We start from the raw sequence: 57,671 nt of genomic DNA, 5'->3' as shown, positions 1-57,671 counted from the left end.
ATCTTCGGGAACTACCCAATCCAAAGTAATGTTGGTAAAAGGCGATTGTCCCCAACGCGCCGGAACATTCAGATTGTAAACAAAACTGCGAACCGCTTTCAGTACATCATCAAAAGAAAGATTGTCTTTGAAAACATAAGGCGCCAAATAAGTATCGAACGAACTGAAAGCCTGAGCACCTGCCCATTCGCTTTGCAAAATCCCAAGAAAATTAGCCATTTGTCCCAGCGCTTCCCTGAAATGCGAAGGAGCTTTACTTTCCACACGACCGCGAACTCCGTTAAAGCCTTCGTTTAATAATACCCGCAAACTCCAGCCGGCGCAATAGCCGGTCAGGCAATCCAAATCATGAATGTGAATAGCTCCGTTGCGGTGTGCATAACCTTCTTCTTTACTGTAAACTTTGTCCAGCCAATAATTAGCAATGATTTTTCCCGCCACATTATTGACCAAACCGGCATTAGAGTAGGAGGTATTGGCATTGGCATTAATGCGCCAATCGGTTTGTTCAATGTATTCTTCAATAGTTTGGGTGCTGTCCACATAAGTGGTGTCTTCATTTAAACCATCAATATGCTCGCGTTGCAGTTTTCGGGTATGGCGGAACAGCATAAACGAACGCATGACTTCAAAATACTTTTTTTCGAAAAGATTTTTCTCTATTAAATCCTGTATTTCTTCTACCGCCCAGGTTTCTTTAGACTCTAAGTCCCGAATAACATTTTCAAAAATGTTTTCATCAATTGCCATGGAAACACTCAGGAAGCTTTTTTCGATAGCATCTTTTATTTTAAAAGGTTCAAAAGGCTTGTATTGGCCGTTTCTTTTGATAACATATTTTTCCATAGCATTTGATGATTTTAGTTTACTCACTTGTGCATTCGCATTTAAAAAATTTCACCACAAATTGCACAAATAAACACCAATTAGACTCTTTTTAATTACACGAATCTGCCAACGGCGGATAGAAATTGGTGTTATTTGATTTTTTATTGATTAGAATTAGTGACCATTGGTGGAATTCGTGTCTAACTTTTCTTAAGCGAGCCCCTGTTTACTTATTTGTTTTTATTATTTTGCTGAAAATTTTTTCTCTAATTCTACTGCTTTTGGAAATAAGATGTTGTTTTCCAAATGGATGTGTTTGTGTAAATCCTGTTCAAATTCCTGAAGCATCGCAAAGGTTACTTTGTAAGTATTGCAGGCATCTGCCGGTGGGTTATAATCATTGGTTAATCCGGCTATTTTTCTAAAACGCTCTCCTTCGGCATCGTGTTCGTGCATCATCATAGCAATTGGATTTTCGACAGTGCCAAAATGTGGCTGCTCTACCAACTCATCCTGTAGTGTTGCTTTGACCATTTTTTTGATAAAAGGAAATAAAATCAGTTCTTCTTTTTTCATGTGTTGTGCCAATTCGCCTGCACAGCCAATGAACAATTCATTGATGGCAAATAATTCAGGATGAGATGTGCCGTGTACTCTGCACAATTTGTCTAAAAAAGGAAGTAAGATTTGTGTTTTTTCTTCTACATAACGGTGATGGGTTTTCTCGATATAGTCGGCTAATAAATCCAGAGGCCATGATTGAAAATCGATGTTGTTATCATTTTTAGTGTTTAAAACAGCATTGATTTCATTTAAAATAGTTTCTGAATCATGTCCTTTTTTGTCACAGGCTTCTTCAATTGTTCTGTTTCCTTTGCAGCAAAAATCGATGCCGTATTTTGAAAAAATGGCTGCTGTTCTGAAATCTTTTGCTACATATTCTCCGATGGTTGTTTTTTCTAATGTTTCCATAATTGTTGTTCTTTAAGTTTTAATTTTTTTGATATAAAATAATGTTTCGAATAAAAAGGATAAAATTGTCCTAAATTATGCTGTGTGAAATTTTGTTTTGTAATTCATTTTTAATTAGTTGTTTAGGATGGTATTGAATACTCTTATTTGAGAATGTAATTTTAAGAAGAATAAAAAAGACAGAATATGATTTAAATCATATTTTAAATTTCATATCAGTCTTTTCTTTGCAATATCAAATAAAAGACAAATTTATCCTTTATTTGAGTTCAAGTAATTTTATTAACAAACAAAAACAAGTAATTATGCTTTCAAAATCACAAGCAAGAGCATTTTTTTTGGGAGGAACTCTGGTCACCTTTTTAATTTTTATAGGATTGACCATTTATTCGTTCATGCCCCGAAATGACCAAACAAATTATACCAAAATTGATAAACAGGTAGTGCGGGGAAAGGAGCTTTGGGAAACCAATAATTGTATGGGATGCCATTCCATTATGGGAGAAGGAGGCTATTATGCTCCCGAATTGACAAAAGTAGTGGAGCGAAGAGGAGAAGGATATATCAAAGCTGCTTTGATGTCGCCGGTTCCCTGGGCACCCAACGGACGAAAAATGGTAGTTTATAAAATGAATGAAAAAGACGCCGATGCTGTTGTTGCCTATTTAAAATGGATTGGGAAAATTGATTTGAATGGTTTTGAACGAGTGGTTTCACCATTAGCAAAAGAAAATAATTAAATTTTACAAATATGAAATATAAATCACAAAAAGTCGCCTATTGGTTTTTTGCATTGTGCATGCTTTTGTTCTCATTGCAAATTGTTTATGGCTTTATCATGGGCTTTGACCGAATAGGAATTCAGGGATTACACGATATTATTCCGTTTAATACAGCGCGTGCAGTGCATACTAATTTGTTGGTGGTGTGGTTGCTAACGGGTTTTATGGGAGCAGCCTATTACATTATTCCCGAAGAAGCGCAACACGAACTCATAAGCGTAAAATGGGCTTATGTACAATTAATTTCTTTAGCAGTGGTGGGAGTTGTAGCCATTGTTGGTTTTCACTTAAACCATTGGGAAGGAAGAAAATTTCTGGAGATTCCAAGAGAGCTGGATTATTTAGTGGTAGTTAACGTTTTACTTTTCTTATTCTTAATTATAGGAACGCTGTATAAAGGAAAACAAAAAACGACTACGGCAATAGTACTGGTTATGGGCTTATTTTTTGCCGCTTTATTGTATATACCAGGAATGATTTGGTTTGACAGTCAGGTAACGGATTCTTTTTTCCGTTGGTGGGTAGTGCATTTATGGGTTGAAGGAGTTTGGGAGTTGATTATGGGAGGGATTCTTTCATTCCTGTTAATCAAATTGACCGGAGTTGACAGAGAGGTTATCGAAAAATGGCTGTACGTAATTGTGGGGCTTACTTTCCTTTCAGGAGTTTTGGGAACAGGACATCACTATTATTACATTGGAGTAAATAAAATCTGGTTGATTGTTGGTGGAATTTTCTCTGCCTTGGAACCTTTGGCTTTCCTGGCTATGGCATTATTTGCAGTGAATATGTATCGCAAAGGAGAAAAAAGTCATCCTAACAAAATAGCTTTATTCTGGACTATTGGCGCTTCTATAGTATCATTTATTGGAGCTGGTTTACTTGGTTTCGCGCATACTTTACCTCAAACCAATTTGTACACACACGGAACATTAGTAACGGCTATGCACGGACATTACGCCTTTTGGGGCGCTTATGCGATGATTGTTTTGGCAATTATCAGTTACGCACTTCCAAATTTAACCGGGCGCAAACGCTACAATAGTACACAGGGAAATGTAGCATTTTGGTTATCCAATGTAGGAATGTTAGGAATGACAACTGCTTTTGGAGTTGCCGGTGTGGTTCAGGTCTATTTGGAACGCAAAATGAAAATGGAATTTATGGTGGTTCAAAACGAAATTAGTATTCATTTTGTTGTGCTGCTCATTTGCGCTACTATGTTTACCATCGGAATAAGTCTGTTTATTTATGATTTCTTTAAATACGGACGTCCTTCGGATGAAGCTTTAGAAATAAAATAACTAACGAATCCCTTTTTTTTAACCGGAAGACTTTAACAACTGTTTCTTAGTTACTGCATTTCCATGAAAACCTTTGTTGGGAATTCCGGTTTTTTTCTAAAAATTTTAAAAATATGTTAGTAGATACTTTAATAAATATACCTTATTACCATGCTGTTGGCAAAGAGATGGATGTTTTTGAACAAGCTTATAAAAACAAAATCCCCATTTTATTGAAAGGACCAACAGGAACGGGAAAATCCCGTTTTATAGAATACATGGCGCATCAATTGGATAAAAAACTCATTACTATTAGTTGTCATGAAGAAACTTCTTCTACTGATTTAATTGGGCGATTTATCATCAAAGGAGCCGAAACGGTTTGGCTTGACGGACCTTTGACAACAGCCGTAAAAGAAGGTTTTATTCTTTATCTCGATGAGGTTGCCGAAGCCCGTCCCGATGTGATTGTGGCTATTCATTCCCTGACTGATCACCGACGCGAATTGTTTATCGATAAACTGGGTGTAACGGTGAAAGCACATGAGGATTTTATGTTGGTTGCTTCTTTTAACCCGGGTTATCAAAGAGGTTTTAAAGAGCTAAAACCATCTACACGCCAGCGATTTATTGCAGTTTCTTTTGATTATCCCGAACCAAAAATTGAAACAGAAATCCTGATTAATGAAACCGAAATTGATTCGGATACCGCTAAGAAATTAGTCGCCATTGGGAATAAAATTAGGAATCTGACTGAATTAGGATTGACCGAAACGGTTTCCACCCGATTGCTGGTTGATGCCGCTAAAATCATCCACAGCGGATTGCCTAAACGATTGTCTGTTCATGTGGCTATTGTAGAACCGTTGACAGATGATTTACAAACAATTCAAGCCCTGAAAGATTTGTGCGATTTGATGATATAGAAAAGAGTGGTCAGTGGTCAGATTTTTAGTGTTCAGTGAACTGGCGAAAATATTGACTATTCTAAATCACTGATTACTAATTAACCGAACACTGAATACTAAAAAAAATATGGGATTTGAATTAGACGAATATTTAGTTGGGAAGTTTTTCAAGCAATTGAAAAAAAGAAAAAAAACAGCTCCCGAAATTTTAGAAAAAACGGTTTTTCTAATTGACATCAAACCGCGATTGACCATTCTGGCTCGGGCATTAACCGGAAAGGCTATCGCTATTTATCCGGCTGAAAGGGAAGGCGGTTATAAAAACAATAATTTTTTCCTTCCAATTTCCTTTGCCGAATTAGCCACGAAAGAAGAAAATCTGACTTTTTATCTTTTTCGAACACTGTTTTTAAGTGTTCAACAACGATTAAATCTCAATTGGACTTCTGAAGAAAATGAACCGTCACTGGAACTTTCGCAGCAAAAAGCATTCGAAAGTGCTGATGCGATTTTGAAAATTATTTTCGAAGAATATGCTATCGACAGAAATTTTCATTCCCAGGCAAAGCAGCATTTTATCGAACAGGCAACTGAGAAAAAAGCTGCTGATTTTTCCTGGCTTTATGGCAAATGGATGAAAAACGAAGTGGAACAAAATTCTGAAACGTTACTCGAAAATTTCTCTGACATTACCAAAAAAGGGATTGAAAACCAGCCAACCACCACATTGAAAGCAACAGCAGTGGAAGAAGTGGTAACGGTGGAATTGGATAAAAAACAACAGGAAGATTATGTCATGCTGCATAATTTTGAAAAGGTAGAAACGGCTGAAGAATTCAATGGTGTTTGGCGTGATTTTGATGGTAGTGACGAACTTGAAGAGCATCAGGATGCGCTGGAAGAATTGAATATGAAATATACCGTTCGTGTTGATGATACTGCACATTCGGTTTATCAGGCTGACTTTATCGAAAATACTTCTGTTTCAGAAAGTGCCGAAGTGGATGCTAAAGGTTTTCATTTGCTGTATGACGAATGGGATTGTAGCAAAGCGGTTTACAAACAAAATTTTTGTAAAGTCTATCCCAAATTACAGCAAAAAACGGATGCTGATTATTACAAAAATACCATTACCAAAAACGCTTCAACTTTATTAGGCTTGCGCAAAATGTTGACGAATGTTAACAACAAAATGCAGCAGCAAAAGCGCCAGACACAAGGCGAGGAATTTGATATTGATGCCATTACCGATTTGTATGTTGATGTGCATTCGAAAAGAACACCTTCGGAGAAAGTTTATATTTCAAATCGTAAAAAAGAGAAAGATTTATCCATTCTGATTCTTTTGGATATCAGTCTGTCCAGTGACAGTTATGCTGCCGGAAACCGAGTGATTGATGTAGAAAAAGAGGTTTCAATTTTGTTTGGAGAAATCCTGAACGAATTCAATATCGATTTTTCGATAGACAGTTTTTATTCAAAAACCCGAAACTATTCGACCTATTTGACTGTCAAGGATTTTGACGAAAATTGGAACATTGGCAAACATAAAATTGGAGCCATAGAACCTAACGGTTATACCCGGATTGGAGCTGCGTTGCGTCATGCCGGTATCCGACTGGATCAAAGGAATACTAAAAATAAATGGGTTATCCTGATTTCTGACGGAAAGCCCAATGATTACGATAAATACGAAGGAAAATACGGCATCAACGATGTCAAACAGGCACTTCGGGAATTGAACAGTAAAAATATTAATTCTTATGCTTTGGCAATTGAAGCCGAAGCCAAGTACTATTTACCACAAATGTTCGGGCAAAATCATTATCAGATTTTAACAACAGCAGTCGAGCTGTTACAGTCGTTAGTCAAATTATACGAGAAGATAAAACACCAAAAATAATAAGATAAGATTAACTAACCATATAAGGCATATAAGTTCCATATAAGTAACGCTTAAATGCTCTTATGTGCCTTATATGGTTGGAAAAAATAAAAATGCTTCAAAATAAAACAACAATGACAGAAACAACACATACTACAAAGCTTCCTGAAGGACACCCCATTCGGGTGTATTTTCAGGAAAATGACCTGATTCATTCTCTTTTAGAAGAATTATCGAATACCATTCCAGAAGAGGATTTTCAAAAATATACCAATGTTTTTAATCAGTTATCCACGATTGAAAAACGATTTGCGCGAAAAGAAAACCAGCTTTTTCCCTTTTTAGAAAAGAAAAACTGGGTTGGTCCTTCACAGGGAATGTGGTCATTTCATGATAATTTGAGAGATCAATTTCGTTTGATTCGTTATTATCTTAGGAATCAAAATTTTGAGAAAGTAACTATCAATACTCCGTTTCTGGTGGATGGGATTTATCGGCTGATGCATGTGGAAGAAACGGTTTTGTTTCCCAATGCGTTGGACTTGCTTACTGAAGAAGACTGGATAAAAATGCGTGTTGGTGAAGAAGAAATAGGCTGGATGTTACCGCAAAATCCTGCGCCTTTTCCTCAAGAAGAATACATTCATCCAAGTGAGGATTTTACACAGCGGGAGTTGCCTTTTTCGCTTGAAAACACTTCGCATTATGATGAAGGTTATATGACTGTGGAGCAGGTGAATTTACTTTTCAGAACGATGCCTTTGGACTTGACTTATGTGGATGAAAATGACAGAGTGATTTTTTACAATCGTGGAGAAGAGCGCGTTTTTCCCAGAAGTGCCGGAATCATTGGCCGTGAGGTGAAATTTTGCCATCCGCCCAAAAGTGTGGGAACGGTTCTTAGAATCCTGGAAGAATTTCGAAAAGGAACAAAAAACGAATCTTCTTTTTGGATCAATTACAAAGAACGTCTGATTTACATTCGCTATTTCGCTGTTCGTGATGCTGATAAAAATTACAAAGGAGTCATCGAAATGTCTCAGGATATTTCCGATATCAGGAAAATTGAAGGCGAAAAACGATTGCTGGATTGGGAGTAGTTTATTTTAAGACAAACAAAAAATGGAAACACTAAAAATCAATTATAAAAATATTTATTATCCGCCGGGAGGTATTCTGATGTGGATTATTATTTTTCTGGAACTGATTACTTTCGGGATAGCAATGGTGGCATTGGTTTTTTACGGAAGTGAACAAACAGAATTATTCCATCAATCAAGATTACAACTCAATACTACTTTTGGGGCCATAAATACTGTTTTTCTGTTGTCAAGTGGTTTTTTTATGGCCAATGCGGTACAGCAATTCAAAGAGAAAAACATTCAAAAATCATCGTTTTATTTTAAACTGACCATGCTGGGAGGATTATTGTTTTTAATCCTGAAAAGCCTGGAATATTATCATAAAATCGAGTCCGGGATTACATTGGATACCAACATGTTTTTCACGTTTTATTGGTTGTTAACAGGATTCCATCTGATTCATGTCATTATCGGATTGGTCATTTTAATCTGGACGAATTACGGAATGACAAAGCAAAAATCGGATACTCAAATTGAAGATGTGGAAGCCTGTGCTGCTTTCTGGCACATGTGCGATTTGATCTGGTTGTTGTTATTTCCAATTCTCTATTTAATTTTTTAGCAAATGAAAAAATCACTGGTATTTACGTATGGATTATTGATTGTCTTGACTTTGGTTACTGCTTTAATTTCAAATGCTGACCTTTTTTCTGATGATATAATCCTTTTAATTCTGTTTTTTTCTTCTATAAAATTCCTGTTAGTTGCTTTCCAATTTATGGAACTGAAGAAGGCAAATTCGTTTTGGAAATATAGTTTAAGTCTGGTTTTAGGAGTCTTGGTTTTAGTTGTTTTTTTGATGAAATAAATGAGAATAAAAAGTGCAAACATGACAAATATCATAATAAAGGATGTTTTTGTCTTTTATATTTGTAATACAAATCAAGACAAATTTAACACCAAATAACTATGAAACCCAAACTAAATTTAAAGAAACAAAGCATCAGAATTGCTGTAGCAATTGCAATGGCTTTTGGTTTGTTTTCTTGTGCCAAAAAAGAAGACAAAGATGCTCAATATTATCAGAGCATTAAAACAGATGGTCAAAAAGAAGCCGAACTTACAGCACCGCCATTGGTTCCTAAACCGGTGGGAGACCGGGCGGCGATGAAACTGATAGTCAATATGGAAATTAAAGAACAGGAAGGTGAAATGGCCGATGGGGTAAAATATACCTATTGGACTTTTGGCGGTTCTGTTCCGGGAAGTTTTATCAGAACCAGAGTGGGTGACGAAGTCGAATTTCACTTAAAAAACCATCCTGATAACAAAATGCCGCACAACATCGATTTGCATGCCGTAACCGGACCGGGTGGAGGAGCAACTTCTTCTTTGGTAGCGCCGGGACACGAAAAAGTATTCAATTTTAAGACTATAAATCCCGGTTTGTATGTGTATCACTGTGCCACAGCGCCTGTTGGGATGCACATTGCTAACGGAATGTATGGTTTGATTTTGGTCGAACCCGAAGGAGGATTACCGCCGGTGGATAAAGAATACTATGTGATGCAAGGGGATTTTTATACCAAAGGAAGTTATGGCGAACAAGGAAAACAACCCTTTGATATGAATAAAGCCATCAAGGAACAAGCTGATTATGTAGTTTTTAATGGAAAAGTAGGAGCGGTAACAGGAGATAAAGCCATTACGGCCAAAGTAGGAGAGACGGTTCGTATTTATATGGGTAATGGTGGGCCAAATTTGGTTTCTTCATTCCATGTTATTGGGGAAATCTTTGACAAAGTACACATCGAAGGAGGAGATGTAATTAATAAAAATGTACAAACTACTTTAATTCCTGCGGGTGGTTCAGCCATAGTCGAGTTTAAAGTGGATGTTCCGGGAACTTTTATTCTGGTTGATCACTCTATTTTCAGAGCATTCAACAAAGGAGCTTTGGGAATGCTAAAAGTGGAAGGCGATGAGAATAAAAAAGTCTATTCAGGAACAACTCAGGAAGGAATTTATTTGCCTGAAGGCGGAACGATACAAAACATGCCAAAAGAGAATGGTACTGCGAAAAACGTTGTGGCTAAAACTGTTCCGGAGCAAATTAAATCAGGTAGAGAATTGTACGGAAGAACCTGTTTTGCCTGTCATCAATCAGAAGGACAAGGAGTTCCGAATGCTTTCCCTCCGTTAGCAAAATCGGATTTTCTGAATGCTAATCCTAATAGAGCCATTAGCGCTGTATTGCATGGATTGAGTGGAGAAATTACAGTAAATGGTAAAAAATTCAATAATGTCATGACCAGTCAGAATTTAACTGACGAAGAAGTCGCCGATGTGTTAACCTATGTGTACAACAGTTGGGGAAACAATAAAACAGTTGTAACTCCGGCCAAAGTAAAAGCAATCAGAGCAAAGCCGGCACCAAAAGTAACAGCCGAACATTAAAAATTCAAATAAATAATAAATAGGAAATACCAATGAAAAAGTATGTATTAAGTATCGTAATGATGGGAATAGGTTTGTATGGTTACAGTCAGAATGCAACCAAAGGAAAATCAATTTATATGCAAACCTGTGTTGCCTGTCATCAGGCAACAGGAGTAGGGGTGCCGGGTGCTTTTCCTCCTTTGGCTAAATCAGATTATCTGAACAAAGATGTTAACAGAGCTATCAAAGGAGTCGTAAAAGGATTGAACGGTCCTATAGTTGTAAATGGCAAGAAATTTAGTGGAGCCATGCCTCCTCAGGCATTAAGTGATCAACAAATTGCCGACGTACTCACGTATGTATATTCAAGCTGGGGAAATAGCAAAAAAGTTGTGACAGCAGTTATGGTAAAGGCGCAGCGAAAATAAAATAGTCATTTTAAAAGCAGTGAGTCATGATACAGGCAAGAATAGTTTTATTCTCATTTTTATTAGGAATTGGGACAACGCTTTGGGCTCAGAAAACACCAATGGTTTCAATAAAAGGAGGAACTTACGTTCCTCTTTATGGAACTGCCGATAAGAAGCCGGTTGCAATCACTGCTTTTGAAATGGATGCGTATCCGGTTACCAATGCGCAATATCTGGCTTTTGTAAAAAAATATCCAGCTTATAGTCGCTCTAAAATGAAAGGACTTTTTGCAGATAAAAGCTATTTAAGCCAATGGGAAAGTGATTTTGATTATGGTAAAAATAATTTGAGTAATGCTCCCGTAACTAATGTTTCCTGGTTTGCTGCTAAAAAATATTGTGAATGTCAGGGAAAACGTTTGCCAACCATGGACGAATGGGAATATGTGGCAATGGCAGACGAAAAACGAATCGATGCCAGAACCAAAGAAGCTTTCAACAAATACATCATGTCCTGGTATGAAAAACCAAAAACTTATGCTAATCCGATAGGGCAGACTTTTAAAAATTATTGGGGCGTTTACGATATGCACGGATTGGTTTGGGAATGGACGGCCGATTTCAACAGTATTTTTCTTTCCGGCGAATCCAGAAAAGATAAGGATACCGATAAGAATCTCTTTTGCGGAAGCGGTTCAGTAAATGCTACCGATTTAATGAATTATGCTGCCTTTATGCGCTATGCTTTCAGAGGCAGTTTAAAAGCGCGATACACTACAAGAAATCTTGGATTTCGTTGTGCTAAAGATAAAGTTGCTCTTGCAAAAACTATTCAAAATATAAGATGATGAAATCAAAAATAGAATGCCAGAAAATAAAAAAAGGAATCATAAGCTTGCTTTTTTTAGGAATATTTGCGTTGGCAGTAACATTACAATCCTGTAACCAAAAAGTAAAAGCTGCTGAAAAAGACAAAGCGATTTCTGATTTATCTATTTATAATCTTCCTTCAAAATGGACGAATCAAAACGGACAAAATATCGAAATGAAAGATATGAAAGGAAAAGTTTTGGTGATGGTGATGATTTACACTTCCTGTAAAGCAGCTTGTCCCCGTTTGGTTGCTGATATGCGTAATATCGAACAGCGTTTGCCGGAAAATATCAAAGACAAGGTGCAAATGGTTTTAGTGAGTATTGACCCGGAAACAGACACACCTAAACGTCTCAAAGCTTTTGCTATCGAAAATAAAATGAATAGTAATCAATGGGTTTTCCTGCGTTCTACCGAAGAAAATACACGAGAGTTTGCAGCGGTTTTGGCAGTAAATTATAAAAAAGTTTCACCAATGGATTTTTCTCATTCTAATATCATAAGCGTATTCAATGCCGACGGAGAACTGACATATCAGCAAGAAGGTTTGAGTGTTAACTCCGATCCAACAATTGCTAAAATCAAAGAAGAAGCTCAAAAAATAAATTAAATATGAAAGCACTAAAAATAATCGGTTTATCATTCATAGCAATGATAAGTCTGGGAACTTATGCACAGGAATTGGATGCCAATTTACAATTCAGACCTCGTTATGAATATCGAAACGGATTTAAAAGCCCGATGTCAAACGGAGAAGATGCAACTTCATTTGTTTCTCAGCGTTCCCGTTTGAATTTGAATTTCAAACAGGAAAAATTAAAAGCCAAACTGACTTTACAGAATATTCGAAGCTGGGGTGATGTTAGCACAACTGCTACCGCAGATAAAAATGGAGTGGCTGTTTTTGAAGCCTGGGCACAATATGATTTTAGTCCTAATTGGAGTGCCCGCTTTGGACGTCAGGTGATTTCGTATGACAATCAGCGTATTTTGGGTGAAATCGATTGGATACAACAAGGACAAAGCCATGATGCCGCTCTGTTTTCTTTTCATCCAAAAAATCATCAACTGGATTTAGGTTTTGCAATGAATGCCAATGCTGAAAATTTAGTCGCTCCCAAAACGCCTTATACCACTAACTATAAATCGATGCAATATGCCTGGTATCATACGCAATTTGGTAAAATAAATACAAGTCTTTTATTGCTGAATACGGGTTATGAATTTGAAAAATCGGTTGGAAATTTAGAAGTCGATTACAAACAAACTTTTGGAACCTATCTTGTTTTTAAAGATAAAAAATGGGATAGCAATTTAGGTTTGTACGGACAAACAGGAAAAAATTTTAATAATAATGTCAGTGCCTGGTATGCCGGAGCTAATTTAGGATATGCCTTAACTGATGCTTTTAAAGCTAGTTTAGGATATGAATTCCTCTCAGGGAAAGATCAGGACAATACGAGTTTGACTGTCAAATCATTCAGCCCAATTTTTGGGACCAATCACGCTTTTAATGGTTTTATGGATTATTTCTACGTAGGAAATCATCAAAATAGTGTGGGATTGCAGGATGCTTATTTGAAATTAAATTATTCTCTTAAAAAATGGCAGTTTACCTTAACTCCCCATGTATTTAATGCGCCCAATACAGTTTTAAATGCATCTAATGAAAAAATGGACAGTTATCTGGGAACAGAAATTGACTTTACTTTGGGATATGCTGTTCAAAAAGACATTATGGTTTCTGCCGGATATTCTCAAATGTTTGCTTCTGCAACTTTAGAAAGACTTAAAAATGTAACCGATGCTGGAAATACTAACAATTGGGCGTGGGTTATGATTTCATTTAATCCTAAACTATTTTCATTAAAATAAAGTCTATTAATTCGTTTTTTTTTAAGAACCTCTATAGGAAAGCTTTTGGCTTTTAATAGAGGTTTTTTGTGTTTAAAAATAAATTATATTTGAGTTAGTTGAATTTAGTAAGAATATAAAACTTGCTGATATTTATCATATTTATAGATAAAGGACTATTTTATCTTTACATCATAATTAAATCAGGGAATTTATGAGCAATTTATCACAGTCACATCGTATTTTATTTTTGAATACACTGGCATTCACAATCAGTTTTGCCTGTTGGACTTTAAATGGTGTTTTAGTTACTTTTTTAGTAGATAGAGGAATTTTCAATTGGTCGGTTGTTGAGGTAGGATGGTTGTTAGGATTGCCTATTTTATCGGGAGCTATTTTTCGTTTGCCAATTGGAATTTTAACTGATAAATACGGTGGTAAAAAAGTATTCTCAGCTTTGTTATTGCTTTGTGCTATTCCGTTGTTTTTATTGCCATTTGCCGGTTCATTTTGGGAATTTGCCATATTGAGTTTCTTGTTTGGATTAGTAGGAACCAGTTTTGCTGTTGGAGTAGGTTATACTTCAGTTTGGTATCCTAAAGAATGGCAGGGGAGAGCCTTGGGGATTTTCGGAATGGGAAATGCAGGAGCTGCGGTAACTACGTTTTTTGCACCAACTTTATTAAATTTTTTATCAGAAACAGATGCTGATAACGGCTGGAAAATGCTTCCTGTGATTTATGGAATTGTATTGGTAGCAATTGGATTATTGTTTGTGTTTTTTGCCAAAAATAAAAAAGCAGCAACAGTATCCCGATCAACTTCAGAGTTATTGGCTCCTTTAAAAAATGTACGTGTTTGGCGATTTGGAGCTTATTATTTCTTAGTCTTTGGATGTTTTGTGGCTTACTCACAATGGTTGTTACCTAATTTCATGAATGTGTATCACACCACTTTAGTAATGGGAGGAATGTTTGCCACTTTATTTAGTTTGCCATCAGGAATTATCAGGGCTTTTGGAGGTTATTTGTCTGATAAATATGGAGCAAGATCGGTTATGTATTGGGTTTTAGGTTCTTCAATAGCAATTAGTTTTTTATTGATGTTTCCTAAAATGGAAGTTTTTACATCAGGTCCCGGAGTTTTAGCCACAAATAATGGAGTGGTTAATCAAATATCAGCTTCTGAAATTAAAGTAGGAGAAAGAACCTATAATGTTAATGCAAAATCAACCATTAGTTCATCTGATTCTGATATTTTGCCTGTTCGAAATTCATGGCAGGAAATCGTAGTCAAACAAAATCAGGAAGTCAAAAAGAAAGAACTGTTGGCAGAAGGAATCACCCAAATAAAGTTTAATGCCAATATGTGGATTTATCTTGTACTGGTAGTTTTAATCGGGATTTCCTGGGGAATTGGTAAAGCAGCTGTTTTTAAACACATACCTGAATATTTCCCTAATGAGGTGGGAGTTGTAGGTGGAATGGTGGGATTAATAGGCGGTTTAGGCGGATTTATAGGGCCAATATTATTTGGATACTTATTGAATGCAACGGGGTTATGGACGAGTTCCTGGATATTTATCTTCCTGATTTCTGTGGGCTGTTTATTATGGATGCACCGAACCATTATTAATATTATGAGAGAAAAGATGCCTCAGTTTACAAAAGGAATTGAGCGCAACCAATAAAATATAATAATTTTAAAAAATAATATTATGGATACTTACTTAAAAAAAATAGGATCAGAGCCTGAAAATGTATCTAATGAAACCCAAACCAATCAAAGTACTACATGGTTGACCAAGTGGGAGCCTGAGGATGAAGCATTCTGGGCAGCAACAGGTAGCAAAATTGCCTGGAAAACATTAACAGTAACCACTCTTTCATTAATCTTATCATTTGCTTCCTGGTTTATGATGAGTGTCATTGCGGTGAAACTTCCCGGACTTGGTTTTTCATTTTCTAAAGATCAGCTTTTTTGGTTGGTCGCTATTCCGGGATTAGCTGCGGGTTTTTTACGAATTATACACACCTTTATTCTGCCTATTTTCGGTACAAGGCATGTAGTGACTGTGGCAACTTTACTCAAATTAATTCCAGCAATTGGAATCGGGTTTGCAGTGATGGATACGACTACTCCATTTTGGGTATTTGTTCTTTTGGCTATTACCACTGGTTTTGGTGGCGGAGATTTTTCATCTTTTATGCCTAGTACAAGTCTGTTTTTTCCAAAAAGATTAAAAGGAACAGCATTGGGAATCCAAGCGGGTATTGGAAATTTTGGGGTTTCTTTAGCGCAGTTTATTACTCCGATTATTTTGAGTGTTAGTATTTACGGGACCACTTCGGTATTTACAAGTATCGATGCCAAAGAAACACAAAATGTTTTAACAGACTCAACAATTGAAAAGCAAAAAGAAGTTTTTGCTGCTTTGGACGTCAAAACGCAAAATAAAATTTTGGCTACTGTAAAGAAACCGGTTTTAGATTCAGTAACAACTGCCGTAAAATCAGCAGATAATACAGTAGTTTTTACAGCTTTGCCTTTGGAAGTAAAATCTAAAGCCATAGCTAATGCCAATCCTAAATTAGCTGAAAAAATATTAAACAAAATAAGCCCTCAAAATGAGGCGGTAAATAAAAGGAGTATCTATATTCAATCTGCTGCATTTTGGTATATTGGTTTTCTCTTGGTTTTGGCGTTTATGAGTTGGTTTTTTTTAAAAAGTATCCCGATGAAGGCTTCGGTAAAAGAGCAGATGGATATTTTTAAAAACAAACATACCTGGTATTGTACAATTACTTATCTAATGACTTTTGGAACGTTTGCAGGATTATCGGCAGCTTTTCCTTTGATGATAAAATTTTTATATGGTGATTTTCCAAATGCTCCGGATCCGTTAGTGTATGCTTTTTATGGTCCGCTTATTGGTTCTGCCAGCAGAATAGCTTTTGGATTTATTGCAGATAAAGTAGGAGGAGCCATCTTGACAACTATTACAGGTATTGGGATTTTAGCAGGAGCTGTTATTTTAATTACTCAGGGATTAGTATCTCCTACCAGTATGGATCAGTTTCCGTTATTTGTTGGTGTAATTTTAGCAATGTTCTTTTTTACAGGTATTGGAAATGCGGGTACTTTTAGACAGTTTCCAATTATTTTTTCAGAGAATCAACGACAAGCAGCAGGTGTTATTGGTTGGACAGCAGCCATTGCAGCTTTTGGACCTTTCATTTTTTCAAAATTAATAGGAAATAATATTTCAGCAAACGGTTCAGTGGTACAATTCTTTATGGGACTAATTGTTTTTACCATATTGGCAACAATAATTAACTGGTGGTTTTATAATCGAAAAGGATGTGAAAGACCAAGTTAAATGAAGTACTACTTAATTTGAACATTCATTGAACTAAGCTTATATTCAATAAAGCAGTCCGTTTTTTACAATTTTATATCGAAAATTAATGGTTTGATGACAATTGATGGGATTTATTGTTGTAAATTAGTGATCTATACGTGAATTATAACATATTTAAGTGTTTTTGTACTTTAGAAAACTACTTAAGTAGTTTCACTTAGTTTTTCTTTTGTTTAATTTTACTCCCGAAGAAAAGCCTTTGGATTTTTGGATAAAATAGATTTAAAAACGGATTTGTAATTGTAAGCGGTAATACTATAAATTAAAATGAAAAACAGAACATATAATGTAAAAGCATTGCTCATTGCCACACTACTTTCAGTATTTATGATTGTGTTAGTGTTTTATGGCTCCAGAGAATTGCAAAATTTTGATGCGGCTTTAATTACCTATTTATTTGGAACTGTATTCGCTTTCTTTGGGATTGTTTACCGTTATACAGTATGGTTGCAAAGACCACCTACTTGGATTTATTTCAAAAGAGGAATTTCTTTCCTGTTCACAGGAAAAGTGTTTTCTCATTTTTGGTTTGCTTCTAAAGAATCTATAGAAAATATAGCGTTTCAAAAATTTATTTATCCAAGAGGAAAATACCGCTGGGTGGCGCATTTTATGATTGCTATAGGCTGTACTTCTGCTTTTTTAATCACCATTCCTCTTACATTTGGATGGATTCACTTTACGATGGCTCCTAATTCGATTTCGGTTTACGAAGCACATTTCTTTGGTTTCAAAGTAATGGATTTTGAATTGGATTCTATCATGGCATTCCTGACATTTCATGCGTTGAACTGGTCGTCTTATTTGGTGATTTTTGGTTCTGTTTATTATTTAAGAAGACGATTGACTAATCCGGGATTGATTGCAACTCAAACTTTTGAAGGCGATTTGTTACCACTTATTTTATTGATTGCTATTTCGGTTACAGGATTGGGACTGACTTATTCGTACCAATTCATGAAAGGTTTTGCTTTCGACTTTTTGGCGGTGCTTCATGCTGTTACGGTAATTATGTTCCTGATTTGGATTCCGTTTGGAAAATTTTTCCATATCATTCAGCGTCCGGCACAAATTGGAGCACATATATATAATAAGGAAGGAAGAAGAAAAGGAATGGCAGTTTGTCCACATACAGGTGAAGAATTTGCGACCAAATTGCATATTGATGATTTGAAACTAGTGACTAAACAATTAGGTTTTGATTTTTCCATGGAAGACGGAGGTTCGCATCTGGATTTGAGTCCTGAAGGAAAAAGAGCCCGATTGGCACAAGCGCACCTGAGAGCAAGACAAACAGGCGGTAATTTATTTGGATAATTAAAGATAATACCGATTATGTATTCAATATAGCTTAATAAAAATTAGTCTATTTTCATACTATATCGGCATTATACCTGTCACGAAAGCTTACGGGAGAAAATTTTATAATTATAATTGGTATAAAAGTATATAAACATGGCAAAATTACCTGTTTCAGAAGAGCATATTATCGCACAATTTGGACCACATAAAAATTATAGTCCAAAGGAAGGCTATGAAGGAAGAGATGAACCGGATGAGTTGGTTAAAACACATTGTTGTTTTTGCGGAATGCAATGTGGAATTCAATTATCTGTAAAAGAAAATAAGGTAGTAGGATTTGAACCCTGGATGGAATTCCCTTTCAATGAAGGGCGTCTTTGTCCAAAAGGTGTACAACGCTATTTGCAAAATAACCATCCAGACCGACTTTTGAGTCCGCTGAAAAGCGTTCCGGGACAGGGATTTGTACCTACTTCTTGGGATGAAGCATTGACTAAAACGGTTTCGGAAATCAAAAGAATTCAGGAAAAATATGGTAAGGATGCTTTTTCGATGCTTTCGGGAGTTTCATTAACCAATGAAAAAAGTTATTTGGTGGGAAAATTTGCTCGTGTGGCATTAAAAACCAAAAACCTGGATTACAATGGACGTTTGTGCATGGTAAGTGCCGGTGCCGGAAATAAAAAGGCTTTTGGACTTGACAGAGGATCTAATAACTATTCGGATTTAGAATATGCCGAGGTAATTATTGTAGCAGGAGCCAATATTAGCGAAACCTTCCCTACATTGACCCATTGGATTTGGAAAGCCAGAGACCGAGGAGCAAAAATAATAGTGATAGATCCAAGGATGATTCCCTTGGCAAGAACAGCCGATATTCATTTGGATGTACGTCCGGGAACCGATTCGGCTTTGTATGGTGCGATGTTAAAATATTTGGTTGATAACGATATGTTAGACCACGATTTTATAGATAATCATACTTCTGGTTTTCAGGAAACGTTAGATGCAGTAAAAGACAATACGCTCGAATGGGCAGAAGAAATTACCGGAATTAAGAAAGAAAAAATTAAAGCTGCCGCTGAGTTATGGGGTAAAGCGAAAACGAGTTTCTTACTTCATGCCCGTGGAATTGAGCATCATTCTAAAGGAGTGGATAACGTTTTGGGTTGTATTAATTTGGTTTTGGCAACAGGTAGAATTGGAAAACCTTATTGCGGTTATGCAACTATTACCGGACAAGGAAATGGTCAGGGAGGTAGAGAACACGGACATAAATGTGATCAGTTACCCGGGAACAGAGACATTGAAAACCCGGAACACCGTAAATATATTTCGGAGGTTTGGGGAATAGATGAGAAAGATTTACCCGGAAAAGGCTTATCGGCTTATGAAATTATCGAAGCCATCCATCGGGGAGAAATTAAAGGATTATTGTCTATTTGTTTCAATCCATTAGTCTCTTTACCTAACAGTAATTATGTGCGTGAGGCTTTGGAAAAGTTAGAATACTACGTTTGTATTGACTTTTTCTTAAACGAAACCGCTCGTCATGCCGATATAGTTTTAGCGGGTTCATTACAAGAAGAAGAAGAGGGAACAACTACCTCTGCCGAAGGGCGTGTGATTCGTATTCGTCAGGCTGTAACACCTCCGGGGAATGCTCATACCGATACGGCTATCATTCTGGAATTAGCCAGACGTTTGGGAGTTAAAGATAAATTTACTTATGAAAACAGTGAAGCTATTTTCAACGAATTGCGTGTAGCATCCAAAGGAGGAACAGCCGATTATTACGGTATCACCTATAAAAAAGTAGAAGACAATATGGGGGTTTTTTGGCCATGTCCAAGCGAAGACCATCCGGGAACACCGCGTTTATGGGAAGACAGAAAGTTTAAAACACCTGATGGGAAAGCACATTTTAATCCTGCGCCTTATAAACTTCCGGGTGAAGTAACCTGTGTTGATTATCCTGTGATTTTGACTACAGGACGTGTAGTTTCTCAATATTTAAGTGGGACACAAACTCGTAGAATTGGAAAATTAGTAGATCAGTATCCTGAGCCATTATTGGAGATTCATCCTAAATTGGCACAACAATATGGAATCAAACAAAGAGAATTAATTCGCGTTTCTACCCGAAGAGGAGAAGGGGTTTTTCCGGCTAATATTGTTGAAACGATTAGGGAAGATACTGTTTTTATTCCGTACCACTGGTCAGGAAAAAAATCGGCAAACCAATTGACACCGGGAACTTTAGATCCAATTTCTAAAATACCTGAATTTAAAGTTTGTGCCTGTCATTTGGAACCACTTAATGAAATCGCTCCGCCTTCAAGTGAATCGACGGCTTACGCTAGTGTTTAATCTATAAAGAATTGATATAAAATGAACTATACTAGTTTTAATAAAAATGAAGAGTTTTTTGTAGATATGCAACGTTGCATTGGCTGTAAAGCTTGTGAAATGGCTTGTGCTGAATGCGAGACAAACGGTCAGGAAACTATGATTCATGTTAATTATGTGGATCGTGCTGCTACCGTGCAAACTACAGTTCAGGTGTGTATGCACTGCGATGATCCGGTATGTGCTAATGTGTGTCCGGCTGATGCAATATCCAAAGACGAATTCGGAATTGTTCATACAGCTAATACCGAAAGATGTATTGGTTGCTCTAATTGTGTGATGGCTTGTCCTTTTGGTGTACCCAAAAAAGAAGAAAACTACGATTTGATGATGAAGTGTACCATGTGTTATGACAGAACCAGTGTGGGCAAAAAACCAATGTGTGCTACCGTTTGTCCAAGTGGTGCTTTGTTTTATGGTACAAAAGACGAAATTCAGGAAATGCGTCCTAACAGTACACCTGTAAATAGTTTTGTATTTGGAAAAGAAGTAGTGAATACGAAGGTCAATATTATGATGCCTAAAGGAAGTACTGAACTGATAATATATTAAAGAATACACTCATGTCAAAAGAAGATAATTTAAATAAAAATTGGAAAAAAGATTTTCCAATTGAAAAACAACAAGCTACTAACGTAAGCCGACGTGATTTCGCAAAGTTTTTGACTTTGGTTTCCGGAGGATTAATGGTAGGTAGTGGTTTAGTTGCCGCTAAGGCTTATATGTATCCCAAAGAAGAAGTAGAAGGTGAGCATTTTGTATGTAAAAAAGAGGAAGTACCATTAGGAGGAACCCGCGCTTTTGTAATCGAAGGCAGTACTATTCCTTATATTTTGATTCATCTGGAAACGGGCGAGTTTAAAGCTTACGAGCAGAAATGTACCCACCTTTCCTGTTCTGTTTTTTACAAGCCAGGAACCGGAATAATCCATTGTCCTTGTCACGAAGGATCATTTGATGCAAAAACAGGAGATGTTTTGGCAGGACCACCGCCAAGAGCCTTACCAAGTTTGGATGTGTTTTTTAAAGGAAATGAGGTATATGTAAAAGCAGCAACTCCAATTCAGGAAGCGAAACTAGGATAAATCATTAAAATAAATCAGTATGAGTAATTTTAGAAGAAGTCAAAACCAGTCTAATCCTAATAAATTAAACGCCATTCTTTCGTCGTTGATTTTTATATTGATACTCAATGTGAGTATCCAAATTTGGTTGTTATATGCTTCGTTAAACAATGCTCTGGATAACAACAAAGAAATTCTTATTCCAGCATTTGTTGCTTCCTTAGTGTTGTTTTTAATAGGTTTTAGTTGGCTTTATTATTTGCCAACGGGAAATAATGGTCATGCTAAAAAATAAACAGATTTCTATCATCAGCATAAAAAAGGGATTAACTTTTATTGAGTTAATCCCTTTCTGTTTTTGAAAAAAGTTACTTTTTTACGTTAGTACTGTCTTTGTGCATCATGCCTTTTTTCATGCTACGACGCTCATGTTGTCTCATACCTTCACGATGATCTTTTCTGAAATCTTCACGATGATGTTTTTTCATTTCGTCCCATTTTGCAAATTGGTCAGCCGAAAGGATTTTTTTCATTTTTGCTTTCATAGCAATTTGCTCATCTAACATTTTACTTTTTATGGCAAAAAGTTCATCAGAAGTTGGTTTTTCTGTTTTCGCTTTTCTGTCTTTCATAAAAGCTTCTTTTTTTGCGTTTTGTTCAGCAATGATTTTACCCATTTCCTTTTGTTGAGCAGCATTCAAATCTAAATCCAATGTCATTTTTTTTAACATCAATTCATTGCGCTGTTCTGGAGTGAATTTTTCTATCGGTTTGCTATCGTGTCTAGCCGGTCTTGGTTGTTTTTCTTGTGCATAAGTTGATAGTCCAATTGTTGCTATCAATGCTAATGTGATTAATTTTTTCATGATGTATATTTTTTAATTTTTTAGTTAAGACTGAGTAAGTGAGCTAAAGTTTAATGTGTTAAGAATAAATTATGATTTTATTTTTTTATTTGATAACTGCTTTGAACTATTATAGGGATGCCATTATTTGTTATTCCTTCTAAGTTGAGGTTCACAGTTGTATCTACTTCATTGTTATAATAGGAAAAGCTGGCATTTCCTTTTTCATCAGGTTGAATATAAGGGTTCCAATATAAGGTGTTTCGAATATCTGCTTGATTATTTTCTGATGGATTTGGTTTGCTGTAATCAGGAGAATAGAAATATCGGGTATTTTGATATCCATTGACGGGCATTGTTACAGAGTGAAAAACTTTTTTACTCGAGTTAATACCTTTTCCGAGTTTGGTATAAATAAGAATGGCTCCATTTGCACCTTGTGAGCCAAATACGGCTGCTCCAGGGCCTTTTATAGTTTCAATTTTAGCAATATCATCAGTAGCAATACTTGATAAAACACTAATCTCCGTTTCTGCACCGTCAACTATAATAAGAGCTGGCCCATTATAACGATTAAAACGAATCGAATTTGCAGAAGCTGTTATGTTTGGAATGGCGACTTGTAAAAGGATAAAAATGTTAGAATATTGCGGACCTTTTTCTTCGGGAATATAGGTGTAATCAGCAAAACCATATTGGCTGGGTGAGGAGTCTTCTTTTTTCTTTTTTGAAGTTATAATCACATCTTTCAATTGGTTTTCTTCAGGGATATTAAAAAGGATGTTTTTATTGTGAAGGTTTGCTTTGATTAGGTTTATTTTATTTTCTTGATTATTTAGAAATTTATAGCCTTTGAAGTCAATAGTAGTGGGTTGGTTGTAAATTGAATCTAATATAAATTCACCACTATTTTTCCCTTTTTGATTTTTAGTATTGAGTAGCATTGTGGCAGTACCTTTGAAATTTATATTGTTAAATTCAAATTTTCCGTTAACATCAGTGGTGTCGTTTAGCATTATAGAGTTTCCTTTGTTTAGAAGTACCATTTGTACTAGATTATTTTCTTTTACAGTAGTACCAAACAAATTCTCAACTTTTCCAGCAATTGTGATTCCTTTTTCGACTTTAAAGTTTTTATTTTCGTTGAGATTTGGGAATTTTTTCCAAACAAAATCACGCCATCCCTGGGTTAGTAAAAGTAAGTCTAAGTGAAATAATCTTCTAGGATTTGAATTGTTAAAATAGTAATTTGGGTTATGAACTTTTCCTTTGATATCAGATGCCATCAGGAAATAAGAGCAAATGTTTATACCATCATCAAAATTTTCGTTTACCCCATTAGTATCAGTTGCTGCTATCGAAAAGTTGGCCACTAAAGGATTTCCTTGTTCGTTTTTAGCCGTAAGAGTAATGTTTACTTTTTCCTTTGGCGAATAGTTCTTTTTTTCAGGAGTAAGTGATATATCAATATTCTGTTTTTTTTCAATATAAACTAATCGTTCGCTTTGAGGTCGGGACTGATTATCATAAAGTGTAAGTTGCGTAATGCCTTCCGGGAAATTTTCTTCGGGTAATATAAAGGAAAGCTTAGTGTCTTTTAAAGTTTGTGTTCCTTGAAAGTAAGTTATGCCTCTGGTTGTGCAAATAAGCGTTAAGTCAGAATTAGGATTTTGATTTAGAGTAGCAGTATTTGTTTTAATAGTGACTACTTTTTTCTCATCAACGGTATTAATACTTAATGTGTAACCTGTTTTTTGAACATCAGGAAGCGTTACTTTGATTTCGTTATTGTTTGGGGTGATTATTTTAGCATAATATTTTTGATTTTTTTCAGGTTGAATGATGAATTTGCCCATGCCATCATGGACGCTTTTAAATAAGTTGATTTGTTTTTCATTCGCATCAAAAATTGTCCCTCTTATTTCAATTGGATTTCCATAAGAATCTGTGGCTTTAAAAGCTACATTACTAATCACATCTTCAATAAGTGAACCTCCTTCAGGAAAAAAATCAACGATTATTTCAGGTGTATTTTCAAGTTTTGGATTGTCTTTTTTGTCTTTTGAAATTGCTTTTGTGTTGTTTTCTTTAGTTTGGATTGCTTTTTCTTCATTGGGCGTGATAATTTGAATTTCTTTTTTGAAAACAAAATCATCACCATAATTCCGCATCCAATTCGTATAAGCTCTCAATTGATACGTGCCGGGCTTTATACCAAGTGAATCAGCTAATATAAAATCACCATGTCCAAGACCTCCTTCAAGATTGGTGATGTTACGGCTGATTATTTTAGATTCAGGCGATATGAGTTCTACATAAAGTATTTTGCTGTGATCAAAAAGTTGATTGGTATAGGCATAAACGGAATAAGCTTTGTACCACAAAGATTCTCCAATAGAGTAATAGTTATTATCCGTGTGAAGGTATATTTTTTCAATTTCCGGTGGATTTTTTTTTGCTTTTTCAATTGAATCAGTTAGTTGTTGTGCAAAATTGGTAGAAGTTATGCTAAAAAAAAGTATTAATAGATAAAATAGTTTTTTTGTCATAGCAGTATTTTTTTGGTTACGTTAGTAATAAAGATGTCTTTTTTTAATTGTGAAATATTTCAAATAGAGTTCTTTTAAAAATTTAAATGTAATCTATTTATTATATAGACTTGTTATTTTAGGTTTGGTTTAATATTTTCGTTTTAAATTTATTTGGGCTTAAAATTGTCTATTATTTAAAATCGAGAGAATTCCTTAAAAACAGTTTATGAAAAATACCCATATAACAATAAAACCTAAAGTTGCTTTTTTTTCTACTCAAACGTATGACAAAACTTTTTTTGAAAAGTACAATCTGGATTTTGAGTATCAGTTGGATTTTTTTGAAAGTCAATTGAATGAACAAACAGTGACGCTGATTAATAATGTTGATGTGGTTTGTGTTTTTGTAAATGATATTGTGAATGCAGAAGTTATAAAACAATTGGCGGAGCAAAACGTAAAAATAATTGCTTTACGTTGTGCGGGTTTCAATAATGTTGATCTGGAGGAAGCAAAAAAACACCATATAAAAGTTTGTCGAGTACCTGCTTATTCTCCGGAAGCTGTTGCTGAGCATGCTATGGCAATGATTTTGACATTGAACCGAAAAACACATAAAGCATACAATAGAGTTAGGGAGCAAAACTTTTCGTTAAACGGTTTGTTAGGTTTTGATTTGCATGGTAAAACTGTAGGGGTGATAGGAACAGGAAATATAGGTAAAGCTTTTGCTAAAATTGTAAATGGTTTTGGATGCAAGGTTTTGGCTTTTGATTTGGTTCCAGATGAGGAATTGGAGAAGATAGGGGTGACTTATGTTTCTTTGGAAACTATTTTTAAAGAATCAGATGTGATTTCGTTGCATTGTCCATTGAATGAGAAGACTAAATATTTAATTAATAAAGAAACGATTTCAATGATGAAAAATAATGTGATGTTAATTAATACCAGTCGCGGTGCTTTAATTGATACATCCGATGTGATTCATGCATTGAAAAAAGGAAAAATTGGTTATTTAGGTATCGATGTTTATGAACAGGAAGAAAAGTTATTTTTCAAAGACCACTCCGAAGATATAATTGAGGATGATAAAATTCAACGATTGATGAGTTTTCCAAATGTTTTAGTTACAGCGCATCAGGCTTTTTTTACTAATGAGGCGTTGACTCAAATTGCTTTAGTGACTTTCAATAATATAGAATCACTGCTGACTCAAAACGATATTGATAATAAAGCGGCTTTGTTAGCTTAGAAAATACAAAACCCGTCTCGTGTTTTAGAACGAGACAGGTTTGAATATTATTCGAATTTGATAAGATTTCCTTCTGAAAAATCTGAATTATATTGTTTAAATAAAACTTTTCGTGCTTGATCTCCGGCTTTAATTGTTTTTGATTTGGATTGGAAACATATTTGAGCATAAATTGTAATCGAATCTAGTTTCATTTTAGATTTATAGAACTCAATTGTTGCAATTAACTGTTTTGTTGCATCGTTTCTTTCTTTTCTTCTATTCCTAGGTTTTACGTCTTTTGATTCTATGAAATAGAGTTTGTCACCCTCAAATAAAACCCAGTCACATTTTTTTGAGTCCTCATTTTTCATGATTGAATTTTCGTTTTCTAGAAACAAAATTTTTTTCAAGTTTTCATTTTCTAAACATAGATTCCAGTATTCTTCTTCAGATTTGAATTGAACAGTAGAGTCTTTAATTTCTTCAAGATAATAAATTGAATTCTCTAATGTTTTATAGCAAACATCTTTTTCTAAATAAGGAAAATTAGCTAATAATTCTTCAAAACTCATAGATCCAACAATTTATCAAATTCATCTGAAAAAGAATCAGAAACCGAATCAATCATATTCTCTTTGATTTGTCCCAATTTATCATCCATTATTTTTTTTGCTTTTCCATTTTTTAACTCATAAGCAATGAAGTTCTTTGGATTAAGCCAAGATTCTTTTTTAATGATTTTATTGACTTCTTTTGGATATATTTTTCCCTTATCAAATGCCAAAAGCAAATTATTTATTGATGCTAAAACAAATGGACTGTGTGTTGTTAAAATTAAATTCTTTCTTTCTTCTAAACAGTTTTTTACCAAATATTTAATCAGTTCGTGTTGTGCTTTAGGATACAAGTTCAATTCAGGCTCTTCAACAACAAAATTGAAATTGTATTCGTCTTTTAATGATTTTGAATATTCTACTAATAGTAAAATTGGAATTATAGATTGTAGACCAGAAGCTGATTCTAATAAATCAACTTTTTCAGTTTGATTGTGATATATGTATGATGTTTTTCCTTCTCTTTTATATTTTATTTTTTTATCAACAATACTTAGTGGTAATTCTTTAATTGTCTGAAGCGCTTTTTCGTAATCTTGTCCACTATTTAATAAATGTTTAGGTATCTGTATGTTATTATTTATTAAACCTAATGTGTTTTCTGCTATTAAATGAAGAAAGTTTCTTTCCGAAGGAATATAAATTGAGTCAAATGAGAATATATTTGGAAAAACACTGATAATTTTATCATATAAAAATATATAATTTTCAATGCTTTTTTCAATTCCTAATATATCAATTAATATATCAACATCTAAATCATTAATCCGATCATTTTTTATTCTGATTTTAAGAAAATCTATTTCGAATTTAATTTTTTGTTTGTCTGTTTCAAAAATTAAATAAAAATTTTCTTTATTTATAAGATTATAAGCATTTACAATTAACCTAATTAATTTTTTAATTCTATCAGCTAAATCTAGTTCATTGAAGTGTTTAGGATCGATCTCTTTAATTCTTGATAAAGTTTCTTGTAATGTGTTTTTTTTGAATTTTTTTTCAGAAAAAATAAATTCAGCAATGGTAGTATTTACATCAATACTCTTGTATTCAATATAACTTTCATCTTTCAGATAAGATAAAATATTGTATTTTTTTAATTCATTTTCAAAAGTTATTTTAGAATCACTTCTGAAATTTTCATCTTCAAAAATCGAAATTAATTTAGCCAAAGTACTTTTTCCAGAAGCTTGTGCTCCAATAAAAGTGACCATTTCTCTAACTTCGATTTCAATATCTTTTAGAGGTCCAAAATTTTTAACAATGAGTTTTGCTCTTTCCATGTCTCAAAAATATGAAAATAATTACGATTTAATTTAAAAAAAGGAACTTCAATTGAAGTTCCTTTTAGTGTTTTCAAACCTGACAGGTTTGAATAATTTTATAAAAGAATAAAAAAACTATCCCACTAATTCCACTACTTTACTTTCGCCTTCAATAGCTACTTTAGTTAAACCGTGTTTAGATAAGTTTTTCATAGACGCATCCCATTTTTTACCGCTTAAATTTGCAGAAATTTTTAATTGCGTCAAATCCATTTTATTTTCACTTTTTTTCAATAAATCAACGATGAATTTTTCTTCATCAGAAAGTTCAATTGTTTGTTTTTTCTCAGGTCTCATTTGTGGGAACAACAATACTTCCTGAATAGAAGCATTATTAGTCAGGAACATCATCAAACGGTCCATTCCAATTCCTAATCCAGATGTTGGAGGCATTCCGTATTCCAAGGCTCTTAAGAAATCTTCATCGATGATTCCGTTAGCTTCATCATCTCCTTTGGCAGCCAAACGCATTTGGTCTTCAAAACGTTCTCTTTGATCAATTGGGTCGTTTAATTCTGAATACGCATTGGCAACTTCTTTACCACAAACCATTAATTCAAAACGCTCTGTCAATTCAGGATTGTCACGGTGTTCTTTACAAAGTGGCGACATTTCTTTTGGATAATCGGTAATGAATGTTGGCTGAATATAATTTCCTTCACATTTTGCTCCAAAAATCTCATCAATCAATTTTCCTTTACCCATGGTTTCATCCACTTCAATTCCCATTCCTTTTGCAGCTTCGTATAATTCAGCTTCGCTTTTTCCGGAAATATCAAAACCAGTAAAATGTTTGATAGAATCCGTCATCGTCACTCGGGCAAAAGGCGCTTTGAAACTGATTTGGTGTTCTCCAAAAGTCACATCGCTGGTTCCATTTACCGAAACAGCACAATGCTCTAACAAACGCTCCGTGAAATCCATCATCCAGTTGTAGTCTTTGTAGGCTACATATATTTCCATGGCAGTAAATTCAGGGTTGTGGGTTCTGTCCATTCCTTCGTTACGGAAGTTTTTGGAGAACTCATAAACACCGTCAAATCCACCAACGATTAATCTTTTTAAGTACAACTCATTCGCAATACGCATGTACAACGGAATATCCAATGAGTTATGGTGTGTAATAAACGGACGCGCCGCTGCTCCACCAGGAATGGATTGTAAAACCGGAGTTTCTACTTCAAGGTATCCCGCATCGTTAAAGAAACCACGCATCGCATTGAATAATTTAGTTCTTTTGATAAAGGTTTCTTTTACCTGTGGGTTTACGGTTAAATCGACATAACGCATACGGTAACGCAATTCGGCATCGTTGAAAGCGTCAAAAACTTTTCCGTCTTCATCTACTTTTGGTAAAGGAAGCGGACGCAACGTTTTGCTTAGGAAAGTAAAACCGCTTACGCGAATACATTTTGCACCTACTTGAGTTGTAAACAATTCTCCTTCAATTCCGATATAATCTCCTAAATCGGTTAGTTTTTTGAAAACCTGATTGTATAAAGTTTTATCATCACCTTCACACAAAACATCACGGTTCACGTACAATTGAATACGTCCTTCGCTATCCTGCAATTCGGCAAAACAAGCTTTTCCCTGATCTCTCACACTCATCAAACGTCCCGCAACAATCACCTTCTTTCCTTCTTCAAACGTTTCCTTTATTTGCTTTGAAGTATGATTTACAGGAAAAAGATTCGCAGGATAAGGATTGATACCTAAGTTGCGTAAAGATTGAAGTTTTTCTCTTCGGATGATTTCTTGTTCTGATAATGCCATTATAGTCTGATTTTTAAGACCGCAAAGATAAAAAAAAGAATGCAGACTTTAGAATGCAGATTTTTAGAATTTTTAGGAGCAGAAAACCTCCGTTTTTTATCACGATTTGTCTCGCTATTCGTTGCAAACAAAGTTCACTGAACTCCGCTGAAAATAGAAATTTAGTGAAGTAATCTTTTTGTTTTTTAAGAAAAAACAAAAAGGATTTTCACTGCTATCGGGGCAAGAATAGACAGTTGTAGTTTTTATAAATACAAAAAGGAAGAAAAAACTTTAGTTTGGTTTTGTGAATCCTTGAAAGTTGTTTAAACTTGTGACGTTTATGAATTGAATAATCTTCAAGAAAATACAAATGTGATGAAAAAAAGAATTGAAGCAATATTGCCAACTGAAGATAAGAAAAGGAAATGGTTTGCTATGATAGTAACTGCTCTAATTTCAGGTTTATTGACAGTATGGGGGATTTATGGAATTAAAGAATATGGGATAGCTTTATTTATTTTGACACCACTGTTTATTGGTTTAGGTTCTACGGTTTTATATGGAATTAAAAACGGGATTACTTATAAAAAAGCTTGGCAAATAGGTTTTTTAACGCTAGGGATTTATACAGTAGGGCTTTTGGTATTTGCAATAGAGGGATTAATCTGTATTGTAATGGCAGCGCCAATTGGAATTTTACTTACCTGGATAGGTAGTTTAATTGGTTTAGCTTTGTTAAATGATACTTCAAACAAAGCGCCAACAGCGATGTTAATTTTAATAGGTATTATTCCAACAATGGCTTTTATTGAAAAAGAGAGTAAACCTAATTTGACTTTTGTTGTAACTTCTATAGAAATTAATGCTAATCCAAAAGTAGTCTGGGAAAATGTTGTTGAATTTCCTCAACTGAAAGAGCCAATGGAGTTCATTTTTAAAACTGGAATAGCATATCCTATAAATGCTAAGATAAAAGGAAGAGGAGTTGGGGCTGTTAGATATTGTAATTTTACAACAGGCAGTTTTGTAGAACCAATTACGACTTGGAAAGAATCTAAGCTTTTAAAATTTGATGTAGTGGAACAACCAGCGCCAATGAAAGAATTGAGTTTTTGGGATATAAATGCTCCGCATTTACATGATTATTTTGTTTCTAAAAAAGGACAATTTAGATTAGTAGCTTTGCCAAATGGGAAAACAATTTTAGAAGGAACAACCTGGTATTACCACAATATTAAACCAGGTATTTATTGGCAAGTTTGGAGTAATTATATTATTCATAAAATTCACGATAGAGTATTAATGCATATAAAAGAGAATGCGGAGGAAGAACAAAAAAATGGGAAATGATGTTATTTGTTGATTAATATTACTACTTAGATTTTATTCTTTACGACCCTTGAAATTTTAACTTAAAATATTTAACAAACAATGACAAAATTATACAAATTACTTAGTCTTTCACTTTTAGTACTAACGCTTGCAAGCTGCAACTTCACCGAAAACATCGATGTTCAGCCTGACGGAACCGGAAAATTTTCGTTGGAAATGGATGGAGCAGGTTTGCTGGCGATGGCTGGTGATAAATTAGGAAATGAATTGGGTATGAAAAATAACGCTAAGGCAATAGATTCTACTTTTTCATTCAAAGAAATTTTTGATAAGAAGAAAGATAGTATAGCTAAAATGTCTCCCGAGCAACAGGCGGCTATTAAAAAAATGGAAAACTTTGTGATGAATATCAAAATGAATCCTGAAGCCCAACAATTGTTGTTCTCGATGAATACGCCATTTAAAAGTGTCAATGAATTAGGAGGCTTGATGGAAAGTATGTCGGCATTGAAAGAACTCAAAGGAAAATCAGATAAAAAAAGCAATCCAGCCGCGATGTTGAGCGGTATTGGGAATGATAATTCTAAATTGACTTTTAGCTATAATGGAAAGCAGTTTACACGTAAAGCTATTGTTTCTAAAGAAGCCTTAGAGAAAATAGCAACCGATTCAATCGGAATGGCTAAGATGATTTTTGCTTCTTCCAAGTATACTTTAAAATACCATTTTCCTAAAGCCGTAAAATCGGTTTCTAATCCTGATGCGCTATTTAGCGCTGATCGAAAAACCATCACCGTAGAATATCCTTTTACTGAATATACGGAGAATCCAGAGAAATTGAATTTGAATGTAGTTTTTGAATAGTTTCAAAATTTATTTTAGACCACAGATTCACAGATTTTATTTTTTGATTAAAATTGGAAAAATAAAATCTGCGAATCTGCGGTTAATTTTTCTGTCGTTAATCTCTACGCAGAAAACAGAATAATTAATTGTATTTTTGCAGCTCACAAATGAGAGATGAATAAAACAATCCAACTTCAAGATTTAGGAAACAAAGATTATAAATCGACTTGGGAATATCAGGAAGCTTTGTTTAAAGGAATTGTCGATTTAAAAATTCAAAACCGTAGAGAGGAAACTAATCTTTCTACACCTAATTATTTTCTTTTTGTGGAGCATCCACACGTTTATACCTTAGGGAAAAGTGGGGATTTTGAAAATTTATTGCTTTCTGAGAAACAGTTGGAAGCCAAAGGCGCTACTTTCTACAAAATCAATCGTGGGGGAGATATCACCTATCACGGACCGGGACAAATTGTAGGTTACCCTATTTTGGATTTGGAAAATTTCTTTACTGATATTCATAAGTATTTACGTTTGCTTGAAGAAACTATAATTCTAACCTTAAACGAATATGGCATAGAATGTGGACGCAGCGAAGGCGAAACCGGAGTTTGGCTTGGGGTGGGAACGCCATTTGCCCGTAAAATTTGTGCTATGGGTGTGCGTGCTTCCCGATGGGTAACCATGCACGGTTTTGCGTTGAATGTCAATGCCGATTTAGGTTATTTTGATAATATTATTCCTTGTGGTATTCGCGGAAAAGCAGTGACTTCACTTAATGTGGAACTTGGCGTTGAAAAAGTGGATGAAGAAGAAGTGAAAGCAAAAATCTTAAAGCATTTTACTCAGTTGTTTGAAGCAGAATTTAAATTATAATTATGTCACTGTCAAGTCGAGCGCAGTCGAGACTAACTAATGAGTCTCGACTGCGCTCGACTTGACAAAACGCACTATAAATCCAAAGTCAACTGTTCCGGCAATAATCGAAAACTCATACGGTGGTATTTGCAAGGGCCGTATTTTTCAATGGCTTCGCGATGTTCTTTAGTTGGGTAACCTTTGTTTTTCTTCCAGTTGTACATTGGGAATTCTTCATGAATTTTGTCCATGTATTCATCACGATAGGTTTTGGCTAATACTGAAGCGGCTGCAATGTTCAAAAATTTTGCATCACCTTTTACAATGCTTTTATTCGGGATGGATTTGAGCAGAGTAATTTCTTCAGCGGTGAATTGTTTGCCAAAATTATTCTTCAATCCTAGTTTAGCATTGATGTTTCGGTTGCCGTCCACAATGATAAATTCGGGAGTTGGGTTTAATTTTAATATGCATTCCTGCATTCCTTTCATCGAAGCGTTCAGAATATTGATTTCGTCAATTTCGTTAGGAAATAAATGAGTGACAGCAAAAGTGACCGCTTGTTCTTCAATTACTGGACGCAATTTTTCTCTAACTTTTTCAGATAATTGTTTACTGTCGTTAAGAACGGAATTGTTGAAATCTAAAGGAAGAATTATAGCTGCTGCAGTTACCGGACCGGCAAGACAACCACGACCCGCTTCGTCAGTTCCTGCTTCAAGTAGTAATTGTGAAAAAGTAGATGCTAGCATAATGAAAAGTTTTTTGGAAGCAAAGATTATAAATTTTTTAAGATAATAGTTCTTTATTCTAACGTTTGCTTATAATTTGAAGCAATTAAGTTGTTTTTTTATACGGTTTTATCGTTTACCTTTGCTCCAAAGTTAGTTTAAAAATAAACCCAAATTATACAGTGTTTCGAATGAGAATTCTCCTTTTTATATATTTTCTTGTACTGCCTGCAATGCTATTTTCTCAAAAGAAAGATCCAAGAGAAAACGAAACTCAAAAAAGAAGTTTTGCAGATCGATTAAAGGGTGGAAAAGAAAAAGATACTGCTAAAGTAGCAACAATAGATATGTATCGATTTATTACTTTAGAGCGCGACACTACTTATTTAGATACTTCGTTAACAATTGAACGAGAATACAGTCATAATTTTCTTCGAAGAGATTTGTTTGGTTTATTAGCTTTCCCAAATGAGGGACAAGCTTATAATACACTTCAGTATAGTTTGACGGAGCAATCGGCTTATCCGGAAATGGGTTTTAAAGCCAAACATTTTAATTTTTTAGAAGCAAATCAAATTCGTTATGCCTCTGTAGCAACTCCTGTAACCGAATTGTATTTTAAATCCATTTTAGCCAAAGGGCATTCGGTTGATTCCTATTTTACGGTTAATCCATCGCCAAATTTAAATTTGTCTATTGCGTATAAGGGTTTGCGTTCAGAAGGGAAATACATCAATCAGTTAACCACTACAGGAAGTTTTCGATTTATGATGAGTTACCATACTAAAAGTAAACGCTATTTAATTAATTCACATTTTACTTCTCAGGATGCATTAAATGAAGAGAATGGCGGTATAACAACTCCTGAAGATTTTGAAAGTGGAGATACAAAGTACACTAACAGACAACGTTTGCAGGTTTATTTGACCGATGCAGAATCTTTTTTAAGAGCCAAACGCATCTTTGTAGATCATATATTTAGAGTCAATCCAACTGCTGCAGCTAATAATTTATATGTAACGCATCAGTTAAATTATGAAAATAAAATGTTTCAGTATTATCAACCTACTTTAGAGTCTGCTGTTGGTACACAATCTATTAAACGTTTTGGAGATGCGGTAGTAACCTCTAATTTGAAGGACCAAACCCATTATAACAAAATGTACAATAAAGCTGGTTTAGTCTATGAAAATACAACCTTAGGAAAGTTTCAGTTTTTTATAGATGATTTTAGAAGTAATTTTTATTACAATCGAATTTTAATATTGGATTCCGGTGATATTCCTTCAACTTTATCTCGTACTATAAATAATGTAGGAGGGCAATATGAGTATTGGAAAAACAAATGGCATGGTAAGTTTTTGCTTTCTAAATCTATAAGTAAACAATCAATTTCTAATATAGATGCAAAGTTAAATTATGATTTGAATGATGATTTTCAGTTTGTTTTTGGGTACCAAAACATAAGTAAATTACCGAATGATATTTATAATTTGTACCAAAGTGAATATGAAAGTTTTAATTGGTCAAATAGCTTTAATAATGAGAAAATCAATGTGCTTAGTGGTGCAGTAGTGACACCTTGGTTTGATGCCTCTTTACAATTATCAACATTAACAGATTATTTGTATTTTAAAAATACGGCCACCGATGCAACACAACAAATTGTGACACCAAGCCAATTTGGAGGAACAATAAAATATCTTTCTCTTAAGTTGAGCAAAGAACTTACTTTTGGGAAATTTGCTTTGAATAACACTGTATTGTATCAAAAAACAGAACAAAACGAAGCGGTTTTAAATGTACCTGATTTAGTGACCCGAAATACAATTTACTATAGTAATTATTTCTTTCAACGTGCTTTGTTTATTCAAACAGGAATTACATTGAATTATTTTACAAAGTTTTATGCTAATGATTACAATCCTGTTATTGGTGAGTTTTTTGTGCAACAGCAAAAACAAATTGGAAATTATCCTAACCTTGATTTTTTTATTAATGCCAAAATTCAAAGAACAAGAGTTTATCTAAAAGCGGAGCACTTCAATTCAGCTTATACTGGAAATAATTATTATTCATCTCCTACTAATCCATACCGTGATATGACGATCCGTTTTGGTTTGATTTGGAATTTCTTTAACTAAATCAATATGACTTTTACTGCCATCGATTTTGAAATAGCAACCGCTTTTCATCCTTGTTCTGTTGGTATTGTTACAGTTGAAAACGGAATTGTAGTTGATGAGTTTGTTACTTTAATTCAGCCACCTAATAATCAATATAATCCTTTTACGATTCAAGTTCATGGAATTTACCCTAGCGATACAGCCAGGGCTCAAAATTTTCTTCAGGTTTTTCCAGAAATTCAAAAACGGCTACAAAACAGAGTGGTTGTAGCACACAATGAAAGTTTTGATCGTAATGTTTTGGCTAAATCAATGGCATATTACGGCTTAAATTATACCGATTTAAACATTGCTGATAAATGGGAGTGTACAGTGAAAATTTATAAAGCCAAAGGAGTAAAACCTACAAAACTTAGTGATTGTTGTAAAGTCATGAATATTTCCCTAAATCATCATGAAGCATTGTCGGATGCCAGAGCTTGTGCTCAATTGTATTTAATGCGCTAAAAATATTTTAGGTGTAGGTTTTTTCATTAAATTAGTGTGCTAACTTTTAGTTCATTAAGATGAAAGAAGATTTTTTGCATTATTTATGGAAATATAAAAAGTGGAATACGTTCGATTTGCAAACAACAAACGGTGAAGCAATTTCGATTATACAAACAGGTCAATATTTACAGCAGGCTGGGCCTGATTTTTTTAATGCCCAAATTGTTATTGGAAATCAAAAATGGGCTGGGAATGTAGAAATTCATCTTAAATCTTCCGATTGGTATGTACATCATCATGAAAAAGATACTGCTTATGAAAATGTAATTCTTCATGTAGTTTGGGAGCATGATACTGAGGTTTTTAGGAAAAACAATTCTGAAATTCCTGTGTTAGAGCTTAAAAATTTTGTTGATAAGGCTGTTCTAAATAATTATGAGCAGTTGATAGTTCCAAAATCATGGATTTTTTGCGAAAAAAAGCTGAAGGATGTAGATGATTTTCTTTTAAAAAATTGGCAGGAACGTTTGTTTTTTGAGCGTTTAGAGCGAAAATCAAAAGCTATTTATGAGTTATTAGCGCAAACGAATAATGATTGGGAAGCAGTGTTGTTTTGTATGCTGTCTAAAAATTTTGGATTGAATACAAATGGTGAGGTCTTTTTAAAGATAGCTCAATCGATACCTTTTGACATTATTCGAAAAGAAAGTTTTGAAGTAGAAAATCTGGAAGCATTATTGCTGGGTAAAGCCGGTTTGCTGGATGGGGATAAAGAAGATAATTATTTTAAAGATTTAAAATTCCGATATTTTTATTTGCTTCACAAATACCAATTAGAATCAAAATCGGAAGGTCAAGTACAGTTTTTTAAACATCGTCCCGATAATTTTCCTAATATTCGATTGTCTCAATTAGCGCATTTGTATCATTTACATCAAAATCTATTTTCTAAAATCAATACTATTTTAAAACTCGAAAAGGTGTATGAATTGTTTCAATTAAGTACTTCTGCTTATTGGGAAACGCATTATCAATTTGATAAAGAAAGTCCAAAAAAATCTAAAAGATTATCCAAGTCTTTCGTCGATTTATTATTGATTAATACGATTATACCTGTTCAGTTTGCTTATGCTAAAAGTCTTGGTAAGGAAATGACAGAAGATTTAGTAGCAATGCAGGCCGAGGTTTCGCCAGAAAAAAATACAATTATTGAAAAGTTTGAATCTTTTGGTTTAAAAGCGGCTAATGCTTTTGAGACCCAATCTTTATTGCAATTAAAAAATGAATATTGTGCTGGAGGTAGATGTTTGGATTGTGCTATTGGCACGGCTCTGTTAAAAAATGCTTGATTAGGTTATTCGTTAATTTGAAACTCGGTAATGTTTTAATTTCGTATTTTTACCCAATCACAAAAGGATTAAGAATGTCAGCAATTTTAAAACTTAAGTTTTTTTTCGAAAAATACGGATTTCATGTTTCATCACGTCTTGCCGATAAATTAGGGATGCGTGTAACTAGTGTGCGCCTATTTTTTATTTATATTTCTTTTGTAACTGTAGGATTAGGATTTGGAGTCTATTTAACCTTAGCCTTTTGGATTCGATTGAAGGATTTGATTAGAGCTAAACGAACATCTGTTTTTGATTTATAAAAAAAAGCCCTCTGAAATTAAAATCTCAGAGGGTTTTTTATGAAGTATTTTGTTTTATTTTGTTTCTTCGGGATTATTTAAAACACTGTTTTTTCTACCGTAAGAGAAATAAACGACTACTCCAAGACCCATCCAAACAAAAAGTCGCATCCAGTTAATCCATCCCAGACCATACATCATTGCCAGACATACAAGAGCACCTAGGACTGGTACTAAAGGTACGAAAGGGGTTTTGAACTCTCTAACCATATTAGGTTCTTTCTTTCGTAGAATAATTACAGAGATACAAACCAAAGCAAATGCAAATAATGTCCCAATACTTGTCATATCTCCCACAATGTCTCCGGGAATAAATGCAGCAAATCCGCCAACAATTATAAGGATTGCAAGATTAGCTTTGTATGGGGTTTTGAACTTAGGATGTACATCACTAAACATTTTAGGTAACAAACCGTCTCTACCCATAGCATAAAAAACTCTGGATTGACCTAAAAGTAATACCAAGATTACTGAAGAGAAACCTGCTAAAATTGCGATGGTAACAAATTCTCCAAGCCATTCATAGCCTATCATGTATTTGTTGATGGCAAATGCTACTGAAGCTTCTTTTCCACCGGTTCTAAAATCTTCTACTGTAGCAACACCTGTAAGTACGTGCGCAAAAAGAATATATAATATGGTACAAATGGCTAATGATCCTAAGATTCCAATAGGCATTGCTGTTTTTGGATTTTTTGTTTCCTGAGCAGCTGTACTTACTGCATCAAACCCAATGAAAGCAAAGAAAACAGTTCCGGCTGCACCAAGAATCCCCATAATTCCTCCAAAAGAATGGTCTATTCCATGTTCATCAGTAAAAACAGAACTTTGAGGGATATAAGGAGTGTGGTTGACAGGGTTTATGAATTTCCATCCAATAAATATTATAAGGATTACAATAGCCGTTTTAAGAATAACTATTAATCCATTAACAAAGGCCGATTCCTGAATACCCTTAATTAGTAGTAAACTGATAATGGATACTATAAATAATGCGGGTAAGTTAATGATTCCATGATGAAGACCATCTGGGGAGGTTTGAAACGGTGAATGTGAAAATTCAAAAGGGATGGGGTTTGTGTGAAGGATGTTGACTAACAAATCATTGAGGTATTCACTCCATGCAATCCCTACTGTAGCAGCTCCTACAGCATATTCTAAAATTAAGTCCCAACCAATAATCCAAGCTAGAAATTCACCCATTGTTGCATAAGTATAGGTATAGGCACTTCCGGAAATGGGTATAGAAGAAGATAATTCGGCATAGCAAAGTCCTGCCAAAGCACAACCTATTGCTGCGACTACGAAGCCAAGCGTAACAGAGGGGCCAGCACTTTGTGCCGCTGCTGTTGCTGTTCTTACAAATAATCCCGCTCCAATAATAGCGCCGATTCCTAAGGCAATTAATGACCAGGCTGTAAGAGTTCGTTTTAATCCCTTTTCTGAATCTTCAGCTTCAGCCATAAGTTTAACTAGTGGTTTCTTGTTCCAAATAGACATGGTTTTGAGTTTTGATGTTGTTTCTCGTCAAAAGTATTGTTTTTTATGAAAAAAACAATGACTTTGGGTTTAAGTTGTAGTATTAGTGTTAAATTGGTTTTTTGTTTGGGTTTTCTTTGTGTATAATTAATTTTTAATAGGTTTATTTTTTATATTTATTCAGAATAATATTTGATAGATACAAATGGATTTAAAAATGATTAGTAACAATTTTAAATTTACTAAAGATCAGCAAAAGGGAGTTTTTTTGTTGCTTTTTATAATTATTGTGTTGCAAATACTTTATTTCTTTTGCGATTTTAGTTTGGTTTCTAAGAAAAATCCTGAAAAGCAGCAATGGCTTGCGTTAGAATCTCAAATGGATTCAATGGAAAACAATCTGAAAAATCGAATTCGGGAAATGTATCCGTTTAATCCTAATTTTATTTCGGATTATAAAGGTTATCAATTAGGAATGTCGGTAGCGGAGATAGATCGGTTGCATGCTTTTAGAAAAGAAAATAAATATGTGAATTCAGCCAAAGAGTTTCAGATGGTGACTGGTGTTTCTGATTCTTTGTTGAATCGTATTGCTCCTTATTTTAAATTTCCGGATTGGGTAAAGCACAAAAAAGAATTTAAACCAATTGCTTTTTCGAATAATAAGTTTGATCATTATTCGAAGAAAGAAAAGTTAATTGTTAAAGATATTAATCAAGCAACTCAGGAAGATTTAATAAAAATTTACGGGATAGGAGAAGCTATTTCAACTCGAATATTAAAATTGAAAGAAAGTTTGGGAGGTTTTGTTTCTATGGAACAAATGAATGATGTTTGGGGTTTGTCACCAGAAGTTGTAGGTCGTTTGAATTCGGGATTTAAAGTGGGGTCACTTTCGAATATCAAAAAAATCGATATTAATAATGCTTCCATTAAAGAACTGGCTCAGTTCCCTTATTTTAAGTATAATCTAGCCAGAGAAATCGTTATTTACAGGAGTATGAATGGAGATATTAAGAATGCAGGAGATTTAAGAAAAATTAAAGGATTTCCAGTTGATAAAGAAAGTATAATTGGTTTATATTTGAACTTTTAAAAAAATAAGCCATAATGATGCATTTTGATAATAGCGAAACACAAAATATGATTGCAGAATCTATAAGAGATTTTGCTGAAAAAAATATTAGACCTCATATAATGGAATGGGATGAGGCGCAGCTATTTCCGGTTGAGCTTTTTAGAGAGCTGGGTGCAATGGGGTTTATGGGGATTTTAGTTCCTGAAGAACTTGGTGGTTCTGGATTAGGGTATCATGAATATATAACGATTGTTGAAGAAATATCTAAAGTAGATCCTTCTATAGGTTTATCGGTAGCGGCACATAATTCTTTGTGTACGAATCATATTTTGACTTTTGGTAATGAAGAGCAAAAAAAGAAATGGATTCCAAAATTAGCTTCGGGGGAACATATTGGTGCTTGGGGTTTAACAGAACATAATACAGGTTCGGATGCTGCTGGTATGAATACAACGGCAAAAAAAGATGGGGATTATTGGATTGTTAATGGAGCTAAGAATTTTATAACACATGCTATTTCTGGGGATATTGCCGTGGTGATTGTTCGTACTGGTGAAAAAGGAGATTCTCGTGGGATGACTGCTTTTGTTTTTGAAAAAGGAACACCGGGATTTACTTCCGGAAAAAAAGAAAATAAATTAGGAATGCGCGCCAGTGAAACGGCTGAATTAATTTTTGATAATTGTCGTATACCGGATGCAAATCGTTTGGGAGAGGTTGGTGAAGGATTCATACAAGCAATGAAAATTTTGGATGGTGGCCGTATTTCGATTGGAGCATTGTCATTAGGTATTGCCAAAGGAGCTTATGAAGCAGCATTGAAATATTCTAAAGAAAGATATCAGTTTGGTAAACCAATTTCGGAATTTCAAGGAGTGTCTTTTAAATTAGTAGATATGGCTACTGAAATTGAGGCTTCTGAATTGTTGTTGCATAAGGCAGCTTTCTTGAAAGAACAACATCGTCCGGTAACTACGGCGGGAGCCATGGCTAAGATGTATGCTTCTGAGGTTTGTGTAAAAGTAGCAAGTGAGGCAGTTCAGATTCATGGGGGGTATGGTTTTACCAAAGATTTTCCTGTTGAAAAATTTTATCGTGATGCTAAATTATGTACGATAGGAGAAGGAACTACTGAAATTCAAAAAGTGGTAATTTCAAGAAATTTGTTGAAAGGATAATTTTAGAAAGCAGAATGCTTTTAGTCTATTCTCTTTTTTCTTGTCTCTATATTCTTTTAAAATAATTTAGAATTAATAACTAATAATTCATAATTAATTTATACTTTTGCAGCCTTAACGAGAGGAGGTGTCAAAATTATGTTAATTATACCAATTAAAGACGGAGAAAATATCGATAGAGCATTAAAGCGCTATAAAAGAAAATTTGATAAAACTGGAACAGTTCGTCAATTAAGAGCACGTACAGCTTTCATTAAACCGTCTGTTAAAAACAGAATGAAATTCCAAAAAGCGGCTTATATCCAAAGTTTGAAAGACAGCTTAGAGAGTTAGTAGTTACTTTTTGAAACAAATAATAACCGTTAGTGGTCAGATTTTTTATAAATTTGATGCTAACGGTTTTTTTTATGGTTATAAATTTGGATGCCTTTGCGGATTATTTGCAAAAAGAGAAAAAATATTCTCTTCATACGGTTGGAGCTTATGTTAAAGATGTTTCTGAATTTCAGCAATATAATTTGGTGAATTTTGAGCAGCAAGATATAAGTGGGGTGGAGTATGTTCAAATTCGCTCTTGGTTGGTGTTTTTGGTGGAATCGGGTTTGTCTACTCTTTCGGTGAATAGAAAGGTGGCTTCGTTAAAAGCTTTCTATAAATTTCTTTTAAAAATTAAACAAATTGAAGTTAGTCCTTTGTTGAAGCATCGTGCTTTGAAGGTTTCTAAAAAAGTGCAGATTCCTTTTTCTGAAAAAGAGTTAGAGCAGGTTTTGGAAATTATTCAAAAAGAAGATGGTTTTTCGGCTGTGAGGGATAAGTTGTTGGTGGAATTATTGTATTCAACAGGTGTTAGGAGAGCTGAATTGATTAATCTACAATTGGATGCAGTAGATTTTTCTTCTAAAACTATTAAAGTTTTAGGGAAAAGAAATAAAGAGCGTGTTATTCCAGTGTTGGATATTGTTCTTGATCAGATGCGGTTGTATATTAAGGAGAGAGAGGGTTTGCAAAGAATTGAGGATGCAGGTTATTTTTTTTTAACGGAAAAAGGGTTAAAATTAAATGAAACTTTTGTGTATCGATTAATAAATTCTTATTTTAGTAAAGTCTCCGAAAAGGTAAAAAGAAGTCCGCATATGCTTCGGCATACATTTGCAACTCATTTATTAAATAACGGAGCTGATTTGAATTCAGTAAAAGAGTTGTTAGGGCATTCTAGTTTGGCTTCAACGCAGGTTTATACTCATAATAGTTTATTGGAGTTGAAAAAAATATATGTTGGTGCACATCCCAGAGGGAATGATGACTCTAAAGTTTAACCATAAAAATTTTGATTATGAAGGTAAATGTTCATGCTGTTAACTTTAATGTTGATGGAAAGCTAGTGAATTTTGTTCAAGGAAGAATGGATAAATTAGAAAAGTATTATGATAAGGTTGTTTCTTCAGATGTTTATTTAAAGGTGGAAAAAACCAGTGAAAAAGAAAATAAAATTGTAGAGGTCAAAATTAATGTACCTGGAGATGATTTCCTTGTGAAAAAACAGTGTAAGACTTTTGAGGAAGCGGTGGAATTGTCGGCGGAATCACTAGAGCGTTTGCTAGTAAAAAGAAAAGAAAAAATAAGAGCGCATATATAATTTAAAATTTTTTCAAAAAATGTTTTGATTGAGAGATAAAATCTATACATTTGCAGTCCGTTAGAAATAGCGGACTTTTTTTATTGTAAAAGCCGATGTAGCTCAGCTGGCTAGAGCAGCTGATTTGTAATCAGCAGGTCGTGGGTTCGAGTCCCTCTATCGGCTCTTTTTGAAATATTGTAATAAGGTTAGGGAAGATACTCAAGCGGCCAACGAGGACGGACTGTAAATCCGTTGGGTAACCTTCGCAGGTTCGAATCCTGCTCTTCCCACAAAAAAAAGAAGTTTGGATTTTGGATTTTAGGTTTTTGATTTAAAAATTAGAAATCTGAATTCAAAAGTCTGAAATCAGAACTCTCTGCCGGTGTAGCTCAGGGGTAGAGTGCTTCCTTGGTAAGGAAGAGGTCACGGGTTCAAATCCCGTCATTGGCTCAATTAAGTAGGAAATTGAAATTAATATATAACTAAGATTAAAAATTAAGTAAAATGGCAAAAGAAAGTTTTAATCGTTCGAAACCACACTTAAATATTGGTACTATCGGACACGTAGATCACGGAAAGACTACTTTGACTGCTGCAATCACTAAGGTATTATCTGATGCAGGATACTGTCAAGCAAAGTCTTTTGATCAAATCGATAACGCTCCAGAAGAGAAAGAAAGAGGTATTACTATTAATACATCTCACGTAGAGTATGAAACAGCTAACCGTCACTACGCTCACGTTGACTGTCCAGGTCACGCGGATTACGTTAAGAACATGGTTACTGGAGCTGCTCAAATGGACGGTGCTATCTTAGTAGTTGCTGCTACAGATGGTCCAATGCCACAAACTCGTGAGCACATCCTTTTAGGACGTCAGGTAGGTATTCCACGTATCGTTGTTTTCATGAACAAAGTGGATATGGTTGACGATGCTGAGTTGTTAGAGTTAGTTGAAATGGAAATCAGAGATTTATTATCTTTCTATGAGTATGATGGAGATAACTGTCCTGTAATCCAAGGATCTGCTTTAGGAGGATTGAACAATGATCCAAACTGGGTACCTAAAATTATCGAATTAATGGAAGCTGTTGATGCTTGGATCGAAGAGCCAGAGCGTGATGTTAACAAACCATTCTTGATGCCAGTTGAGGACGTATTTACAATTACAGGTCGTGGAACTGTTGCTACAGGTCGTATCGAAACTGGAGTTGCTAATACTGGAGATCCTGTTGAGATCATCGGTATGGGAGCTGAGAAATTAACTTCTACAATCACTGGAGTTGAGATGTTCCGTAAAATCCTTGATAGAGGTGAAGCTGGAGATAACGTAGGTTTATTGTTAAGAGGTATTGATAAAGCTGATATCAAACGTGGTATGGTTATCATCAAGCCAGGATCTGTTAAGCCACACAAAAAATTCAAAGCTGAGGTTTATATCTTGAAAAAAGAAGAAGGTGGACGTCACACTCCATTCCATAATAACTACCGTCCACAGTTCTACGTACGTACAACTGACGTAACAGGAGTTATTACTTTACCAGAAGGAGTAGAGATGGTTATGCCAGGGGATAACTTAACTATCAATGTTGAGTTGTTAAGTCCAATCGCTATGAACGTAGGTTTACGTTTTGCTATCCGTGAAGGAGGTAGAACAGTAGGTGCTGGTCAGGTAACTGAAATCGTAGAGTAATTATTCTATAAATAAATTTAAAACCAGTGTCGTTTTAAACCGACACTGGTTTTTATACGGGCGTAGTTCAAGGGTAGAATAGCGGTCTCCAAAACCGTTGATGGGGGTTCGAATCCCTCCGCCCGTGCAAAAAAAAAATATCATAATGGCAAAAATTGTTAATTACATATCAGAAGCATTTGAAGAATTGAAGTCAAATGTAACTTGGCCAGAATGGGCTGAGGTGCAAAGTCTAACAATTATTGTGGCTGTTTTTTCGGTACTATTTGCTTTAGCTACTTGGGGAGTGGATGAGTTTTTTGCAAATGCATTGGAAGGATTTTTTAACTGGTTAAAAGCGTAGTTTTTTATTATGGCAGATAATAATGTTAAAAAATGGTACGTAGTTCGTGCAGTAAGTGGACAGGAAAATAAAGTTAAGGCATATATAGAAACAGAAATCGCTAGATTAGGGATGTCTGATTATGTGTCTCAAGTTCTTGTTCCTACAGAGAAAGTAGTATCAGTAAAAGATGGTAAGAAGCTAGTTAAGGAGAAAGTATATTTTCCTGGCTATGTTATGATAGAGGCTAATTTAATTGGAGAAATACCTCATATTATTAAATCGGTAACAAGTGTTATTGGTTTCTTAGGTGAGACTAAAGGAGGGGAGCCTGTTCCTCTTAGACTTTCTGAAGTTAATAGAATGCTAGGTAAAGTAGATGAATTAGCTGTCAACACAGATAATAAAGCGATACCATTCAGCTTGGGTGAAACAGTTAAGGTTATTGATGGGCCTTTTAATGGTTTCAATGGTTCAGTTGAAAAAATTAATGAAGAAAAGCGTAAACTTGAGGTTATGGTTAAAATTTTCGGTAGAAAGACACCATTAGAGTTGAGTTTTATGCAAGTTGAAAAAGTATAATTTTCGTTACACTATAATAATCACTTCAATTGCTTCCGTAAATTGTTGTGTTAAATTTTTTAAAAAATGGCTAAAGAAATTAGTAAGGTAGTTAAACTACAAGTTAAGGGAGGTGCTGCGAATCCGTCGCCACCGGTTGGACCTGCTTTAGGAGCTGCTGGGGTTAACATCATGGAGTTCTGTAAGCAATTTAATGCTAGAACACAAGATAAACCTGGCAAAATATGCCCAGTACAAATTACTGTGTATAAAGACAAATCATTCGATTTTGTTGTTAAGACTCCTCCTGCAGCAGTTCAGTTATTGGAAGCTGCAAAGCTAAAATCTGGTTCAGGTGAGCCTAATCGTAAAAAAGTAGCTAGCGTTACTTGGGAACAAATTAGAGCTATTGCTGAAGACAAAATGCCAGACTTAAATGCTTTTACAATCGAGAAAGCTATGAGTATGGTTGCTGGAACAGCTAGATCTATGGGTATAACTGTATCAGGAGACGCTCCTTTTTAATTAAGAGAAAGACATGGCAAAATTGACAAAAAAGCAAAAAGAGGCTGCTTCAAAAATTGAAAAGAACAAATTATACTCTTTAAAAGATGCTGCTGCATTAATTAAAGTGGTTGCTTCTGCAAAATTTGATGAGTCTGTTGATATCGCAGTACGTTTAGGAGTTGATCCAAGAAAAGCGAATCAAATGGTGAGAGGTGTAGTAACTTTACCTCATGGAACTGGAAAAGATGTAAAAGTATTAGCATTAGTTACTCCTGATAAAGAAGCTGAAGCTAAAGAAGCTGGTGCTGATTACGTAGGTCTTGATGATTACTTACAAAAAATTAAAGATGGTTGGACAGATGTAGATGTTATCATCACTATGCCAGCTGTTATGGGTAAATTAGGTCCATTAGGTCGTATTTTAGGACCTAGAGGTTTAATGCCTAACCCTAAAACAGGTACAGTAACTATGGATGTTGCTAAAGCTGTAGCAGAGGTTAAAGCTGGTAAAATTGACTTTAAAGTTGATAAAACTGGTATCGTGCATGCAGGAATTGGTAAAGTTTCTTTTGGAGCTGAGCAAATCGTTGAGAACGCACACGAAATTATTCAAACATTAATCAAACTTAAGCCAACTGCTGCTAAAGGTACCTATATTAAGGGTATTCACCTTACAAGCACAATGAGTCCTGCTATTGCATTAGACCCAAAAGCAGTATAATTGGTAGTTAAAAATTTTTAGTATGACTAGAGAAGAAAAATCAATCGCGATTGAAAATTTAACTGCACAGTTAGCTGGTACTAATATTATTTATGTATCTGATATTTCTGGACTTGATGCAGAATCAACTTCAAACTTAAGAAGAGCTTGTTTTAAAGCTGGTATTAAATTAGAAGTTGTAAAGAACACTTTGCTTGCTAAAGCAATGGAAGCTTCTGAAAATGATTATGGTGATTTACCTTCAGTATTGACTGGTAACAGCGCTATTCTTATTGCAGATGTTGCTAATGCTCCTGGAAAAATTATTAAAGAATTCAGAAAGAAAGCAGCAAAACCTGTTTTAAAAGGAGCTTATATTAATTCTGAGATTTATATTGGTGATGAGCAATTAGATGCTTTAGCTACTATCAAATCTAAAGAAGAACTTATTGGAGAAATCATTGGATTATTACAATCTCCAGCTCAAAGAATTATTTCTGCTCTTCAAAACCAGTTTGCGGGAGAAGAAACAGAAGCATAATCAAACAGAGTTTGCGCTCTGTTTATAAAATTGCGCACAATAAATAAATTATAATTTTTACAAATCATTTTAAAAGATAGAAAAAATGGCAGATTTGAAACAATTCGCAGAACAATTAGTTAACTTAACAGTTAAAGAAGTTAACGAATTAGCAACAATATTAAAAGATGAGTATGGTATCGAGCCTGCAGCTGCTGCTGTAGTTGTAGCTGGTGGTGCTGACGGTGGTGCTGCTGTTGAAGAGCAAACTGAATTTACTGTTGTATTGAAAGAGGCTGGTGCTTCTAAATTAGCAGTAGTTAAATTAGTTAAAGAATTAACTGGTTTAGGTCTTAAAGAAGCTAAAGACGTAGTAGACGGTGCTCCATCTAACGTTAAAGAAGGTGTTTCTAAAGAAGAGGCTGAAGGTCTTAAAAAATCTTTAGAAGAAGCTGGAGCTGTAGTTGAGCTTAAATAAGTTTAAACAGTTTTAAGAACAAGGTTTAGGTCTTGAGTTTAACCACTCAAGCCTAAACCATTTTTCGTATAATGAAATAGTTCCAATTTTATTATAAATATTCGTTTATAAATACGAAAAAGTTTTTGATCAACACGAAGAAAAAAAATAGGCTGGTACTTGGATTATTTTTAAAGATGTGTTGATTATAAAAAAGAAAGTATCCATTAAACAATGTGTTTTTACACAAACAAAAACTACTTTTTTTTAATCAAAATTTTGTCCATTGATGATAACAAATCAGACTGAAAGATTGAATTTTGCCTCTACAAAAAACATACCTCAGTATCCGGATTTTTTGGATGTTCAGGTAAAATCTTTTCAAGATTTTTTTCAATTAGAAACTAAATCTGACGAAAGAGGCAACGAAGGTTTATACAACACCTTCATGGAAAACTTTCCAATTACAGATACAAGAAATAACTTTGTATTGGAGTTTCTGGATTATTTTGTTGATCCACCACGTTACACAATTCAAGAATGTATTGAGAGAGGTTTAACTCATAGTGTACCTTTAAAAGCAAGGTTAAAACTATATTGTACTGACCCAGAGCACGAAGATTTCGAAACTATTGTTCAGGATGTATACTTAGGTACCATTCCTTACATGACTCCTAGCGGAACTTTCGTTATTAATGGTGCTGAGCGTGTTGTTGTTTCTCAGCTTCACAGATCTCCTGGAGTTTTCTTCGGACAATCATTCCACGCAAATGGAACAAAATTATATTCTGCCAGAGTAATTCCTTTTAAAGGATCCTGGATTGAATTTTCTACTGATATCAATAGCGTTATGTATGCTTATATCGATAGAAAGAAAAAATTACCTGTAACCACTTTATTCCGTGCTATTGGTTTCGAAAGAGATAAGGATATTCTTGAAATTTTCGACTTAGCAGAAGAAATTAAAGTTTCTAAAACAGGACTTAAAAAATATATTGGTAGAAAATTGGCTGCACGTGTATTGAATACATGGCATGAGGATTTCGTTGATGAAGATACTGGTGAGGTAGTTTCTATCGAACGTAACGAGATTATCCTTGATCGTGACACTATTATTGACAAAGATAATGTGGAAGAGATCATCGAATCTAATGTTAAGTCTATTTTGTTACATAAAGAGGATGCTAATCAAGCTGATTATGCAATTATCCACAATACATTACAAAAAGACCCAACAAACTCTGAAAAAGAAGCTGTAGAGCACATCTACCGTCAGTTGCGTAACGCTGAACCGCCTGATGAGGAAACTGCTCGTGGTATTATAGATAAATTGTTCTTCTCTGACCAACGTTACAACTTAGGTGAAGTAGGTCGTTACAGAATGAACAAAAAATTAAATCTTGATATCCCAATGGACAAACAAGTTTTGACCAAAGAAGATATCATTACTATCGTTAAGTATTTAATTGAGTTGATTAACGCTAAAGCGGATATCGATGATATTGACCACTTATCAAACCGTCGTGTGAGAACAGTTGGAGAACAATTGTCTCAACAATTCGGTGTTGGTTTAGCACGTATGGCTAGAACTATTCGTGAGAGAATGAACGTTAGAGATAACGAGGTGTTTACACCAATTGATTTGATTAATGCTAAAACATTATCATCAGTTATCAACTCTTTCTTTGGTACGAACCAGTTATCTCAATTTATGGATCAAACGAATCCATTAGCTGAGATTACACACAAAAGAAGATTATCTGCACTTGGACCAGGTGGACTTTCGAGAGAAAGAGCCGGATTTGAGGTTCGTGACGTTCACTACACGCACTACGGACGTTTATGTCCTATTGAAACTCCTGAGGGACCAAACATTGGTTTGATTTCTTCTCTTGGAGTTTATGCTAAAGTAAACGGAATGGGATTCATTGAAACTCCTTATCGTAAAGTTGCTGATGGAGTTGTTGATTTAGTTTCTGAACCAACTTATTTAAGTGCTGAAGAAGAAGAAGGAAAAATGATTGCGCAAGCAAACATTGAAATGGATGATAATGGAAAAATCACTGCTAGCAATGTTATTGCTCGTGAAGAAGGAGATTTCCCTGTTGTTGAACCTGCTGCGGTACATTATACCGACGTTGCTCCTAACCAAATTGCATCGATTTCAGCATCTTTGATTCCTTTCTTGGAGCATGATGATGCGAACCGTGCGTTGATGGGATCGAACATGATGCGTCAGGCCGTTCCATTGATTCGTCCTGAAGCTCCAATTGTAGGTACAGGTTTAGAGCGTCAGGTTGCCTCTGATTCCAGAGTGTTGATAAACGCTGAAGGACACGGTACTGTAGAATATGTTGATGCTAATATCATTACTATCAAATACGATCGTTCTGAAGAAGAAAGAATGGTAAGTTTTGATGCTGATGAGAAAACATATAACTTAATAAAATTCAGAAAAACAAATCAAGGAACAAGTATTAACTTGAAACCTATCGTAAGAAAAGGTGATAGAGTAATTCCTGGACAAGTATTATCAGAAGGTTATGCTACTCAAAATGGAGAATTAGCTTTAGGTAGAAACTTAAAAGTTGCGTTCATGCCATGGAAAGGGTACAACTTCGAGGATGCGATTGTAATTTCTGAGAAAGTTGTTCGTGATGATATCTTTACATCTATACACGTTGACGATTATTCTTTAGAGGTAAGAGATACTAAATTAGGTAATGAAGAATTAACGAATGATATTCCAAACGTTTCTGAAGAGGCTACTAAAGACTTAGATGAAAACGGTATGATTAGAATTGGTGCAGAGGTAAAACCTGGTGATATTCTTATCGGAAAAATTACGCCTAAAGGAGAATCTGATCCAACTCCTGAAGAGAAATTGTTAAGAGCAATCTTCGGTGATAAAGCTGGTGATGTAAAAGATGCTTCGTTGAAAGCTTCTCCATCTTTACATGGTGTAGTTTTAGACAAAAAATTATTTGCAAGAGCTGTAAAAGACAAACGTAAACGTACTCAGGATAAAGATGCTTTAGGAGCATTGGAAATGGAGTTCGAAGTTAAATTTACAGAATTAAAAGATAGATTAATTGAGAAACTTTTCTTAATCGTAAACGGAAAAACATCACAAGGTGTAATGAACGATTTGGGTGAAGAAGTTTTACCAAAAGGTAAAAAATATACTCAAAAAATGCTTTACGCTGTTGAAGATTTTGCTCACTTAAGCAAAGGTCAATGGGTAGCTGATGATGCAACTAATAAATTAGTTAATGATTTGATTCATAACTATAAAATTAAGTTGAACGATTTACAAGGAGCTTTAAGAAGAGAGAAATTCACGATTACTGTTGGGGATGAATTACCATCAGGAATCTTGAAATTAGCTAAAGTTTACATTGCTAAGAAACGTAAGTTGAAAGTAGGGGATAAGATGGCAGGACGTCACGGTAACAAAGGTATCGTTGCTCGTATTGTTCGTCATGAAGATATGCCTTTCTTGGAAGACGGAACACCAGTTGATATCGTATTGAACCCTCTTGGGGTACCTTCACGTATGAACATTGGTCAGATTTACGAAACGGTTCTTGGATGGGCTGGACAAAAATTAGGTAGAAAATATGCTACTCCAATTTTTGACGGTGCAACTTTAGATCAGATTAATGCTTTAACTGATGAAGCTGGAATTCCAAGATTCGGGCATACTTATTTATATGACGGAGGTACTGGTGAGCGTTTCCACCAACCAGCAACTGTAGGTGTTATCTATATGTTGAAATTAGGACACATGGTTGATGATAAGATGCACGCACGTTCTATCGGTCCATACTCGTTGATTACACAACAACCACTTGGAGGTAAGGCTCAATTTGGAGGTCAGCGTTTTGGAGAGATGGAGGTTTGGGCACTTGAGGCTTATGGTGCTTCTAGTACACTTAGAGAAATCTTAACTGTGAAGTCTGATGACGTAATTGGTAGAGCTAAAACTTACGAGGCTATCGTAAAAGGTGAAACAATGCCAGAACCAGGATTGCCAGAATCATTCAATGTATTGATGCATGAATTGAAAGGTCTTGGATTAGACATTAGATTAGAAGAATAGTATTCAGTGAATAGTGTTTGGTTGCAGAAATGCAATCAAACACTAAACGCTTTTAAATTAGTTTTCAAGATTTATACCCGTAAACCGTTCCGATTTTTTATAGAACCGTTTGGTTTTATAACTAGCACTTTAATGAAGAATTAAAGTTTAGAGAAGTAATTCGAGGTAGTGGTTTTTAAACTTAAAGACCAAAATCAATTTTTAATTGCAAATAAATCAATAGTAAAAACTATGATGAATAATAGAAACAATAAAGAGAAAAACCAAGTAAAAAGGTTTGACAAAATTTCGATAGGATTAGCTTCTCCTGAATCAATCTTGAAAGAATCAAGAGGTGAGGTGTTGAAGCCGGAAACTATCAATTATAGAACGCACAAACCAGAACGTGACGGTCTTTTCTGTGAGCGTATTTTCGGTCCTGTAAAAGATTTTGAATGTGCTTGTGGTAAATACAAAAGAATCCGTTATAAAGGAATCATTTGTGACCGTTGTGGGGTTGAAGTTACGGAGAAAAAAGTGCGTAGAGATAGAGTTGGACACATCAACTTGGTGGTGCCAATTGCTCACATTTGGTATTTCCGTTCTCTTCCAAATAAAATTGGATACATTCTAGGTCTTCCGTCTAAGAAATTAGATATGATTATCTATTATGAAAGATATGTGGTAATTCAACCAGGTATTGCTAAAAATGCTGATGGTGAATCATTACAAAGATTAGATTTCTTAACTGAAGAAGAATATTTGAATATTTTAGATACTCTTCCACAGGATAATCAATATTTAGATGATTTTGATCCAAATAAATTTGTTGCCAAAATGGGAGCAGAGTGTATTATGGATTTGTTAGCTCGTATTGACTTAGATGCTTTATCTTATGAGCTAAGACACAGCGCTAACAACGAAACGTCTAAACAACGTAAAACTGAAGCTTTAAAAAGATTACAAGTTGTTGAGTCATTCCGTGAGTCTAACGAAAACCGCGAAAACCGTCCGGAATGGATGATTATGAAAGTGGTTCCTGTTATTCCACCAGAATTACGTCCGTTAGTGCCACTTGATGGAGGTCGTTTTGCAACTTCAGATTTAAATGATTTATATCGTCGTGTAATTATCCGTAACAACCGTTTGAAAAGATTAATGGAGATTAAAGCTCCTGAAGTAATCTTGAGAAATGAAAAACGTATGTTACAGGAATCGGTAGATTCATTATTTGATAACACTCGTAAAGCTTCTGCTGTTAAAACAGAATCAAACAGACCTTTGAAATCATTATCTGATTCCTTAAAAGGTAAACAAGGACGTTTCCGTCAAAACTTACTTGGTAAACGTGTGGATTATTCTGCTCGTTCGGTAATTGTTGTTGGACCTGAGTTGAAAATGTATGAGTGTGGTCTTCCAAAAGATATGGCTGCTGAGTTATACAAACCTTTCGTAATCCGCAAATTGATTGAAAGAGGTATTGTAAAAACTGTTAAGTCGGCTAAAAAGATCATCGATAAAAAAGAGCCGGTAGTTTGGGATATTCTTGAAAATGTAATCAAAGGACACCCAGTATTACTGAACCGTGCTCCTACGTTGCACCGTTTGGGTATTCAGGCTTTCCAACCAAAATTAATTGAAGGAAAAGCTATCCAATTACACCCATTAACGTGTACGGCATTCAACGCCGATTTCGATGGTGACCAGATGGCGGTTCACTTACCATTAGGACCAGAAGCAATCCTTGAAGCGCAATTATTAATGCTTGCTTCTCACAATATCTTGAACCCTGCTAATGGTGCACCTATTACGGTACCATCTCAGGACATGGTTTTGGGTCTTTATTATATGACCAAAGAGCGTTTGTCTACTCCAGAGAAAAAAATCTTAGGAGAAGGTTTAACTTTCTACTCTGCTGAGGAAGTAAACATTGCATTGAATGAAGGAAGATTAGAATTGAATGCTCGTGTGAAAATTAGAGCAAAAGATTTGAATGAAGAAGGAGAATTAGTATACAAAATTATCCAAACAACTGCAGGACGTGTATTATTTAACGAAGTAGTACCTCCAGCGGCAGGATATATCAATGAGGTATTAACTAAGAAAAACTTAAGAGATATTATCGGTCACGTATTAAATTCAACAAGTGTGCCTGAAACGGCTGCTTTCTTGGATAATATGAAAGATATGGGATATAAATTCGCATTCCGCGGAGGATTATCATTCTCATTAGGTGATATTAGAATTCCAGAGCAAAAAACACAATTGATTGCTGATGCAAGAGAGCAGGTAGAAGGAATTTCTATGAACTATAACATGGGTCTTATTACTAATAACGAACGTTATAACCAGGTAATTGACGTATGGACTTCTGCAAATGCTCAATTGACAGAGTTAGCAATGAAAAACATTAGAGAAGACCAACAAGGATTCAACTCTGTGTATATGATGCTTGATTCTGGAGCTCGTGGATCTAAAGAACAGATTCGTCAGTTAACTGGTATGCGTGGTTTGATGGCTAAGCCTAAAAAATCGACTGCTGGTGGTGGTGAAATTATTGAAAACCCGATTCTTTCTAACTTTAAGGAAGGTCTTTCGATCCTTGAGTACTTTATCTCTACTCACGGTGCTCGTAAAGGTCTTGCGGATACGGCTCTTAAAACTGCCGATGCTGGTTACTTAACTCGTCGTTTACATGACGTTTCTCAGGATGTTATTGTTAACATCGAGGATTGTGGTACTCTTAGAGGTGTTGAAGTTTCTGCATTGAAAAAGAACGAAGAAATCGTTGAATCATTAGGAGAAAGAATCTTAGGACGTGTTGCATTACAAGATGTAATTAATCCATTAACTAATGAAGTAATTGTTGCTTCAGGTGAGCAAATCACTGAATCAGTGGTTAAAGCTATCGAGGCTTCACCATTAGAAAGTGTTGAAGTACGTTCTCCATTAACTTGTGAGGCATTAAAAGGTATTTGTGCTAAGTGTTACGGACGTAATCTAGCTACCGGAAAAATGACTCAAAGAGGTGAGGCTGTAGGTGTAATTGCTGCACAGTCAATTGGAGAGCCTGGTACACAGTTAACACTTCGTACGTTCCACGTTGGAGGGGTTGCTGGAGGAATTTCTGAAGAGTCTAGCATCATTGCTAAATTCCCAGGAAGACTTGAAGTAGAAGACTTGAAAACAGTTAAAGGAGAAGATAACGAAGGAAATGAAGTGGATATCGTTATTTCACGTTCTACTGAATTGAAATTGGTTGATGAGAAAACAGGTATTGTTTTAAATACACATAACATTCCTTACGGATCTAGTATTTTCGTGAAAGACGGAGATTCTATTGGAAAAGGAGAGGTTATCTGTAAATGGGATCCATATAACGGGGTAATTGTTTCTGAATTTACAGGAAAAATTGCTTACGAAGATTTAGAGCAAGGACAAACGTTCATGGTTGAAATCGATGAGCAAACAGGATTCCAGGAAAAAGTAATCTCTGAGGCTAGAAATAAAAAATTAATTCCTACTTTATTAGTTTATGGTAATGATGGTGAATTAATCCGTTCTTACAACTTACCGGTAGGTGCACACCTTATGGTAGAAAATGGTGAGAAAATTAAAGCTGGTAAAGTATTAGTTAAAATTCCTCGTCGTTCTTCTAAATCTGGGGATATCACGGGAGGTTTACCAAGAATTACTGAGCTTCTTGAGGCTCGTAATCCTTCTAACCCAGCTGTGGTTTCTGAAATTGACGGAGTTGTTTCTTTTGGTAAAATCAAACGTGGTAACCGTGAGATTATCATCGAATCTAAATTTGGTGAAATCAAGAAATACTTAGTGAAATTATCAAGTCAAATTCTTGTTCAGGAGAATGACTTCGTAAGAGCTGGTTCTCCATTATCTGACGGTGCGATTACTCCAGACGATATCTTAAGAATTCAAGGTCCATCTGCTGTTCAACAGTACTTGGTAAACGAAATTCAAGAGGTTTACCGTCTGCAAGGGGTAAAAATCAACGATAAACACTTTGAGGTGGTTATCCGTCAAATGATGCGTAAAGTACAAGTTCAGGATCCGGGAGATACATTGTTCTTAGAAGATCAATTGATTCATACAAAAGATTTCATCCTTGAAAACGATAAATTGTATGGTATGAAAGTGGTTGAAAATGCAGGAGATTCTTCTAACTTAAAAGAAGGTCAAATTGTAACGCCACGTCAATTGAGAGACGAGAACTCTTTATTGAAACGTTCTGATAAAAACTTAGTAATTGCTCGTGATGTAGTTACAGCTACTGCAACTCCAATATTACAAGGTATTACAAGAGCTTCGCTTCAAACGAAATCGTTTATCTCTGCTGCTTCGTTCCAGGAAACAACAAAAGTATTGAACGAGGCTGCTGTTGCAGGTAAAGTGGATCTTTTAGAAGGATTAAAAGAGAATGTTATCGTAGGACACAGAATCCCTGCTGGTACAGGTATGAGAGAGTACGATAATGCTATTGTAGGTTCTAAAGAAGATTACAACGATATGATGGCAAACAAAGAAGAATATATTTATTAATAAATAATATCTTTTCAATAAAAATAGAAAGATTACCTCGTGTAGTCTTTCTATTTTTTTTTACTTTTAACTTTATAAAAAGATCTGACATGAAAGAACAACAAGAACAAATTAATATTGAACTAGACGAAAAAACAGCTGAAGGAATTTATTCTAATCTTGCGATTATAAATCATTCACCTTCAGAATTCGTTTTGGATTTTGTGAGCATTATGCCTGGTGTACCAAAGGCTAAAGTGAAGTCAAGAATAGTTTTAACACCGCAACATGCTAAGCGTTTATTAAAAGCATTAGGAGATAATATTAACCGTTTTGAGCATATGCACGGTGAGATAAAAGATACGGAACCAACACCAATTCCATTGAATTTTGGACCTGCTGGTCAGGCTTAAGATGTAGAGGCTTTCTTTTGAAAGCCTTTTTTTATCTCTATTTCATTTTTACTTTTCAGTAGCTAAACGAGTTTTAGGGTAGTTTGTCGGAAATTTTTTTTACTACATTTCTATTGTAATAGATTTGTTTCATAATAATAAAGGAACAAAGCCATGAACAATTCAAATGCAAATAGAAATAATAATAACTTAATTTCAATAGTTATTTTTGTAGTATTCGCTATGTGTTCATTTTCAGGATATAGCCAAGCTGCAAAAGTTTCAACTATCGAAATTAAAGCGAATGGTACTGCTACATCTGAGAAAATTGAAAGTTCAAGAGCTGCTTCTAATTTAGAATTCGCTCAATGGTTTATGGGAACTAAACAAGATCCAAATTCTACTTTAAATACAGAAGAAACTAACGCTAAAAAATCAATTATTACTTCTGGTATTGCTCCAAATCGTTTGCTAATTAAAGCTTTTTTGAAAAAAGTAGTGAATTACGAAAATGCATTATCTTAAGATAAAAAGGCATATTCATAATACCTCAATCTATTGTTTTTCATAAAAATAGGTATTATATTAGAAGAAACAAACCCCGAAATTGCTCAAAAGGAGTCAAAAACGGGGTTTTCTTTTATAGTGTGATGCCA

52 protein-coding genes and 4 tRNA genes (1 of these 56 running past the window's edge) are annotated in these 57,671 nt (G+C 34.8%); 47 read left to right on the top strand and 9 right to left on the bottom strand.

The window, feature by feature from the left end; genetic code table 11:
- On the bottom strand, positions 1-846 hold the beginning of the coding sequence (locus tag AAEO59_RS01590) for a ribonucleoside triphosphate reductase (protein ID WP_341698999.1). 1,245 nt of this gene lie to the left of the window's left edge; only the first 846 of its 2,091 coding nucleotides appear in the window; its start codon is at positions 844-846; its stop codon lies off the left edge, out of view.
- A 225-nt stretch (positions 847-1,071) separates the two neighbouring features.
- Positions 1,072-1,800, bottom strand: coding sequence for an iron-sulfur cluster repair di-iron protein (gene ric / locus AAEO59_RS01585; RefSeq protein ID WP_341698998.1), 729 nt, complete (start codon positions 1,798-1,800; stop codon positions 1,072-1,074).
- Positions 1,801-2,105: 305 nt separating this feature from the next.
- On the opposite strand from ric, the gene AAEO59_RS01580 reads away from it, so the two are divergent.
- The 19 genes from AAEO59_RS01580 to AAEO59_RS01490 all read left to right on the top strand — a co-directional run bounded on the left by AAEO59_RS01580 (position 2,106) and on the right by AAEO59_RS01490 (position 21,807).
- Positions 2,106-2,540, top strand: coding sequence for a c-type cytochrome (locus AAEO59_RS01580; RefSeq protein ID WP_341698997.1), 435 nt, complete (start codon positions 2,106-2,108; stop codon positions 2,538-2,540).
- An 11-nt stretch (positions 2,541-2,551) separates the two neighbouring features.
- Positions 2,552-3,886: a cbb3-type cytochrome c oxidase subunit I gene (locus AAEO59_RS01575; RefSeq protein ID WP_341698996.1), complete on the top strand. Its 1,335-nt coding sequence runs from the start codon at positions 2,552-2,554 to the stop codon at positions 3,884-3,886.
- Positions 3,887-3,999: 113 nt separating this feature from the next.
- Positions 4,000-4,791 (top strand): CbbQ/NirQ/NorQ/GpvN family protein, encoded by a 792-nt coding sequence (locus AAEO59_RS01570; protein WP_341698995.1) that lies wholly within the window; start codon positions 4,000-4,002, stop codon positions 4,789-4,791.
- Between the two features lie 109 nt (positions 4,792-4,900).
- A complete protein-coding gene (locus AAEO59_RS01565) occupies positions 4,901-6,676 on the top strand; it encodes a nitric oxide reductase activation protein NorD (protein WP_341698994.1) in 1,776 nt (591 codons plus the stop codon).
- A 116-nt stretch (positions 6,677-6,792) separates the two neighbouring features.
- Positions 6,793-7,758 carry a DUF438 domain-containing protein gene (locus AAEO59_RS01560; RefSeq protein ID WP_341698993.1) on the top strand — a complete coding sequence of 322 codons (966 nt, stop codon included), beginning with the start codon at positions 6,793-6,795 and terminating at the stop codon, positions 7,756-7,758.
- A 22-nt stretch (positions 7,759-7,780) separates the two neighbouring features.
- Positions 7,781-8,362 carry a cytochrome c oxidase subunit 3 gene (locus AAEO59_RS01555; protein WP_341698992.1) on the top strand — a complete coding sequence of 194 codons (582 nt, stop codon included), beginning with the start codon at positions 7,781-7,783 and terminating at the stop codon, positions 8,360-8,362.
- Positions 8,363-8,365: 3 nt separating this feature from the next.
- Complete coding sequence (locus tag AAEO59_RS01550) at positions 8,366-8,608, top strand: cytochrome C oxidase subunit IV family protein (RefSeq protein ID WP_341698991.1); 243 nt, start codon at positions 8,366-8,368, stop codon at positions 8,606-8,608.
- 158 nt (positions 8,609-8,766) lie between these two features.
- Positions 8,767-10,197 carry a copper-containing nitrite reductase gene (gene nirK, locus AAEO59_RS01545; RefSeq protein WP_341699120.1) on the top strand — a complete coding sequence of 477 codons (1,431 nt, stop codon included), beginning with the start codon at positions 8,767-8,769 and terminating at the stop codon, positions 10,195-10,197.
- A 32-nt stretch (positions 10,198-10,229) separates the two neighbouring features.
- Complete coding sequence (locus AAEO59_RS01540) at positions 10,230-10,607, top strand: c-type cytochrome (RefSeq protein ID WP_407934911.1); 378 nt, start codon at positions 10,230-10,232, stop codon at positions 10,605-10,607.
- A 26-nt stretch (positions 10,608-10,633) separates the two neighbouring features.
- The gene (locus AAEO59_RS01535; RefSeq protein ID WP_341698990.1) at positions 10,634-11,437 is read left to right on the top strand and encodes a formylglycine-generating enzyme family protein; all 804 of its coding nucleotides are present in this window, start codon (positions 10,634-10,636) and stop codon (positions 11,435-11,437) included.
- Positions 11,437-12,072 (top strand): SCO family protein, encoded by a 636-nt coding sequence (locus AAEO59_RS01530; RefSeq protein ID WP_341698989.1) that lies wholly within the window; start codon positions 11,437-11,439, stop codon positions 12,070-12,072. The genes AAEO59_RS01535 and AAEO59_RS01530 overlap by 1 nt, the downstream gene beginning before the upstream one ends.
- A 2-nt stretch (positions 12,073-12,074) precedes the next feature.
- On the top strand, positions 12,075-13,337 hold the full coding sequence (locus tag AAEO59_RS01525) for an alginate export family protein (protein WP_341698988.1): 1,263 nt from the start codon (positions 12,075-12,077) through the stop codon (positions 13,335-13,337).
- 193 nt (positions 13,338-13,530) lie between these two features.
- Positions 13,531-15,006 (top strand): MFS transporter, encoded by a 1,476-nt coding sequence (locus AAEO59_RS01520; RefSeq protein ID WP_341698987.1) that lies wholly within the window; start codon positions 13,531-13,533, stop codon positions 15,004-15,006.
- Positions 15,007-15,033: 27 nt separating this feature from the next.
- Positions 15,034-16,695, top strand: coding sequence for an MFS transporter (locus tag AAEO59_RS01515; protein WP_341698986.1), 1,662 nt, complete (start codon positions 15,034-15,036; stop codon positions 16,693-16,695).
- Between the two features lie 309 nt (positions 16,696-17,004).
- Positions 17,005-18,054 (top strand): MFS transporter, encoded by a 1,050-nt coding sequence (locus tag AAEO59_RS01510; protein ID WP_341698985.1) that lies wholly within the window; start codon positions 17,005-17,007, stop codon positions 18,052-18,054.
- Between the two features lie 138 nt (positions 18,055-18,192).
- Complete coding sequence (locus AAEO59_RS01505) at positions 18,193-20,409, top strand: molybdopterin oxidoreductase family protein (RefSeq protein ID WP_341698984.1); 2,217 nt, start codon at positions 18,193-18,195, stop codon at positions 20,407-20,409.
- 21 nt (positions 20,410-20,430) lie between these two features.
- Entirely contained in the window at positions 20,431-21,000 is a 570-nt protein-coding gene (locus AAEO59_RS01500; RefSeq protein WP_341698983.1) for a 4Fe-4S dicluster domain-containing protein, read from the top strand.
- A gap of 11 nt (positions 21,001-21,011) precedes the next feature.
- Positions 21,012-21,533, top strand: coding sequence for a Rieske (2Fe-2S) protein (locus tag AAEO59_RS01495; protein WP_188494418.1), 522 nt, complete (start codon positions 21,012-21,014; stop codon positions 21,531-21,533).
- Between the two features lie 19 nt (positions 21,534-21,552).
- A complete protein-coding gene (locus AAEO59_RS01490; RefSeq protein ID WP_341698982.1) occupies positions 21,553-21,807 on the top strand; it encodes a DUF6755 family protein in 255 nt (84 codons plus the stop codon).
- 73 nt (positions 21,808-21,880) lie between these two features.
- Here AAEO59_RS01490 and AAEO59_RS01485 read toward each other — a convergent pair whose 3' ends face one another.
- Together AAEO59_RS01485 and AAEO59_RS01480 are read right to left on the bottom strand one after the other, a co-directional pair.
- A complete protein-coding gene (locus tag AAEO59_RS01485; RefSeq protein ID WP_341698981.1) occupies positions 21,881-22,378 on the bottom strand; it encodes a hypothetical protein in 498 nt (165 codons plus the stop codon).
- A 77-nt stretch (positions 22,379-22,455) separates the two neighbouring features.
- Positions 22,456-24,906: a TonB-dependent receptor gene (locus AAEO59_RS01480; protein WP_341698980.1), complete on the bottom strand. Its 2,451-nt coding sequence runs from the start codon at positions 24,904-24,906 to the stop codon at positions 22,456-22,458.
- Between the two features lie 208 nt (positions 24,907-25,114).
- Here AAEO59_RS01480 and AAEO59_RS01475 point away from each other — a divergent pair, with 208 nt between their 5' ends.
- Entirely contained in the window at positions 25,115-26,140 is a 1,026-nt protein-coding gene (locus AAEO59_RS01475; RefSeq protein ID WP_341698979.1) for a 2-hydroxyacid dehydrogenase, read from the top strand.
- 47 nt (positions 26,141-26,187) lie between these two features.
- On the opposite strand, the gene AAEO59_RS01470 is transcribed toward AAEO59_RS01475, so the two are convergent.
- From AAEO59_RS01470 to lysS, 3 genes are all read right to left on the bottom strand, one after another.
- Positions 26,188-26,694 carry a hypothetical protein gene (locus AAEO59_RS01470; protein ID WP_341698978.1) on the bottom strand — a complete coding sequence of 169 codons (507 nt, stop codon included), beginning with the start codon at positions 26,692-26,694 and terminating at the stop codon, positions 26,188-26,190.
- Positions 26,691-28,019, bottom strand: coding sequence for an AAA family ATPase (locus AAEO59_RS01465; RefSeq protein ID WP_341698977.1), 1,329 nt, complete (start codon positions 28,017-28,019; stop codon positions 26,691-26,693). The genes AAEO59_RS01470 and AAEO59_RS01465 overlap by 4 nt, the downstream gene beginning before the upstream one ends.
- A 117-nt stretch (positions 28,020-28,136) precedes the next feature.
- Positions 28,137-29,837 (bottom strand): lysine--tRNA ligase, encoded by a 1,701-nt coding sequence (lysS, locus tag AAEO59_RS01460; protein ID WP_341698976.1) that lies wholly within the window; start codon positions 29,835-29,837, stop codon positions 28,137-28,139.
- Between the two features lie 357 nt (positions 29,838-30,194).
- Between lysS and AAEO59_RS01455 the strand changes: the two genes are divergently transcribed.
- From AAEO59_RS01455 to lipB, 3 genes are all read left to right on the top strand, one after another.
- Complete coding sequence (locus AAEO59_RS01455; protein ID WP_341698975.1) at positions 30,195-31,169, top strand: hypothetical protein; 975 nt, start codon at positions 30,195-30,197, stop codon at positions 31,167-31,169.
- 81 nt (positions 31,170-31,250) lie between these two features.
- Positions 31,251-32,015 carry a hypothetical protein gene (locus AAEO59_RS01450; RefSeq protein ID WP_341698974.1) on the top strand — a complete coding sequence of 255 codons (765 nt, stop codon included), beginning with the start codon at positions 31,251-31,253 and terminating at the stop codon, positions 32,013-32,015.
- Positions 32,016-32,171: 156 nt separating this feature from the next.
- Entirely contained in the window at positions 32,172-32,873 is a 702-nt protein-coding gene (gene lipB, locus AAEO59_RS01445) for a lipoyl(octanoyl) transferase LipB (RefSeq protein WP_341698973.1), read from the top strand.
- Between the two features lie 74 nt (positions 32,874-32,947).
- On the opposite strand, the gene AAEO59_RS01440 is transcribed toward lipB, so the two are convergent.
- The gene (locus AAEO59_RS01440; protein WP_341698972.1) at positions 32,948-33,607 is read right to left on the bottom strand and encodes a ribonuclease HII; all 660 of its coding nucleotides are present in this window, start codon (positions 33,605-33,607) and stop codon (positions 32,948-32,950) included.
- A gap of 170 nt (positions 33,608-33,777) precedes the next feature.
- On the opposite strand from AAEO59_RS01440, the gene AAEO59_RS01435 reads away from it, so the two are divergent.
- From AAEO59_RS01435 to AAEO59_RS01420, 4 genes are all read left to right on the top strand, one after another.
- Positions 33,778-35,730 carry a putative porin gene (locus AAEO59_RS01435; protein ID WP_341698971.1) on the top strand — a complete coding sequence of 651 codons (1,953 nt, stop codon included), beginning with the start codon at positions 33,778-33,780 and terminating at the stop codon, positions 35,728-35,730.
- 6 nt (positions 35,731-35,736) lie between these two features.
- Complete coding sequence (locus tag AAEO59_RS01430) at positions 35,737-36,219, top strand: 3'-5' exonuclease (protein WP_341698970.1); 483 nt, start codon at positions 35,737-35,739, stop codon at positions 36,217-36,219.
- Between the two features lie 59 nt (positions 36,220-36,278).
- Positions 36,279-37,550 (top strand): DUF2851 family protein, encoded by a 1,272-nt coding sequence (locus AAEO59_RS01425; protein WP_341698969.1) that lies wholly within the window; start codon positions 36,279-36,281, stop codon positions 37,548-37,550.
- A gap of 74 nt (positions 37,551-37,624) precedes the next feature.
- The gene (locus tag AAEO59_RS01420; RefSeq protein WP_066310221.1) at positions 37,625-37,852 is read left to right on the top strand and encodes a PspC family transcriptional regulator; all 228 of its coding nucleotides are present in this window, start codon (positions 37,625-37,627) and stop codon (positions 37,850-37,852) included.
- A 54-nt stretch (positions 37,853-37,906) separates the two neighbouring features.
- Here AAEO59_RS01420 and AAEO59_RS01415 read toward each other — a convergent pair whose 3' ends face one another.
- The gene (locus AAEO59_RS01415) at positions 37,907-39,391 is read right to left on the bottom strand and encodes an amino acid permease (protein WP_341698967.1); all 1,485 of its coding nucleotides are present in this window, start codon (positions 39,389-39,391) and stop codon (positions 37,907-37,909) included.
- Between the two features lie 196 nt (positions 39,392-39,587).
- On the opposite strand from AAEO59_RS01415, the gene AAEO59_RS01410 reads away from it, so the two are divergent.
- The 20 genes from AAEO59_RS01410 (at position 39,588) to AAEO59_RS01315 (ending at position 57,540) form a co-directional block, all read left to right on the top strand.
- Positions 39,588-40,466 carry a ComEA family DNA-binding protein gene (locus tag AAEO59_RS01410; protein ID WP_341698966.1) on the top strand — a complete coding sequence of 293 codons (879 nt, stop codon included), beginning with the start codon at positions 39,588-39,590 and terminating at the stop codon, positions 40,464-40,466.
- A 17-nt stretch (positions 40,467-40,483) separates the two neighbouring features.
- A complete protein-coding gene (locus AAEO59_RS01405) occupies positions 40,484-41,626 on the top strand; it encodes an acyl-CoA dehydrogenase family protein (RefSeq protein WP_341699119.1) in 1,143 nt (380 codons plus the stop codon).
- Between the two features lie 138 nt (positions 41,627-41,764).
- Complete coding sequence (gene rpsU, locus AAEO59_RS01400) at positions 41,765-41,959, top strand: 30S ribosomal protein S21 (protein WP_026713289.1); 195 nt, start codon at positions 41,765-41,767, stop codon at positions 41,957-41,959.
- A 74-nt stretch (positions 41,960-42,033) separates the two neighbouring features.
- The gene (locus tag AAEO59_RS01395) at positions 42,034-42,942 is read left to right on the top strand and encodes a tyrosine-type recombinase/integrase (RefSeq protein WP_341698965.1); all 909 of its coding nucleotides are present in this window, start codon (positions 42,034-42,036) and stop codon (positions 42,940-42,942) included.
- A 17-nt stretch (positions 42,943-42,959) separates the two neighbouring features.
- Positions 42,960-43,262 (top strand): ribosome hibernation-promoting factor, HPF/YfiA family, encoded by a 303-nt coding sequence (hpf, locus tag AAEO59_RS01390; protein WP_341698964.1) that lies wholly within the window; start codon positions 42,960-42,962, stop codon positions 43,260-43,262.
- 91 nt (positions 43,263-43,353) lie between these two features.
- Positions 43,354-43,427, top strand: a tRNA-Thr gene (locus tag AAEO59_RS01385).
- Between the two features lie 26 nt (positions 43,428-43,453).
- Positions 43,454-43,534: transfer RNA gene (locus AAEO59_RS01380), tRNA-Tyr, on the top strand.
- Positions 43,535-43,622: 88 nt separating this feature from the next.
- A tRNA-Thr gene (locus AAEO59_RS01375) sits at positions 43,623-43,694 on the top strand.
- A gap of 54 nt (positions 43,695-43,748) precedes the next feature.
- On the top strand, positions 43,749-44,936 hold the full coding sequence (tuf, locus tag AAEO59_RS01370) for an elongation factor Tu (protein WP_341698963.1): 1,188 nt from the start codon (positions 43,749-43,751) through the stop codon (positions 44,934-44,936).
- A gap of 56 nt (positions 44,937-44,992) precedes the next feature.
- Positions 44,993-45,063, top strand: a tRNA-Trp gene (locus AAEO59_RS01365).
- Between the two features lie 18 nt (positions 45,064-45,081).
- Positions 45,082-45,279, top strand: a complete 198-nt coding sequence (secE, locus tag AAEO59_RS01360) for a preprotein translocase subunit SecE (protein ID WP_278035059.1) — start codon at positions 45,082-45,084, stop codon at positions 45,277-45,279.
- A gap of 9 nt (positions 45,280-45,288) precedes the next feature.
- Positions 45,289-45,840, top strand: coding sequence for a transcription termination/antitermination protein NusG (gene nusG / locus AAEO59_RS01355; RefSeq protein ID WP_341698962.1), 552 nt, complete (start codon positions 45,289-45,291; stop codon positions 45,838-45,840).
- Positions 45,841-45,906: 66 nt separating this feature from the next.
- On the top strand, positions 45,907-46,344 hold the full coding sequence (rplK, locus tag AAEO59_RS01350) for a 50S ribosomal protein L11 (RefSeq protein ID WP_066324992.1): 438 nt from the start codon (positions 45,907-45,909) through the stop codon (positions 46,342-46,344).
- A gap of 13 nt (positions 46,345-46,357) precedes the next feature.
- Entirely contained in the window at positions 46,358-47,047 is a 690-nt protein-coding gene (rplA, locus tag AAEO59_RS01345) for a 50S ribosomal protein L1 (RefSeq protein ID WP_278035061.1), read from the top strand.
- 22 nt (positions 47,048-47,069) lie between these two features.
- On the top strand, positions 47,070-47,567 hold the full coding sequence (gene rplJ, locus AAEO59_RS01340) for a 50S ribosomal protein L10 (protein WP_066324987.1): 498 nt from the start codon (positions 47,070-47,072) through the stop codon (positions 47,565-47,567).
- Positions 47,568-47,652: 85 nt separating this feature from the next.
- Positions 47,653-48,024 carry a 50S ribosomal protein L7/L12 gene (rplL, locus tag AAEO59_RS01335; RefSeq protein WP_066324984.1) on the top strand — a complete coding sequence of 124 codons (372 nt, stop codon included), beginning with the start codon at positions 47,653-47,655 and terminating at the stop codon, positions 48,022-48,024.
- 268 nt (positions 48,025-48,292) lie between these two features.
- Complete coding sequence (rpoB, locus tag AAEO59_RS01330) at positions 48,293-52,105, top strand: DNA-directed RNA polymerase subunit beta (protein ID WP_341698961.1); 3,813 nt, start codon at positions 48,293-48,295, stop codon at positions 52,103-52,105.
- 231 nt (positions 52,106-52,336) lie between these two features.
- Positions 52,337-56,644 carry a DNA-directed RNA polymerase subunit beta' gene (rpoC, locus tag AAEO59_RS01325; protein ID WP_341698960.1) on the top strand — a complete coding sequence of 1,436 codons (4,308 nt, stop codon included), beginning with the start codon at positions 52,337-52,339 and terminating at the stop codon, positions 56,642-56,644.
- A gap of 89 nt (positions 56,645-56,733) precedes the next feature.
- A complete protein-coding gene (locus tag AAEO59_RS01320) occupies positions 56,734-57,036 on the top strand; it encodes a DUF3467 domain-containing protein (RefSeq protein ID WP_341698959.1) in 303 nt (100 codons plus the stop codon).
- Between the two features lie 153 nt (positions 57,037-57,189).
- Entirely contained in the window at positions 57,190-57,540 is a 351-nt protein-coding gene (locus AAEO59_RS01315; protein WP_341698958.1) for a hypothetical protein, read from the top strand.
- Positions 57,541-57,671 lie beyond the last annotated feature (131 nt).

The organism is Flavobacterium flavipallidum (assembly GCF_038289905.1).
Lineage (GTDB): Bacteria > Bacteroidota > Bacteroidia > Flavobacteriales > Flavobacteriaceae > Flavobacterium > Flavobacterium flavipallidum.
Note: the sequence above shows the minus strand (reverse complement) of the source record. Positions and strands in the feature narration are given on the sequence as shown.

Bases quoted from the DNA above. Each gene is read 5' to 3' on its own strand.
- ric (WP_341698998.1), bottom strand. From the start codon at position 1,800: ATGGAAACATTAGAAAAAACAACCATCGGAGAATATGTAGCAAAAGAT.
- AAEO59_RS01580 (WP_341698997.1), top strand. From the start codon at position 2,106: ATGCTTTCAAAATCACAAGCAAGAGCATTTTTTTTGGGAGGAACTCTG.
- AAEO59_RS01575 (WP_341698996.1), top strand. From the start codon at position 2,552: ATGAAATATAAATCACAAAAAGTCGCCTATTGGTTTTTTGCATTGTGC.
- AAEO59_RS01570 (WP_341698995.1), top strand. From the start codon at position 4,000: ATGTTAGTAGATACTTTAATAAATATACCTTATTACCATGCTGTTGGC.
- AAEO59_RS01565 (WP_341698994.1), top strand. From the start codon at position 4,901: ATGGGATTTGAATTAGACGAATATTTAGTTGGGAAGTTTTTCAAGCAA.
- AAEO59_RS01560 (WP_341698993.1), top strand. From the start codon at position 6,793: ATGACAGAAACAACACATACTACAAAGCTTCCTGAAGGACACCCCATT.
- AAEO59_RS01555 (WP_341698992.1), top strand. From the start codon at position 7,781: ATGGAAACACTAAAAATCAATTATAAAAATATTTATTATCCGCCGGGA.
- AAEO59_RS01550 (WP_341698991.1), top strand. From the start codon at position 8,366: ATGAAAAAATCACTGGTATTTACGTATGGATTATTGATTGTCTTGACT.
- nirK (WP_341699120.1), top strand. From the start codon at position 8,767: ATGGCTTTTGGTTTGTTTTCTTGTGCCAAAAAAGAAGACAAAGATGCT.
- AAEO59_RS01540 (WP_407934911.1), top strand. From the start codon at position 10,230: ATGAAAAAGTATGTATTAAGTATCGTAATGATGGGAATAGGTTTGTAT.
- AAEO59_RS01535 (WP_341698990.1), top strand. From the start codon at position 10,634: ATGATACAGGCAAGAATAGTTTTATTCTCATTTTTATTAGGAATTGGG.
- AAEO59_RS01530 (WP_341698989.1), top strand. From the start codon at position 11,437: ATGAAATCAAAAATAGAATGCCAGAAAATAAAAAAAGGAATCATAAGC.
- AAEO59_RS01525 (WP_341698988.1), top strand. From the start codon at position 12,075: ATGAAAGCACTAAAAATAATCGGTTTATCATTCATAGCAATGATAAGT.
- AAEO59_RS01520 (WP_341698987.1), top strand. From the start codon at position 13,531: ATGAGCAATTTATCACAGTCACATCGTATTTTATTTTTGAATACACTG.
- AAEO59_RS01515 (WP_341698986.1), top strand. From the start codon at position 15,034: ATGGATACTTACTTAAAAAAAATAGGATCAGAGCCTGAAAATGTATCT.
- AAEO59_RS01510 (WP_341698985.1), top strand. From the start codon at position 17,005: ATGAAAAACAGAACATATAATGTAAAAGCATTGCTCATTGCCACACTA.
- AAEO59_RS01505 (WP_341698984.1), top strand. From the start codon at position 18,193: ATGGCAAAATTACCTGTTTCAGAAGAGCATATTATCGCACAATTTGGA.
- AAEO59_RS01500 (WP_341698983.1), top strand. From the start codon at position 20,431: ATGAACTATACTAGTTTTAATAAAAATGAAGAGTTTTTTGTAGATATG.
- AAEO59_RS01495 (WP_188494418.1), top strand. From the start codon at position 21,012: ATGTCAAAAGAAGATAATTTAAATAAAAATTGGAAAAAAGATTTTCCA.
- AAEO59_RS01490 (WP_341698982.1), top strand. From the start codon at position 21,553: ATGAGTAATTTTAGAAGAAGTCAAAACCAGTCTAATCCTAATAAATTA.
- AAEO59_RS01485 (WP_341698981.1), bottom strand. From the start codon at position 22,378: ATGAAAAAATTAATCACATTAGCATTGATAGCAACAATTGGACTATCA.
- AAEO59_RS01480 (WP_341698980.1), bottom strand. From the start codon at position 24,906: ATGACAAAAAAACTATTTTATCTATTAATACTTTTTTTTAGCATAACT.
- AAEO59_RS01475 (WP_341698979.1), top strand. From the start codon at position 25,115: ATGAAAAATACCCATATAACAATAAAACCTAAAGTTGCTTTTTTTTCT.
- AAEO59_RS01470 (WP_341698978.1), bottom strand. From the start codon at position 26,694: ATGAGTTTTGAAGAATTATTAGCTAATTTTCCTTATTTAGAAAAAGAT.
- AAEO59_RS01465 (WP_341698977.1), bottom strand. From the start codon at position 28,019: ATGGAAAGAGCAAAACTCATTGTTAAAAATTTTGGACCTCTAAAAGAT.
- lysS (WP_341698976.1), bottom strand. From the start codon at position 29,837: ATGGCATTATCAGAACAAGAAATCATCCGAAGAGAAAAACTTCAATCT.
- AAEO59_RS01455 (WP_341698975.1), top strand. From the start codon at position 30,195: ATGAAAAAAAGAATTGAAGCAATATTGCCAACTGAAGATAAGAAAAGG.
- AAEO59_RS01450 (WP_341698974.1), top strand. From the start codon at position 31,251: ATGACAAAATTATACAAATTACTTAGTCTTTCACTTTTAGTACTAACG.
- lipB (WP_341698973.1), top strand. From the start codon at position 32,172: ATGAATAAAACAATCCAACTTCAAGATTTAGGAAACAAAGATTATAAA.
- AAEO59_RS01440 (WP_341698972.1), bottom strand. From the start codon at position 33,607: ATGCTAGCATCTACTTTTTCACAATTACTACTTGAAGCAGGAACTGAC.
- AAEO59_RS01435 (WP_341698971.1), top strand. From the start codon at position 33,778: ATGAGAATTCTCCTTTTTATATATTTTCTTGTACTGCCTGCAATGCTA.
- AAEO59_RS01430 (WP_341698970.1), top strand. From the start codon at position 35,737: ATGACTTTTACTGCCATCGATTTTGAAATAGCAACCGCTTTTCATCCT.
- AAEO59_RS01425 (WP_341698969.1), top strand. From the start codon at position 36,279: ATGAAAGAAGATTTTTTGCATTATTTATGGAAATATAAAAAGTGGAAT.
- AAEO59_RS01420 (WP_066310221.1), top strand. From the start codon at position 37,625: ATGTCAGCAATTTTAAAACTTAAGTTTTTTTTCGAAAAATACGGATTT.
- AAEO59_RS01415 (WP_341698967.1), bottom strand. From the start codon at position 39,391: ATGTCTATTTGGAACAAGAAACCACTAGTTAAACTTATGGCTGAAGCT.
- AAEO59_RS01410 (WP_341698966.1), top strand. From the start codon at position 39,588: ATGATTAGTAACAATTTTAAATTTACTAAAGATCAGCAAAAGGGAGTT.
- AAEO59_RS01405 (WP_341699119.1), top strand. From the start codon at position 40,484: ATGCATTTTGATAATAGCGAAACACAAAATATGATTGCAGAATCTATA.
- rpsU (WP_026713289.1), top strand. From the start codon at position 41,765: ATGTTAATTATACCAATTAAAGACGGAGAAAATATCGATAGAGCATTA.
- AAEO59_RS01395 (WP_341698965.1), top strand. From the start codon at position 42,034: ATGGTTATAAATTTGGATGCCTTTGCGGATTATTTGCAAAAAGAGAAA.
- hpf (WP_341698964.1), top strand. From the start codon at position 42,960: ATGAAGGTAAATGTTCATGCTGTTAACTTTAATGTTGATGGAAAGCTA.
- tuf (WP_341698963.1), top strand. From the start codon at position 43,749: ATGGCAAAAGAAAGTTTTAATCGTTCGAAACCACACTTAAATATTGGT.
- secE (WP_278035059.1), top strand. From the start codon at position 45,082: ATGGCAAAAATTGTTAATTACATATCAGAAGCATTTGAAGAATTGAAG.
- nusG (WP_341698962.1), top strand. From the start codon at position 45,289: ATGGCAGATAATAATGTTAAAAAATGGTACGTAGTTCGTGCAGTAAGT.
- rplK (WP_066324992.1), top strand. From the start codon at position 45,907: ATGGCTAAAGAAATTAGTAAGGTAGTTAAACTACAAGTTAAGGGAGGT.
- rplA (WP_278035061.1), top strand. From the start codon at position 46,358: ATGGCAAAATTGACAAAAAAGCAAAAAGAGGCTGCTTCAAAAATTGAA.
- rplJ (WP_066324987.1), top strand. From the start codon at position 47,070: ATGACTAGAGAAGAAAAATCAATCGCGATTGAAAATTTAACTGCACAG.
- rplL (WP_066324984.1), top strand. From the start codon at position 47,653: ATGGCAGATTTGAAACAATTCGCAGAACAATTAGTTAACTTAACAGTT.
- rpoB (WP_341698961.1), top strand. From the start codon at position 48,293: ATGATAACAAATCAGACTGAAAGATTGAATTTTGCCTCTACAAAAAAC.
- rpoC (WP_341698960.1), top strand. From the start codon at position 52,337: ATGATGAATAATAGAAACAATAAAGAGAAAAACCAAGTAAAAAGGTTT.
- AAEO59_RS01320 (WP_341698959.1), top strand. From the start codon at position 56,734: ATGAAAGAACAACAAGAACAAATTAATATTGAACTAGACGAAAAAACA.
- AAEO59_RS01315 (WP_341698958.1), top strand. From the start codon at position 57,190: ATGAACAATTCAAATGCAAATAGAAATAATAATAACTTAATTTCAATA.